General features: G+C 59.7%; 54 protein-coding genes (2 of these 54 cut by a window edge). 33 read left to right on the top strand and 21 right to left on the bottom strand.

From position 1 onward, the window contains the following. From hutU to D3Z90_RS03245, 5 genes are all read left to right on the top strand, one after another. A protein-coding gene (hutU, locus tag D3Z90_RS03265; RefSeq protein ID WP_136474390.1) for a urocanate hydratase crosses the window boundary here: on the top strand, positions 1 to 610 show its 3' end. 1,067 nt of this gene lie to the left of the window's left edge; 610 of the gene's 1,677 nt are visible here — the last part of the coding sequence; the start codon falls outside the window, past its left edge; its stop codon occupies positions 608 to 610. Positions 611 to 634: 24 nt separating this feature from the next. Next, positions 635 to 1,801, top strand: coding sequence for a CaiB/BaiF CoA-transferase family protein (locus D3Z90_RS03260; protein ID WP_136474389.1), 1,167 nt, complete (start codon positions 635 to 637; stop codon positions 1,799 to 1,801). Continuing rightward, positions 1,791 to 2,933: an acyl-CoA dehydrogenase family protein gene (locus D3Z90_RS03255; protein WP_136474388.1), complete on the top strand. Its 1,143-nt coding sequence runs from the start codon at positions 1,791 to 1,793 to the stop codon at positions 2,931 to 2,933. The genes D3Z90_RS03260 and D3Z90_RS03255 overlap by 11 nt, the downstream gene beginning before the upstream one ends. A gap of 95 nt (positions 2,934 to 3,028) precedes the next feature. Further along, positions 3,029 to 4,456, top strand: coding sequence for a cytosine permease (locus D3Z90_RS03250; RefSeq protein WP_136474387.1), 1,428 nt, complete (start codon positions 3,029 to 3,031; stop codon positions 4,454 to 4,456). A 73-nt stretch (positions 4,457 to 4,529) separates the two neighbouring features. After that, positions 4,530 to 5,144, top strand: coding sequence for a TetR/AcrR family transcriptional regulator (locus tag D3Z90_RS03245; RefSeq protein WP_136474386.1), 615 nt, complete (start codon positions 4,530 to 4,532; stop codon positions 5,142 to 5,144). A 4-nt stretch (positions 5,145 to 5,148) separates the two neighbouring features. Here D3Z90_RS03245 and D3Z90_RS03240 read toward each other — a convergent pair whose 3' ends face one another. Together D3Z90_RS03240 and D3Z90_RS03235 are read right to left on the bottom strand one after the other, a co-directional pair. Next, positions 5,149 to 6,402: an amino acid permease gene (locus D3Z90_RS03240; protein WP_136474385.1), complete on the bottom strand. Its 1,254-nt coding sequence runs from the start codon at positions 6,400 to 6,402 to the stop codon at positions 5,149 to 5,151. A 273-nt stretch (positions 6,403 to 6,675) separates the two neighbouring features. Beyond that, positions 6,676 to 7,686 carry an NAD(P)-dependent alcohol dehydrogenase gene (locus tag D3Z90_RS03235; protein ID WP_136474384.1) on the bottom strand — a complete coding sequence of 337 codons (1,011 nt, stop codon included), beginning with the start codon at positions 7,684 to 7,686 and terminating at the stop codon, positions 6,676 to 6,678. Positions 7,687 to 7,827: 141 nt separating this feature from the next. Between D3Z90_RS03235 and D3Z90_RS03230 the strand changes: the two genes are divergently transcribed. The 3 genes from D3Z90_RS03230 to D3Z90_RS03220 all read left to right on the top strand — a co-directional run bounded on the left by D3Z90_RS03230 (position 7,828) and on the right by D3Z90_RS03220 (position 11,849). After that, positions 7,828 to 8,328: a sigma-70 family RNA polymerase sigma factor gene (locus D3Z90_RS03230; RefSeq protein WP_136474383.1), complete on the top strand. Its 501-nt coding sequence runs from the start codon at positions 7,828 to 7,830 to the stop codon at positions 8,326 to 8,328. Continuing rightward, a complete protein-coding gene (locus D3Z90_RS03225; protein ID WP_136474382.1) occupies positions 8,329 to 9,276 on the top strand; it encodes a FecR domain-containing protein in 948 nt (315 codons plus the stop codon). A 104-nt stretch (positions 9,277 to 9,380) separates the two neighbouring features. Then, positions 9,381 to 11,849 carry a TonB-dependent receptor gene (locus D3Z90_RS03220; RefSeq protein ID WP_136474381.1) on the top strand — a complete coding sequence of 823 codons (2,469 nt, stop codon included), beginning with the start codon at positions 9,381 to 9,383 and terminating at the stop codon, positions 11,847 to 11,849. A 23-nt stretch (positions 11,850 to 11,872) separates the two neighbouring features. Here the strand turns inward: D3Z90_RS03220 and D3Z90_RS03215 are convergent, their stop codons facing one another. The 4 genes from D3Z90_RS03215 to D3Z90_RS03200 form a co-directional block, all read right to left on the bottom strand. Beyond that, positions 11,873 to 12,469 (bottom strand): HAD family hydrolase, encoded by a 597-nt coding sequence (locus D3Z90_RS03215; protein ID WP_136474380.1) that lies wholly within the window; start codon positions 12,467 to 12,469, stop codon positions 11,873 to 11,875. Further along, positions 12,466 to 13,335, bottom strand: a complete 870-nt coding sequence (gene tesB, locus D3Z90_RS03210) for an acyl-CoA thioesterase II (protein WP_136474379.1) — start codon at positions 13,333 to 13,335, stop codon at positions 12,466 to 12,468. The genes D3Z90_RS03215 and tesB overlap by 4 nt, the downstream gene beginning before the upstream one ends. 77 nt (positions 13,336 to 13,412) lie before the next feature. Next, a complete protein-coding gene (locus tag D3Z90_RS03205) occupies positions 13,413 to 13,982 on the bottom strand; it encodes a GNAT family N-acetyltransferase (RefSeq protein ID WP_136474378.1) in 570 nt (189 codons plus the stop codon). A gap of 139 nt (positions 13,983 to 14,121) precedes the next feature. After that, on the bottom strand, positions 14,122 to 16,299 hold the full coding sequence (locus D3Z90_RS03200) for a TonB-dependent siderophore receptor (protein ID WP_136474377.1): 2,178 nt from the start codon (positions 16,297 to 16,299) through the stop codon (positions 14,122 to 14,124). Positions 16,300 to 16,631: 332 nt separating this feature from the next. Between D3Z90_RS03200 and D3Z90_RS03195 the strand changes: the two genes are divergently transcribed. Then, the gene (locus D3Z90_RS03195; RefSeq protein WP_136474376.1) at positions 16,632 to 17,306 is read left to right on the top strand and encodes a histidine phosphatase family protein; all 675 of its coding nucleotides are present in this window, start codon (positions 16,632 to 16,634) and stop codon (positions 17,304 to 17,306) included. A gap of 2 nt (positions 17,307 to 17,308) precedes the next feature. Further along, positions 17,309 to 18,157 (top strand): phosphatase PAP2 family protein, encoded by an 849-nt coding sequence (locus D3Z90_RS03190; RefSeq protein ID WP_136474375.1) that lies wholly within the window; start codon positions 17,309 to 17,311, stop codon positions 18,155 to 18,157. Here D3Z90_RS03190 and D3Z90_RS03185 read toward each other — a convergent pair. Beyond that, positions 18,123 to 18,548 (bottom strand): EamA family transporter, encoded by a 426-nt coding sequence (locus D3Z90_RS03185; RefSeq protein ID WP_136474374.1) that lies wholly within the window; start codon positions 18,546 to 18,548, stop codon positions 18,123 to 18,125. The genes D3Z90_RS03190 and D3Z90_RS03185 overlap by 35 nt on opposite strands. Positions 18,549 to 18,644: 96 nt before the next feature. On the opposite strand from D3Z90_RS03185, the gene D3Z90_RS03180 reads away from it, so the two are divergent. Next, positions 18,645 to 19,559, top strand: a complete 915-nt coding sequence (locus D3Z90_RS03180) for a histone deacetylase (RefSeq protein ID WP_136474373.1) — start codon at positions 18,645 to 18,647, stop codon at positions 19,557 to 19,559. 149 nt (positions 19,560 to 19,708) lie between these two features. Next, positions 19,709 to 20,962 carry a TIGR03862 family flavoprotein gene (locus D3Z90_RS03175; protein WP_178084169.1) on the top strand — a complete coding sequence of 418 codons (1,254 nt, stop codon included), beginning with the start codon at positions 19,709 to 19,711 and terminating at the stop codon, positions 20,960 to 20,962. 32 nt (positions 20,963 to 20,994) lie between these two features. Here the strand turns inward: D3Z90_RS03175 and D3Z90_RS03170 are convergent, their stop codons facing one another. Beyond that, positions 20,995 to 22,326: a DEAD/DEAH box helicase gene (locus tag D3Z90_RS03170; protein ID WP_136474371.1), complete on the bottom strand. Its 1,332-nt coding sequence runs from the start codon at positions 22,324 to 22,326 to the stop codon at positions 20,995 to 20,997. 75 nt (positions 22,327 to 22,401) lie between these two features. Next, positions 22,402 to 23,334 (bottom strand): drug/metabolite exporter YedA, encoded by a 933-nt coding sequence (yedA, locus tag D3Z90_RS03165; RefSeq protein ID WP_136474370.1) that lies wholly within the window; start codon positions 23,332 to 23,334, stop codon positions 22,402 to 22,404. A gap of 152 nt (positions 23,335 to 23,486) precedes the next feature. Here yedA and D3Z90_RS03160 point away from each other — a divergent pair, with 152 nt between their 5' ends. Next, complete coding sequence (locus tag D3Z90_RS03160) at positions 23,487 to 23,945, top strand: Lrp/AsnC family transcriptional regulator (protein WP_136474369.1); 459 nt, start codon at positions 23,487 to 23,489, stop codon at positions 23,943 to 23,945. Here the strand turns inward: D3Z90_RS03160 and D3Z90_RS03155 are convergent. From D3Z90_RS03155 to D3Z90_RS03145, 3 genes are all read right to left on the bottom strand, one after another. Next, on the bottom strand, positions 23,942 to 24,544 hold the full coding sequence (locus D3Z90_RS03155) for a PolC-type DNA polymerase III (RefSeq protein WP_136474368.1): 603 nt from the start codon (positions 24,542 to 24,544) through the stop codon (positions 23,942 to 23,944). The genes D3Z90_RS03160 and D3Z90_RS03155 overlap by 4 nt on opposite strands. A gap of 19 nt (positions 24,545 to 24,563) precedes the next feature. Further along, positions 24,564 to 25,043: an NYN domain-containing protein gene (locus D3Z90_RS03150; protein ID WP_136474367.1), complete on the bottom strand. Its 480-nt coding sequence runs from the start codon at positions 25,041 to 25,043 to the stop codon at positions 24,564 to 24,566. Positions 25,044 to 25,144: 101 nt separating this feature from the next. After that, positions 25,145 to 25,885 (bottom strand): DUF2076 domain-containing protein, encoded by a 741-nt coding sequence (locus tag D3Z90_RS03145; protein ID WP_136474366.1) that lies wholly within the window; start codon positions 25,883 to 25,885, stop codon positions 25,145 to 25,147. Positions 25,886 to 26,041: 156 nt separating this feature from the next. On the opposite strand from D3Z90_RS03145, the gene D3Z90_RS03140 reads away from it, so the two are divergent. Both D3Z90_RS03140 and D3Z90_RS03135 read left to right on the top strand, forming a co-directional pair. Then, positions 26,042 to 26,710 (top strand): hypothetical protein, encoded by a 669-nt coding sequence (locus D3Z90_RS03140; RefSeq protein ID WP_136474365.1) that lies wholly within the window; start codon positions 26,042 to 26,044, stop codon positions 26,708 to 26,710. Between the two features lie 116 nt (positions 26,711 to 26,826). Beyond that, positions 26,827 to 27,330 carry a hypothetical protein gene (locus tag D3Z90_RS03135; RefSeq protein ID WP_136474364.1) on the top strand — a complete coding sequence of 168 codons (504 nt, stop codon included), beginning with the start codon at positions 26,827 to 26,829 and terminating at the stop codon, positions 27,328 to 27,330. 5 nt (positions 27,331 to 27,335) lie between these two features. Here the strand turns inward: D3Z90_RS03135 and hrpB are convergent, their stop codons facing one another. Further along, positions 27,336 to 29,861, bottom strand: coding sequence for an ATP-dependent helicase HrpB (gene hrpB / locus D3Z90_RS03130; protein ID WP_136474363.1), 2,526 nt, complete (start codon positions 29,859 to 29,861; stop codon positions 27,336 to 27,338). Positions 29,862 to 29,978: 117 nt separating this feature from the next. Here hrpB and D3Z90_RS03125 point away from each other — a divergent pair, with 117 nt between their 5' ends. Together D3Z90_RS03125 and D3Z90_RS03120 are read left to right on the top strand one after the other, a co-directional pair. Further along, entirely contained in the window at positions 29,979 to 30,398 is a 420-nt protein-coding gene (locus D3Z90_RS03125; RefSeq protein WP_136474362.1) for a polyribonucleotide nucleotidyltransferase, read from the top strand. A gap of 25 nt (positions 30,399 to 30,423) precedes the next feature. Continuing rightward, the gene (locus tag D3Z90_RS03120) at positions 30,424 to 31,296 is read left to right on the top strand and encodes a cation diffusion facilitator family transporter (RefSeq protein ID WP_136474361.1); all 873 of its coding nucleotides are present in this window, start codon (positions 30,424 to 30,426) and stop codon (positions 31,294 to 31,296) included. Between the two features lie 30 nt (positions 31,297 to 31,326). On the opposite strand, the gene D3Z90_RS03115 is transcribed toward D3Z90_RS03120, so the two are convergent. After that, positions 31,327 to 32,091, bottom strand: a complete 765-nt coding sequence (locus D3Z90_RS03115) for a DUF6515 family protein (RefSeq protein ID WP_136474360.1) — start codon at positions 32,089 to 32,091, stop codon at positions 31,327 to 31,329. Between the two features lie 1,527 nt (positions 32,092 to 33,618). On the opposite strand from D3Z90_RS03115, the gene D3Z90_RS03110 reads away from it, so the two are divergent. Together D3Z90_RS03110 and D3Z90_RS03105 are read left to right on the top strand one after the other, a co-directional pair. Then, positions 33,619 to 34,095, top strand: a complete 477-nt coding sequence (locus tag D3Z90_RS03110) for an Lrp/AsnC family transcriptional regulator (protein WP_136474359.1) — start codon at positions 33,619 to 33,621, stop codon at positions 34,093 to 34,095. A 55-nt stretch (positions 34,096 to 34,150) separates the two neighbouring features. Further along, a complete protein-coding gene (locus D3Z90_RS03105; RefSeq protein WP_045182665.1) occupies positions 34,151 to 34,354 on the top strand; it encodes a DUF2788 domain-containing protein in 204 nt (67 codons plus the stop codon). Here D3Z90_RS03105 and D3Z90_RS03100 read toward each other — a convergent pair. From D3Z90_RS03100 to D3Z90_RS03085, 4 genes are all read right to left on the bottom strand, one after another. Further along, positions 34,351 to 34,980: a pseudouridine synthase gene (locus D3Z90_RS03100; RefSeq protein WP_136474358.1), complete on the bottom strand. Its 630-nt coding sequence runs from the start codon at positions 34,978 to 34,980 to the stop codon at positions 34,351 to 34,353. The genes D3Z90_RS03105 and D3Z90_RS03100 overlap by 4 nt on opposite strands. Positions 34,981 to 34,986: 6 nt before the next feature. Next, a complete protein-coding gene (gene amn, locus D3Z90_RS03095) occupies positions 34,987 to 36,492 on the bottom strand; it encodes an AMP nucleosidase (protein ID WP_371922240.1) in 1,506 nt (501 codons plus the stop codon). A 32-nt stretch (positions 36,493 to 36,524) separates the two neighbouring features. Beyond that, positions 36,525 to 38,177 carry an acyl-CoA dehydrogenase family protein gene (locus D3Z90_RS03090; protein WP_136474356.1) on the bottom strand — a complete coding sequence of 551 codons (1,653 nt, stop codon included), beginning with the start codon at positions 38,175 to 38,177 and terminating at the stop codon, positions 36,525 to 36,527. Between the two features lie 82 nt (positions 38,178 to 38,259). Beyond that, a complete protein-coding gene (locus D3Z90_RS03085; RefSeq protein WP_136474355.1) occupies positions 38,260 to 40,242 on the bottom strand; it encodes a sensor histidine kinase in 1,983 nt (660 codons plus the stop codon). Between the two features lie 263 nt (positions 40,243 to 40,505). On the opposite strand from D3Z90_RS03085, the gene D3Z90_RS03080 reads away from it, so the two are divergent. The 4 genes from D3Z90_RS03080 to D3Z90_RS03065 all read left to right on the top strand — a co-directional run bounded on the left by D3Z90_RS03080 (position 40,506) and on the right by D3Z90_RS03065 (position 43,985). After that, positions 40,506 to 41,306 (top strand): hydroxymethylpyrimidine/phosphomethylpyrimidine kinase, encoded by an 801-nt coding sequence (locus D3Z90_RS03080; RefSeq protein ID WP_136474354.1) that lies wholly within the window; start codon positions 40,506 to 40,508, stop codon positions 41,304 to 41,306. Between the two features lie 15 nt (positions 41,307 to 41,321). Further along, complete coding sequence (thiE, locus tag D3Z90_RS03075) at positions 41,322 to 41,948, top strand: thiamine phosphate synthase (protein WP_136474353.1); 627 nt, start codon at positions 41,322 to 41,324, stop codon at positions 41,946 to 41,948. Between the two features lie 15 nt (positions 41,949 to 41,963). Next, the gene (hemL, locus tag D3Z90_RS03070) at positions 41,964 to 43,250 is read left to right on the top strand and encodes a glutamate-1-semialdehyde 2,1-aminomutase (RefSeq protein WP_136474352.1); all 1,287 of its coding nucleotides are present in this window, start codon (positions 41,964 to 41,966) and stop codon (positions 43,248 to 43,250) included. A 186-nt stretch (positions 43,251 to 43,436) separates the two neighbouring features. Beyond that, a complete protein-coding gene (locus D3Z90_RS03065; RefSeq protein WP_136474351.1) occupies positions 43,437 to 43,985 on the top strand; it encodes a tetratricopeptide repeat protein in 549 nt (182 codons plus the stop codon). A 9-nt stretch (positions 43,986 to 43,994) separates the two neighbouring features. On the opposite strand, the gene D3Z90_RS03060 is transcribed toward D3Z90_RS03065, so the two are convergent. Further along, positions 43,995 to 44,321 carry a DUF1820 family protein gene (locus D3Z90_RS03060; protein ID WP_038606593.1) on the bottom strand — a complete coding sequence of 109 codons (327 nt, stop codon included), beginning with the start codon at positions 44,319 to 44,321 and terminating at the stop codon, positions 43,995 to 43,997. A gap of 129 nt (positions 44,322 to 44,450) precedes the next feature. Between D3Z90_RS03060 and miaB the strand changes: the two genes are divergently transcribed. The 5 genes from miaB to lnt all read left to right on the top strand — a co-directional run bounded on the left by miaB (position 44,451) and on the right by lnt (position 49,763). Beyond that, the gene (gene miaB / locus D3Z90_RS03055; protein ID WP_136474350.1) at positions 44,451 to 45,779 is read left to right on the top strand and encodes a tRNA (N6-isopentenyl adenosine(37)-C2)-methylthiotransferase MiaB; all 1,329 of its coding nucleotides are present in this window, start codon (positions 44,451 to 44,453) and stop codon (positions 45,777 to 45,779) included. A gap of 124 nt (positions 45,780 to 45,903) precedes the next feature. Then, positions 45,904 to 46,905 carry a PhoH family protein gene (locus tag D3Z90_RS03050; protein ID WP_136474349.1) on the top strand — a complete coding sequence of 334 codons (1,002 nt, stop codon included), beginning with the start codon at positions 45,904 to 45,906 and terminating at the stop codon, positions 46,903 to 46,905. After that, entirely contained in the window at positions 46,898 to 47,392 is a 495-nt protein-coding gene (gene ybeY, locus D3Z90_RS03045; RefSeq protein ID WP_136474348.1) for an rRNA maturation RNase YbeY, read from the top strand. Before D3Z90_RS03050 ends, ybeY begins: the two co-directional genes overlap by 8 nt. 5 nt (positions 47,393 to 47,397) lie before the next feature. Then, positions 47,398 to 48,237, top strand: coding sequence for an HlyC/CorC family transporter (locus tag D3Z90_RS03040; protein ID WP_136474347.1), 840 nt, complete (start codon positions 47,398 to 47,400; stop codon positions 48,235 to 48,237). Between the two features lie 8 nt (positions 48,238 to 48,245). Beyond that, positions 48,246 to 49,763 (top strand): apolipoprotein N-acyltransferase, encoded by a 1,518-nt coding sequence (lnt, locus tag D3Z90_RS03035; protein ID WP_136474346.1) that lies wholly within the window; start codon positions 48,246 to 48,248, stop codon positions 49,761 to 49,763. Here the strand turns inward: lnt and D3Z90_RS03030 are convergent. Both D3Z90_RS03030 and D3Z90_RS03025 read right to left on the bottom strand, forming a co-directional pair. Beyond that, the gene (locus D3Z90_RS03030) at positions 49,760 to 50,518 is read right to left on the bottom strand and encodes a YdcF family protein (RefSeq protein ID WP_136474345.1); all 759 of its coding nucleotides are present in this window, start codon (positions 50,516 to 50,518) and stop codon (positions 49,760 to 49,762) included. The two genes, lnt and D3Z90_RS03030, sit on opposite strands and share 4 nt — an antisense overlap. A 121-nt stretch (positions 50,519 to 50,639) precedes the next feature. Further along, complete coding sequence (locus tag D3Z90_RS03025) at positions 50,640 to 50,957, bottom strand: hypothetical protein (RefSeq protein ID WP_136474344.1); 318 nt, start codon at positions 50,955 to 50,957, stop codon at positions 50,640 to 50,642. A 238-nt stretch (positions 50,958 to 51,195) separates the two neighbouring features. Between D3Z90_RS03025 and leuS the strand changes: the two genes are divergently transcribed. The 5 genes from leuS to D3Z90_RS03000 form a co-directional block, all read left to right on the top strand. After that, a complete protein-coding gene (gene leuS, locus D3Z90_RS03020; protein ID WP_136474343.1) occupies positions 51,196 to 53,802 on the top strand; it encodes a leucine--tRNA ligase in 2,607 nt (868 codons plus the stop codon). Between the two features lie 65 nt (positions 53,803 to 53,867). Next, a complete protein-coding gene (lptE, locus tag D3Z90_RS03015) occupies positions 53,868 to 54,473 on the top strand; it encodes an LPS assembly lipoprotein LptE (RefSeq protein WP_136474342.1) in 606 nt (201 codons plus the stop codon). Between the two features lie 36 nt (positions 54,474 to 54,509). Further along, entirely contained in the window at positions 54,510 to 55,547 is a 1,038-nt protein-coding gene (holA, locus tag D3Z90_RS03010) for a DNA polymerase III subunit delta (RefSeq protein WP_136474341.1), read from the top strand. Between the two features lie 90 nt (positions 55,548 to 55,637). Continuing rightward, positions 55,638 to 55,793, top strand: coding sequence for an alternative ribosome rescue factor ArfA (gene arfA, locus D3Z90_RS03005; protein ID WP_136474340.1), 156 nt, complete (start codon positions 55,638 to 55,640; stop codon positions 55,791 to 55,793). A 61-nt stretch (positions 55,794 to 55,854) separates the two neighbouring features. Further along, on the top strand, positions 55,855 to 56,052 hold the start of the coding sequence (locus tag D3Z90_RS03000) for a lytic murein transglycosylase (RefSeq protein WP_136474339.1). Its footprint extends 1,119 nt past the window's final position; the window shows 198 of its 1,317 coding nt (coding positions 1-198); the start codon lies at positions 55,855 to 55,857; its stop codon lies beyond the right edge, outside the window.

Here is a 56,052-nt window from a genome sequence, read left to right as displayed (position 1 = left end):
GGGTATCGGTCCGTTCCGCTGGGCCGCGCTGTCGGGCAATGCCGAAGACATCTACAAGACCGACGCCAAGGTCAAGGAACTGATCCCCGACGATGCCCACCTGCACAACTGGCTGGACATGGCCCGCGAGCGCATCAGCTTCCAGGGTCTGCCAGCGCGTATCTGCTGGGTAGGCCTGGGCCTGCGCGCCAAGCTTGGCCTGGCGTTCAACGAAATGGTGCGCAGCGGCGAGCTGTCGGCGCCGATCGTCATCGGTCGCGACCACCTCGATTCGGGTTCGGTGGCCAGCCCTAACCGCGAAACCGAAGCCATGCAGGACGGCTCCGATGCGGTCTCCGACTGGCCGCTGCTCAACGCCCTGCTCAACACCGCCAGTGGCGCGACCTGGGTTTCGCTGCACCACGGTGGTGGCGTGGGCATGGGCTTCTCCCAGCACTCGGGCATGGTCATCGTCTGCGACGGTACCGACGAAGCGGCCGAGCGTATCGCCCGCGTCCTGCACAACGACCCGGCCACCGGTGTCATGCGTCACGCCGATGCCGGTTACCAGATCGCCATCGACTGCGCCAAGGAACAAGGCTTGAACCTACCGATGATCAGCAAGGCCTGACCCCACTTTCGAGGAGCTTGGACCATGACCAGCAGCCCATTCACCCAACAGCTCCACGGCGTGCGCGTGCTCGACCTGAGTCGCGTTCTGGCCGGCCCGCATTGCACCGCAATGCTTGCGGACCTTGGCGCCGAGGTGATCAAGTTCGAAGTGCCCGGGCACGGTGATGACAGCCGTCATCTGGGCCCGTTCAAAGACGGAGAGAGTGTCTACTTCGGCCTGATCAACCGAGGCAAACGCAGTGTCGAGATCGACTTCAAGGACAGTGCCGAGCGTGCCCGCCTGTATGAGCTGGTGCGTGACGCCGACGTCGTCGTCGAGAACTTCCGCCCCGGCGTAACCCAACGCCTGGGCATCGATTTCGACACCCTCAAGCAATACAACCCGAAGCTGATTTACGCGAGCATCTCCGGCTTCGGTCAGCACGGCCCGCTGTCGAGCAACCCGGCCTACGACATTGTCGCCCAGGCAATGTCCGGACTGATGAGCGTCACCGGTTTTGCCGCAACAGGCCCGACCCGCAGCGGCGAGTCCATCGGTGACTTGTGCGCCGGCGTGTATGCCGCCTGGGCAATCAGCTCCGCGCTTTTTGCTCGTGAGCGTCATGCACCTGGGGCCCAATACATCGACGTCGCCATGTTCGACGTGCTGTTCAGCCTGCAGATGACCGGCCTGTCCGGGTTGTTCGCCAACGGCGTAACACCAGGACTGGTGGGTAACCGCCATCCGGTCTCGACACCCTTTGATACCTACCGCGCTGCCGACGGCCTGGTAGTGATCGCGGTCGCAAGCAACAAGCTGTTCCAGCGCCTCTGCCAGTGCATGAACACCCCTGAACTCGCCAGCGATGAGCGCTTCGCCACAGACCCACAACGCACCTTGAACGAGCCAGCGCTGCGCCGTGCAATCGAAGCCTGGACCCGCCAACTGAGCGTCGAGCAGGTTTGCGACATTCTCCTCGATGCCGGTGTGCCGTCGTCTCCGGTGTGGACCCTGGCTCAAGCTGCCGAAAGCGAGCAGGCGCAGGTTCGCCAACTGCTGATTCGGCCCGAAGGTTCAGCACTGCCGCTGGTACCACAACCGGTTTTCTTCAACGGCCACAAACCTCACGCCACCACCCTCGCCCCGCGCCTGGGTGCCGACAACCTGGCGTTCGGACTACAGAAACAGGAGCTCTCCCATGAACTTTGAACTGGACCAGGTCGAACAGGCGGTGGTCGAATCGGCTGAGAAGCTGGCGCGCGAAGTTATTCAACCACGCGCCCAACACTACGACGAAACCGAAACCTTCTGCGCCGAAAGCCTGCAGGCACTGGGCGAACTCGGCGGCATGGGCATCAATTTGCCCGAGCAATATGGCGGCCTGGGAATTGGTAGCCTGGCCATGAGCCGTGTGGTCGAAGCGGTGGCCGGCGCTTGCGCCTCGACTGCATCAGCCTTGACCGCGCACTTTCTGGCCACCGACTCGATCCTGATCGGCGCCAGCGAGGCGCAGAAGCAGGAGTGGCTGCCACGCGCCGCCAGCGGCGAATTGCTCGGCGCATTTGCACTGACCGAGCCGGCTGCCGGTTCCAACCCCGCCGACATGCGTTGCCGTGCGCAACGCGAAGACGGCGGCTGGCGCATACGCGGCAGCAAGCACTACATCACCAACGCCCGTGAAGCTGGCTTCATCGTGCTGTACGCCAAAACCGATGCAGACGCCGGACACAAGGGCATCAGCGCCTTCATGATTCCCCAAGGTACCGCAGGTATCAGCTTTTCCAGCCCGGAAAAGACCATGGGCCTGCGCGGCAGCACGATCTACGAACTGGCACTGGATTGCTGGCTGCCCGAGTCGGCCTTGCTGGGTGAGGAAGGCGCTGGTTTCAGCACCGCGATGGCCGTGCTCGACCGCGGTCGAGTGGAAGTCGCAGCCATGTCGCTGGGCATCGCCAACGCGGCCCTGCAGGCGAGCTTGAACTGGGTGCGCGAACGGCAGATCGGGCCAAAACCACTGGCTGCCTACCAAGGCACCCAATGGCGTCTGGCGGATATGTACGCACAGCTGGAAGGCGCACGCATGCTCACCTGGAAAGCCGCTGCCCGCCGCGACAGCGGCGAGCGTTTCAGCCTGGATTCGGCGACCGCCAAACTGGTTGCCGCCGAATGTGCAGGCTTCGTCACCGACGCTGCGCTGCAGCTACACGGCGGCTACGGCTACATCCGTGACTTGCCGCTTGAGCGCTATGTCCGCGACGCCCGAATCCTGCGGATTTTCGAAGGGACCTCGGAAGTGCAGAAAATCATCATTTCACGCAGTTTGCTCGACGCCCACCGCTAACCAAGCGAATAACCGGGGCCTGTCCCATAGGCCCCTTCCTTAATGTTGAAACTCCAGAAGGTTGTCGTATCGAACGACACCTGAGAGGAATCGCCATGTCCGCCTCCAAAGAAAGTGCGCAGCGCAAGACGTATATAGAACGGCGTTCCATCGATTACATCCCCGACGCCGAGCGCCATGGTCGGCTGCTCAGCCAGTTCACCCTCTGGTTCGGGGCTAACCTGCAAGTCACCGCTATCGTCACCGGAGCCCTCGCCGTGGTGCTCGGTGGCGACGTGTTCTGGTCATTGATCGGCCTGCTCATCGGGCAATTGCTCGGTGGCGCGATCATGGCGCTGCATGCGGCTCAAGGCCCGCAGTTGGGACTGCCGCAAATGATCTCCAGCCGCGTCCAGTTCGGAGTCTATGGGGCTGTGATACCGATAGTGCTGGTGTGCATGATGTACGTTGGCTTCTCCGCCAGTGGCTCGGTGCTGGCAGGTCAGGCCATCGGCCAACTGGTCAATGTCAGTGACGCAACGGGCATTCTGATTTTTGCCGCACTGATCGTGGTACTGACGGTGCTGGGGTATCGCACCATCCACTGGATCGGGCGGCTGTCGAGCGTGATCGGGGTGGTAGCGTTTTTCTACCTCTTTTACCGCCTGTTGTCTGTCCATGACATCGGCGAACTGCTCGCCAACCGGCGCTTCTCCCTGAGCAGCTTTCTCTTGGCGATTTCGTTGTCTGCATCCTGGCAGATCGCTTTCGGTCCTTACGTGGCTGACTATTCCCGCTACTTGCCGAGAAACACCTCGACCTTGAAGACGTTTCTCGCCGTAGGCCTGGGCTCGGTGATCGGTACACAGATCTCAATGGTCTTCGGTGTGTTCGTCGCAGCGCTTGCCGGTGATCAGTTTGCCGGCCATGAAGTCGCCTACATCGTCGGCATGGGCGCCAGCGGCGTGGTGGCTTCGCTGCTGTTCTTCAGCATCGTATTCGGCAAGGTGACCATCACCACGCTCAATGCCTATGGCAGCTTCATGTCATTGGCCACCATCGTCAGTGGTTTTCGCGGCAACCAGGAAATATCCCGCGGCCTGCGCACCGTCTACATCCTGTTCATGGTGGGACTGGCAACTGCCCTGGCGCTGCTGGGACGGCATTCGTTCCTGCACGACTTCTCTGCGTTCATCCTGTTTTTGCTGGCCTTCTTCACACCGTGGAGTGCGATCAACCTGGTCGACTTCTACCTGGTGACCAAAGAGCGTTACGACATTCCGGCGCTTTCTGATCCAGATGGACGATACGGACGGTGGAACATCGCAGGTATCGTGATCTATGCCTTGGGTGTGTTGATTCAGCTGCCATTCATCGCTACCAGCTTCTACACCGGCCCATTGGTCGAGGTATTGGGGGGTACGGATATTTCGTGGCTGATCGGTCTCACAGTGCCTGCCCTGGTGTACTACCTGGTGGCGCGAAGTGCCGTGCAGCGCATTCCCGAGCGACTGATTCTGCCGCAGGAACACAGTCCGGGCTGAATCAGGAAGACGCAAGGGTGGCCGGCAACAGCCACCCTTGCATTGAACGTTGTTGTTTACCGAGGGGTTCAACATGCTCGCAGCCGCCGTGTCAGCCAGTACGCCATTCAGCGCCCGAGACCGTTTGCTGGATGCGTCCATCGAGCTGTTCGCAACCCGTGGTTTTCAAGCAATTGGCCTGCGCGACCTGGCCAGCTATGTCGGCCTGCATGCAGGCTCGCTGTACCATCACATCGAAAACAAGCAGAGCCTGCTCTATGAGTTGATTGAAACAGCCCTGGCGGACTTGCTGGCCGATACCAAGCGGCGCATGAAAGGTGCGAGCACCACGTACGAGCGGGTACGACGCTTTGTTCAAGCGTTCGTCACCTTCAACTTGAATGAGCAGTACAGGTTGATATTGGTGACGCGAGAGTTCGTGAACCTCAGCGAAGACCACAAGCAACAGGCCAACAGACTGCGCAGTGAGTATTACGCCCTGCTAAGCGCAACGATCGCCACGGAGTACCAACAGCGCGGCAAGCCCGACGGCGATATCAGCCTCATCACCAATGCGGTCATTGGCATGCTCTACGGCCAATCGCAGTGGAACGATACTCAGGTTGGCGAACAGCAGCTGACAGAGGTGCTCACCCGTTGTGCGATGAGCATCATTGCGAGCAGCAGCAATACCACTGCTCGCACATAAAGTCTTACCAGCCGCCCGGCAACCAGCCCAATGCGCTGGCAATCGCATAGGCCATGCTGCACAGGTACAGGAAAACTACCATCACCTGAATCACAGGGTGAGCGATCCAGCCACACTGCCAGGCCGGAACGATGTCACCGTTCTTGCGCGCCGAGCGCAGCATCAGGATTGGCATGATCGACAAGATCACGCCGCTGAACACACCGGCGAAGTACAACGCGTTCACAAAGCCGACCATGCCGCTGTAGGCCAGAATAAACGGCGGCACGCAAACAATGGCAAGTACCAACAAGCGGTTCTTGGGATTGCTTTCCGAACCCAGGCTTTTGAACTTGTCGAAGATGTTGGTCAGGAAGCTGCCGCCAAGGCCCCAATAGGAGGTCATCATGGCGCACAACGCAAAGGTGTTGGCAGTGTAGAACGCCCATTGTCCCAGCGCTTGGCCCCAGGCCAGGGTGGCCACTTCGGTCTGGTTTTCCAGGCCATTGAGGGCAATCACCGACATCGGAACGATAGCCAGCAGAACAAAAGTGATCACCATTCCGGTAATCACCGCAACCGGCAGGCGCTTGGGTGCGTGGCTGAAGCCGCGGGCCATTTCCGGTACCACGTACTGCGCCGAAAAGCAGAACACGGCAATGTTGAACACCGGGATCATGTAGATCCAGCTGCCTTCGAACAGGTTGGCGAAATCGGTTTTTTCATTGATCAGTGTGGCAATCACCAGCACCAGGGTCATCGACACCATACCGATACTGATGAACTTTTCACCCTTGCCGATTGCCTTCAGGCCCAGGTACAGCACGAACGCTGCAGGAAGGAAGAACAGCAGGCTACCCAGCGCCGGACTGATGCCAAAGAACTCGCTGAGGATCCTGCCGCTACCGCTCATATAAGCAGTCAGCGCACCAATACTGTTGACCGCCACCGACAGAAAAATTGCCCAGGCGCCGAAAGAGCCCACGTAGCGTTGCGCCAGGCCACTCAACTGGTGATGGCTGCGGGTACGCAGGGTGGTTTCGGAAACGTAAAGCATGGAAATAGTGGTGAAGACACCGGCAACGGCCAGCCACAGCAACAGTGGCAAGTAACCTGCCAGGCGACTGGCGTAGGCCATTGAAAGCACGCCAGCACCGATGTTGGTGCCCACAATCATGGCGACGGCCTCTACGAAGGTCAGACGCTTGACCTCCAGGCCCGATGATTCGGCCACGGACGGGGCAGCACCGCCGAAGGCGGTGTTGGGTTTTGCACTCATGATCACACTCACTGCGTATTTATATTTATTACCGGATGCACCTGAAGCGATGCGTCACAGGCTCAGCGATTAACACTGAGCACTGCGCCATGGAATTCTCGAGCGGCGGGCAAAATATCACACAAGGTGTTCGAAATAACATTCACCCTATGCGAAAGAGTGTGATACGAAGTTTCGTAAAAAGGCTTGGAAAGCAGATAGTTAGCGGTTACGAACGGTACCGTGCGGAGGTCAAGCCCGACCAAGGTCGGGCCGCCTCGCTGCAAATAGCGATCAGAATTCCAGACAAATCTTGCCGAAATGCTGGTTACTTTCCTGGTAACGGAACGCATCGACGATCTGCTCCAAAGCAAACGTCTTGTCGATGATGGGACGCAAGCCATTGGCATCGATTGCGCGCACCATCGCCTGTTGCTGCGCCCGGCTGCCAACCAATACCCCTTGCAGTCGAATCTGGCGCACCAGTGCCTGAACCAACGGCAACTGCCCGGCGACGCCTGTGAGAATACCGATCAACGAAATATGCCCGCCGATACGCGCAGCGATCATCGACTGCTCGAGCGTGGCCGGACCGCCCACTTCTATTACGTGATCAACCCCCCGATTGCCCGTGAGCTGGCGCACTGTTTCACCCCAGGCAGGCGTCTTGCGGTAGTTGATCAGGTGGTCGGCGCCCATCGCCTTGAGGCGTTCGAGCTTCTCGTCGCTGGACGAGGTGGCAATTACAGTGGCTCCAGCCAGTTTGGCAAATTGCAGCGCGAAAATTGAAACACCACCGGTGCCCTGCACCAACACGGTGTCGCCCGGCTTGAGCGAATCATCGGCCATCAGCGCCCGCCAGGCAGTCAGCCCTGCAGTGGTCAGGGTCGCCGCCTCGGCATGGCTGTAACCCTTGGGGGCATGGGTAAACGAAGTTGCGCGCGCGGTAACCTGTTCGCGGGCATAACCGTCGATGCCATCACCCGGCACCGTGGCGAAACCTTCTACCAGGGGCTGACCGTCCAGCCAATCTGGAAAGAAGGTACTGACCACGCTGTCGCCCACGGCAAATTCACTGACCCCAGCGCCGACTGCAGTCACCACACCGGCACCATCGGCCATTGGAATGCGCGATTCGCTCGGACCCCACATGCCACTGACAACGGCAAAGTCGTGATAGTTGAGCGAGTTGGCGTGCAGCCGCACGGTAATCTCGCCAGCCGCGGGCGCTGCTGCCTCGCAGGTGCCGACCTGAACCTTGTCGTAACCGCCGCCCGCCTGCACATAAATGGCCTTGCTGGTCATGCGAACCTCCTGATAGAACCGGGTAAGTAGCTGACCAGTCTTGGCCTGGACTGCAAACCGGTCAAGCATCAGCTCTTGCGAAATATTCAGACAAACTACAATAATGCGAGTAATTATCAGTTACTACGTTAGTTGCCGTTTATGTCCGCTCCCGATCATAGTGCTTTGCATACGCTCTATAGCGAACACCATGGCTGGCTGAAAAGCTGGTTATGCTCACGCCTGGGCAACGCCAGCGATGCCGCTGACCTCGCCCAGGACACGTTCATCCGGGTGCTGACCGCGCGTAATGCTCAGACCATCCGCGAGCCGCGAAGCTATTTGGGCGCCATTGCCCATGCCCTCATGATCGATAAGTTCCGGCGCAAAGCCTTGGAGCAGGCCTATCTTGCCGAGCTGGCCAACCGCCCGGAGCGCCTGGCCGACTCACCGGAAACCCGCCTGCTGATCCTCGAGACCCTGGTCGCTGTGGACACACTGCTCGATGGCATGGGCGAGCGCACTCGACGTATTTTCCTCGCGGTGCAACTCGAGGGCCTGAACTATGTAGCCACCGCCGAGCGTGTAGGCGTTTCGGTCACTACCGTCAAAAAGCACCTGATCCGCGCCATGACCCATTGCCTGCTGCTGACGGACGACTGAATGGCTCACTCCCTGGATTACCGCACCCTGGAAGCCGCGGCCACCTGGTACGTGCAACTCAACGCCGGGCAGCCCAATGACGCCCAGCTGCAGGCCTGGCAAGAATGGCTGGGTAAAAGCCAGGCCCATGCTCAGGCCTGGGCGCGGGTAGAAAAACTGCAGCGCCAGTTCGGCAGCCTTCCCGCCGATATCGCCATGCCGACACTGAACGGTGTACGCGCACGTCGCCGCGCAGTCATTAAAACCCTGGCCATGCTCATGGCCGTTGGCGCTACCGGTTGGGCCGTGCACGAAAGCACGCCTGGCCAGGCGCTGATGGCCGAACTGCGAACCGGAAAAGGACAACGGCGCCAGGTCAGGCTCAGTGATGGCAGCCAGTTGCATCTCAACAGCGACAGCGCGGTGGATATCCTCTACGACGGCCAACAGCGTTTGTTGCGTCTGCACCAAGGCGAAATCATGGTGCAAACAGCGAGCGATCCGGGTGCCCGCCCCTTCGCGGTACAAACCGCCGAAGGTCGCGTGCGCGCGCTGGGCACACGGTTCAGCGTGCGCAGCGACAATGGCAAAAGTGAAGTGAGCGTCTTCGAGCATGCAGTGGAAATCCGGCCAATGGATAACCCCTTGCTCATGTTGCGTCTTGAAGCCGGGCAGGCAGCAAGCTTCGACCGGCACAACCTCAGCGCAGCCCACCTGGCAGCCCCAGGCACTGGCGCCTGGACCCAGGGAATGCTGACGGTGATCGAGTGGCGGCTGGCCGACTTTGTCAGCGAGCTGCGGCGCTACCGACCGGGCGTGCTGCGCTGCGCCGACAGCATTGCCAACCTGCGTTTGTCCGGGGCCTTTCGCATCGACGACAGCGACACCATCCTGGAAAACCTCAGTGCCTCCCTGCCTGTTCAGGTGCGCTACTTGACGCGCTATTGGGTCAGCATCGAACCGGCCTGAAAAAAAATCTTTATCGGGGTTTCCGATTTTCATTCTCATTCGGCTACGCAGTTAAAGCAGCAAATTCAGCTGCCACTCTGCCCCGCCAATCGAAGGAAACCTGCATGTCCCGTACTTGCCCCCGGGCGCCCCGCCCTCTGGTTCGCGCCGTACACCTGGCGTTGTTTGGCCTGACCCTGGCGCCACTGCCAATGTTGGCGCTGATACCTACCCAAGCCATGGCACAGAGCACCAGCAAGAACTTTCAGATTGCGCCGGGGGCGCTGGGCACAAACCTGAGTTTGTTCGCCACCTTCACCAACATCACCCTGTCGTTCGATGCGCGCCAGACACAGGGCAAGCAATCGGCCGGTCTGCAAGGCAACTACTCGGTGGAAGAAGGCCTGGCGCGCCTGCTACAGGGCAGCGGCCTGCAAGCTCAACGTCAAAGCAACGGCGGTTATGTATTGGTGCCGGTCAGCAATGGCAAGGCACTGGAACTGGGGGCGACCAGTATCAACGGCCAACTGTTGGGTGAAACCACGGAAAACACCGGCTCCTACACCACTGCCGCCTCCCGTACCGCCACCAAGCTGCCGCTGTCGATTCGCGAAACGCCGCAGACAATCACCGTCGTCACCCGGCAAATGATGGATGACCAAGGTGCCCAGAGCATCGCCGACGTCCTCAACAATACCCCCGGCGTCTCCGCCCAGACCTACGACAGCGACCGGGTCGAGTTCACCAGCCGCGGCCTGGTGATCACCAACTATCAGTACGACGGCGTCAACACCATTTACGACGGCGTGTATGGCGAGGGCACGGCGCATGTCGACATGGCTATCTACGACCGGGTCGAGGTGCTCAAGGGTGCCACCGGCCTGATGACGGGCTCCGGCGATCCCTCTGCTACGGTCAACCTGATTCGCAAAAAACCCACCGCAGAGTTTCAGGCCTCGCTCACCGGCAGTGCTGGCAGTTGGGACAACTACCGCGGCGAAGGCGATGTTTCCGGCCCGCTGAACAGCACTGGCACCCTGCGTGGCCGCTTCGTCGGTGCAAAGCAGGACAAGAACGGCTACCAGGATCACTACCAGCAAAAGAAAGAGGTGTACTACGGCATTCTTGAAGCCGACATTACGCCCGACACACTGCTGACCGTTGGCATCGACCAGCAAACCACCACCCCGCGTGGTACATCATGGACCGGCAACCCGGTGTACTACACCGATGGCGGTCGGACTGATTTTCCGCGTTCGTTGAACACCGGTGCCGATTGGAGCCGTCGGGACTTCGACAATCGCACCTACTTCGCCTCGCTGGAACAGGCACTGGCCAACGACTGGTCGCTCAAGTTCAGTGTCAACCAACTGCAGAGCGACCACGACACGCGCCTGGCATCCGCCTTCGGCTCTCCAGATCGCGCCGGCAACGGCATGGGTATCATCTGGGGGCGCTGGGAAGGCCACCGGGTGCAGAACAGCGCTGACGTGAACGTTTCCGGCCCCTTCTCACTGTTCGAGCGTCAACACGACCTGGTGGTCGGCTTCAGCACCTCCAACTCGCGCCAGACCGGCGCTACGTGGGATACCAGCGGCGGCGGTCTTGTACCGGGCAGTATCTTTGAATGGAACGGCGACCTCGCCGTGCCTGACTTCCCCAAGAACGGTAAGTACGAGCAGAAAAAGAGCCAGAACGGTGCTTACATCGCTACCCGCCTGCGCCCGACAGATGACCTTTCGGTAATCCTCGGCACCCGGGTCAGTACGTTCAAGTACAGCGACAACTATGACTACGATGGCTTGAATCCGATTTTCGCGGACAGTTCGACCAGCTACAAGCAACACGGCGTGGTCACACCCTACGCGGGCGTTGTGTATGACCTGGACGACACCTACTCGGTATACACCAGCTACACCTCGATCTATCAGCCGCAAAGCAACAAGGACAGCAACGGCGCAACTCTCGATCCGGTCGAAGGCGATAGTTATGAAGCGGGCCTGAAGGCGGCCTATTTCGACGGCAGGCTCAACGCCAGCCTGGCAGTGTTCCGTATTGAACAGGACAACATCGCCGAGTCCATCGGCACCAACCCACAAACCGGCGAAGGTATCTACAAGTCCACCAGCGGTGTTACTACCAAAGGTGTGGAACTGGAGCTGGCGGGCGAACTGATGGAGGGCTGGAACCTCTCGGCCGGCTACACCTATGCCCGCTCCCGGGACGCGGACGAGCAACACGTCTACGGCTTCCCGATGAGCACCAGCAAGCCTGAACACCTGGTGCGCGTGTTCAGCACCTACCGCCTGCCAGGCGTATTGGACAAAGTCACCGTGGGTGGCGGGGTGAACTGGCAAAGCGCGTTCTACGGCAAGATCTATAGCTATGCGGCCCAGGACTACACCTATATCAAACAAGGTGGCTACACCCTTGTCGACCTGATGACCCGCTACCAGTACGACGAACACCTGAGCTTCACCGTCAATGCCAACAACGTCTTTGACAAACGCTACCTGAGTGGGCTGGGCAACTTTGACACGACCTACTATGGCGAGCCGCGCAATGTAATGCTGACGACGCGCTGGGACTTCTAAAGCCCCAGCAACCGTGCCGAGCCTCAGCCCTGACGCAACAACGCCTGCAGCGCCCGGCAGTCAGCCGCATGCCAGTCGGTCAACTCCGGCCAGGGGTTGTCCGGCAGGTTGACCAGGATGGTTCGCGAACCCGCAGCCCGACCGCAATCGAGATCGAAACGGTAGTCGCCCACCATGACCATCTCGCTTGGCGCCACATTCCAGGCCTCGGCCAGCTTCAGCAGGCCACCTGGGTGTGGCTTGGGCGGCGCCTCGTCACGCCCAAGCACATACTGCTCGGCAAAGCAGTCAGCCAGGCCAATGGCTTGCAGCGTTACATGGGCCAGTTCACGCGCATTGCGGGTAAGGATACCCAACTGGAAGCCGCGCCCGGCAAGCTCGCGCACCAGCTCCACGGCACCCACTGCCGCCTGCGAACCGATGGCCAGGTCACGCTCGTGCTCGAGCAACCAAGCGTGTTTGGCTGCGGCCTCGGCGGCAGGCAGCGCCGCCAGGTGAGTGAGAATGTCGTCGCTCGGCGGAATCTCCAGGGCTTCGCGAATCGCGGCGAAGTCATGCACGGCAACGGTCAAGGTGCCGTCCATGTCGAAGACCCAATGGCGGATAGCTGTCAGGCTCATGCCCAGTCCTTGCGATGGCGAATCAAACCTTCCTGGCAGGACGAGGCAACCAATTGCCCAGCCTGATTGAAGATGCTGCCCCGGGAAAAGCCACGCGCATTGCCCGCCCAGGGACTGTCCATGGCATACAGCAGCCACTCGTCAGCCCTGAGATTGCCGTGAAACCACAACGAATGATCGAGGCTGGCGATCTGCATATCTTTCTGCCACACCGATTTGCCATGAGGCAGCAACGACGTCGTCAACAGACCGAAGTCCGAGGCATAGGCGAGCATGTATTTGTGTAACGCCGGTACATCCGGCAGGGTGCCGTCGGCACGGAACCAGATGTACTTGACCGGATCACCCGGCTTGGGATCGAACGGATCTTCTTCAGTAACCGGACGCATCTCGATGGGTTTGGCGCAGAGCATCTTGTCGCGAATCGACTCAGGCAGGCGATCGGCCATGCGCTTGAACAACTCCACCTCCGAGGGCAGATTCTCCGGGCCAACCACGGTCGGCATCGGTGTCTGATGCTCAAAGCCTTCTTCGTCATACTGGAAGGAAGCGCTGCAGGTGAAAATCGGCTGACCTTTCTGAATAGCCGTCACCCGCCGAGTACTGAAGCTGCCGCCATCACGCACGCGATCTACCGAGTAGACCACCGGCATCGCCGCATCTCCAGGACGCAGGAAATAGCCGTGCAACGAGTGCACATGGCGTGCTTCTTCGACCGTCTGACTGGCCGCCGACAACGACTGACCCAGTACCTGGCCACCGTACAACTGACGAAAGCCCAAGTCCTGGCTCCGTCCGCGGAACAGGTTTTCCTCGATAGCTTCCAGACTCAACAGGTCGACCAGATCGTCCAACACGTGGCTCATTCAAGATTCTCCAAAGCGATGCGCAACTGCGACAAATGATACAGGGTTTGTCATAGCCGCCCCGTATGTTGTGCAATTCAGCCGCGCAGGGTCTGTTGCCACTGGGCACGACTGATGCGGTACAGCACATGGGGGCGCAGTGGATGAAACTCGGGAAGCTTGGGGTGAAGGAAATGGCCATCAATGTCGTGTTGCATGCCGATCGCCTGCATGACCTTCTGTGACGGCAAATTGCTTTCGGTGGTGAACGACACCACTTGCTGCAAATCCAACTGGGCAAATGCACAGCGCAAGCTGGTCCAGGCTGCCTCACTGGCAAATCCCAACCCCCAATGGCGCCGGGCCAGACGCCAGCCGATTTCCACCGCTGGGGTGAAGTGAGCATCGAAACTGACATTGAGCAGGCCGGTCATGCCGATGAAGGCCCCCGAGTCCTTGCGCTCCAACGCCCACAAGCCGAAGCCGTACTCATTGAAATGCCCACGAATACGCCCAATCAGCGCCGCGCTTTCCACGCGCGTCAGCGGGGCAGGAAAATAGCGCATCACCTGAGGGTCGGCACACATGGCGGCGAACTCGGCGAGGTCATCGTCCTGCCATTGGCGCAGCACGAGTCGCGCGCTTTCCAGTTCGAGAATGGGGGTCATTGCCAGCTCCTGAATACGTCACCTGCAGTTTACAGAGTAGGCAGATTCAAAAAAGCAGGGCGATCATGCAGAAAAAAATTCGCAGTCTCGACAGCCATGGCCTGAACCATCACTGTCGAGTCATTCAGGGCGGGAGTAATTAGAACTTGAAGTTTGCAGTCATCTCCGCTGACCGACCGGGTGCCACAGTGGCAAATAGTCCGACATGGGACGCGTCGTAGATGGTTTCGTCGGTCAGGTTAAGGACGTTGAGCTGCAGGTCGAGGTTTTTGTTCACTTTGTAGCCAACCATAGCATCGTAGCGCCAGTAGTCATCGATGGTGACCGTGTTGGCATCGTTCATGTAGCGCTCATCCATGTAGTTGGCTCCGGCCCCGACGGTCCACCGGTCAGTGATGTCGTAGGAGCTCCACACGCTAAAGCTGTTGGGTGCGATGAACTTGGACTGGTTGCCATCATTGCTACCGTCACCGCCCGACTTCACCACTTCGGCATCCAGGTAGGTATACCCGGCCCAGACAGCCCAGGCATCGGTAATTCGCCCAGTTGCACCAAGCTCGATACCCGTTACCTTCTGGTCGCCATCAAGCGTCACGAAGCCAGTGATTGGGTCCGTGATGCGAGCGTTGGTTTTTTCGGTGCGGAACACTGCTGCGGTCAAGGACAGCTGTTCGTTGAACACATCCCACTTGGTACCCAGTTCTACACTGCGAGCTTTTTCCGGGTCCAGATTGGCCTTGTTACCGTTCAGGTTACCGGCACCCGCGCCATCAGCACCGCCAGACTGGGTGTTTTCACCCGATGGATTGGACGACGTGCCGTAAGACAGGTAGATGCTGCCGTTAGGCAGCGGCTTGAACACCACGCCAACTTGATAGTTCCAAAGCTCACTGGACGACTCGGCACCACCAGCAACCCGATTTTTTACTTCATAGTCGTCATAGCGCAGGCCCAGGTTCAGGTCCCACTGCTCGTGCAGCCCCAAGGTGTCGAAGACATACAGCGACTTCACCTCAGTCTGGTTCTTGCTGGTGACCTCGCCGGTGCCTGGCAACAGTGTCCAGCCGCCATCATGGGGGTTGGGGTTTTCCAGATCCGCGGGAATGCCGTTATTTCCCTTGTGTTTGTCTTTGTCAGTGATGGTTTCGCGACTGAGTTCCAAGCCCGTGGCATAGGTGTGCTTGATATCGCCCGTTTGGAAAGTGCCAAACAGATCCGTCTGGTTGATCAGTGACGTATTGACCACGTTTCGCGGGCGGAAGCCACGCCCCACCAGTCCGCTTTCTTCTTGCCCGACGTTGGCAAAAACCGGACGGCTCATCACATAGTTCTGCATGCTACGACCACCCCGCAAGGTGTTTCGTACCGTCAGTTGCTCACTAACGTCGTGCTCGACAATTAACGTCGCCAAATCAGCAGACGTTTTTCGGAAATCACGATCGACCAAACCGTAGAAGTTGTCGCGATCAACCTTAACCGGTTTGTTAGTGATCAACGAAATAGGATGGCCCTGATCGGGAATGTCATCGGTTTCAAGATGATAGTAACTGGCAGTGACGCGAGTAGGACCTTGCAAACCCCAAGTGATGGTTGGAGCGATGCCCCAGCGCTTTACTTCAACGTCATCACGACCCGGTGTATCGGCTTCGTGCTTCATTGCATTAAGACGCAGAGCCAGGTCCTGCTCAGGCAGGTACTGGTTGATATCAACCGTGTTGCGCCACAGTTGGTCGGTACCCATAGTAATGCTGCCGGCGACAAAATCTTCAGCCTTGGCCGTCTTGCTTACCAGGTTGATCGAGCCACCGGTTGAGCCCCGACCGCTATAGGCTGAGCCTGGCCCTTTGACGATTTCTACAGAATCGACGTTAAACGCTTCATGGGACATTCGCCCCAGGTCGCGCACGCCATCAATCTGAATATCGGTACTGGCTTCAAAACCACGGATAAACGGGCGATCCCCAAGTGGCGTACCGCCTTCACCCGCACCCAAGGTGATGCCGGGCGTAGTGCGCAATACATCTGTCAGCGACGTTGCAGCACGCTCTTTGATCAAGGCCTCATTAATAATGGTGATTGACTTGGGTGTTTCTCGAAGTGGCGCGGTGAACTTCGGCGATGACATTTCATCGACTTTAAAAGTTTCATGATGCGTACTGGTGATATCAGTGGCTTCCAACTCCACCGCTGCAGAGTTGCTCGCGTTGTTAGAAGTTTCAGCCAAGCTGACAGAAGACCAGGAAGCCACTGCCAAACCTAGTGCAGTGTAAAGATGACCTGTATCAGAACGACGTGTTGTTTCCGCTTTATGTGCCATTAGGATTGCCAGCATCAGAAAATGATGCGCAATGCTATTTACGAGCAATTATCAAATGAAGCAAATTTACGTTATTTACTCCGAGTAACAGGATATTTCTAATTACCGCCAAGTTACATATATCTAGTTACATATATTCAGTTACAAGCCGGCAACTTGCCCCCCCTTTGGGCACTTCGACAAACCCCTTGATAACGTTCATCACTTCAAGATTTTTTTCACATCCACTTCACCTGCTCACCACGGGCTGCCGCCTACAGTGCGGCCCTATCAGTGGTGCATACCCTACCCCGGCTATCACCCCATTCAGTTCCGCATTACGGAGTAGCCGCATGCTGTCAGACACCGCGCAGAAATCATTCAAGCGACGACGTTTACTCACTGTCAAAACGATGTTCATCGGCCTGAGCATCATGCTCGCGCTGGCCACCCTCACCACATGGGCATCAACGAGAACGCTTATTGTGGACTTAGGCAGTGACAATCAAATGCGCAGCAGCGGTGTTTACCGTGAATGGTCCAAGGGTGCGGTGATCGTGCTGATTCGACACGCCGAGCGCTGTGACCGCTCAAGCGATGCCTGCCTTGGTGATCCGAGCGGCATTACCGTGGCCGGCAGCAAGGCAGCCAGTGATGTTGGCGCGGGTCTAAAGCAACTCGGGCTTGCCGACGCCGAGGTACTCAGTAGCCCAGAGATCAGAACGCAACAGACCGCACACTTTATCTTCGGCAAGGCAATTGGCAGTGAAGACTGGGTTAAAGCGTGCGATCAGGACTTCGCCGACTCAGCGTTGGCACACAAGTCGCCAAATCACAATCTGGTGCTGGTGACCCATAGCGGTTGCATCGACCACGTGCAACGCCAACTGAAGGTTCCTGGCGGCCTGCGCTCCAGCGAATACGCCAGTGCACTGTTCGTCTCGGTCAGCGCGAACGGCAAACCGAAAATCCTCGGCCAGATGAATGCCAGTGAATGGAAAAAACTCCTGAACAGCACACGGACGTAACCATGCACGCCCCCTCGCGAAAAGCCTTCTACCTGACAAACCTGGGCGTTCCGTTGTTACTCGCCGGGATGGTTTTTGTTCTGTTTGACCTGACCCAGCTGGATCGCCTGATCAGTAACCTGTTGCTGGACCCGACAACGGGTCAGTTCCCGCTCCTGCATAATCAGTGGTTTGAAAAAGTTACTCACAAGTGGCCGCGGATTCTGCCGAACTGGAGCGGGGAAGCAGCCATTATCGGTGCGCTGTTGTCATTTATCTGGCCACTGCTGGCCAAATATCCTCGAGCAGCCAACAGCCGCGCGCTGCAAAGCTTGCGCATCACCCCTGTGCTGCGCTTGAGCGCCAAGCATCGGCGGGACTTTCTTTATGTGGTGGTGGCCTTTGCGCTGAGCACCACAGTGATCCATTACCTCAAAAGCCATACCAGCGTGTACTGTCCGGTAGAAACCACGTTGTATGGCGGTTCGCAGTTGCGTACCGAGTGGTATGAAAACTTCACCTGGTTCAGCAAGGCCGGTGAGGGACGATGCTGGCCGGGCGGACATGCTTCCAGCGGCTTTACCTTGCTGGCGCTGTACTTTGTCGCCCTGCGTTACCGCTGGCAGCAGGCTCGTAAACTTCTGGTGGCGATTCTGCTGGTGGGTTTCGTCTACGGCACCACCCGCGTATTGCAAGGCTGGCACTACATGTCGCACACCTTCTGGGCAGGCATTTTCGTTTGGCTCAGCTCATGGCTGACGGCCCTGTTTTTCTACGGCAGGCTCGCGCTTCAAGCGCCCGCTTTGCGCCCGCCGAAAATACTGCCGACCCTCAGCGTCAGCGCCATGCCAGCATCACTACGCCCAGAGTAATCAAGCTGATACCCGCCCATTGACGCAGGTCGAGCCTCTCACCGAGCAAGGTTACGCCCAGCACGGCGACCAGCACTACGCTGAGTTTATCCACAGGGGCAACATGCGAGGCCTGCCCCAACTGCAAGGCTCGGAAATAACAAATCCACGAGGCGCCTGTCGCTAACCCCGACAACACCAGAAACGCGTAGCTGCGTGGGGAAATCGATCCCAGCGACTGGTACTGGCCCGTGGCGTAGAGAATCAATGCCAGGCTGATCAACACCACCACGGTGCGCAGCAGGGTGGCGAAATCGGAATTGATGCCGCTGATGCCGACCTTGGCAAAAATAGCCGTCAACGCCGCAAAAACAGCGGAGAGAATCGCCCAGAATGTCCAGGAAGCCAGCATGCAAGCGCCCTTTGTTGAAAGTTGTGCTTTCTACAAAGTAGCGCAAGGGCAACCGCAACTGGCAAGATCGGTCTCTACTCTGCTCAAGAATTTGTCATGCCGCTGCCGCTGATCTACCACGACGACTACAGTCCGGCATTTCCTGCCGAGCATCGCTTTCCGATGGACAAGTTCCGCCTGCTGCGCGATCACCTGATCGAAAGCGGCCTGACTACCGACCAGGCGCTGCTGCGCCCGCAGATCTGCCCCAACGATATTCTCGCCCTGGCCCACGACCGTGGTTACATCGAGCGCTACATGAATGGCGAGTTATCCCGCGAGGACCAGCGCCGCCTTGGCCTGCCCTGGAGCGAAGCTTTGGCGCAACGTACCGTACGGGCAGTCGGTGGTTCGTTGCTGGCTGCCGAGCAAGCGCTGGAGCATGGCATCGCCTGTCATCTGGCCGGAGGTACCCATCATGCCCATTACGACCACCCTGCCGGCTTTTGCATCTTCAACGACCTGGCGGTAATCAGCCGTTACCTGCTGGAAGCCGGTCGCGTACACAAAGTGCTGATCTTCGATTGTGATGTGCACCAGGGCGACGGCACTGCTCGCATTCTTCACGATACCCCCGACGCAATTACCGTGTCTCTGCACTGCGAACAGAATTTCCCGGCCCGCAAGGCGCAGAGTGACTGGGACATTCCGCTACCGCGAGGCATGGGCGACCAGGCCTACCTGAAGGTCGTTGAAGACGCACTCAACTACCTCCTGCCGCTGTACCGCCCGGACCTGGTGTTGTATGACGCCGGGGTCGATGTGCACAAGGACGATGCCCTCGGCTACCTGCAACTGACGGATGAGGGTGTCGCCGCCCGTGATGAACAGGTCCTGCGCCAGTGTCTGGGCCGCGATATTCCGGTCGTCGGGGTCATCGGTGGTGGCTACAGCAAGGACCGTCACGCCTTGGCCCGCCGCCACGGCATCCTTCACCACAGCGCAAGTCGGGTGCTGGGTTACTCACAATGACTGTGGAACCGCCTGTGGATAACCTGAGTGAAAGCCACTGGAGCCCTTTGCCTGCTTGACCTTGAAGCCACTGTACATTTTTTGAACAGTACTTCCCTCGACCGCGCTGAGGTAGAATGCCGGCACTTTTTCCCAGCTTGCAGCCCACCATGACCGACACTTCCTGCGCCAATCGCCCACACGTTGCCATTATCGGAGGCGGGCCCGCCGGGTTGATGGCCGCCGAGGTACTCGCTCAGGCTGGCGTTGCGGTGGATGTCTACGACGCCATGCCATCGGTAGGAAGAAAGTTTCTCCTGGCCGGAGTGGGCGGCATGAACATCACTCACTCCGAGCCCTACCCGGCCTTTGTATCCCGTTACGCCGAACGCTCCAGTGAAATCGCCACGCTGCTCGACGGTTTCAACGCCGATGGCCTGCGCCAGTGGATTCACGACCTGGGTATCGAAACCTTTGTGGGCAGCTCTGGCCGGGTCTTTCCCCTTGAGATGAAAGCCGCGCCGCTGCTGCGTGCCTGGCTTAAGCGTCTGCGTGACGGTGGGGTAGTTATCCACACCCGCCATCGTTGGCTTGGCTGGAATGACGACGGCAGCCTGCGGGTTGCTTATCCACAGGGTGAACTGGCACTCAACCCCACCGCCACGGTCCTGGCCCTGGGTGGCGGCAGTTGGGCACGCCTGGGCTCCGACGCCGCCTGGCTGCCGTGGCTTGTGGATAAAGGGGTGCAGGTTGCGCCCTTGCAGGCGGCCAACAGTGGGTTCGAGGTGCATGCCTGGAGTGACCTGCTCAAAAGCAAGTTTGCGGGTGCCCCGCTGAAAAACATCGCCCTCAGCCTCGCCGGCCATACTCCGCGCCTGGGCGAGTGCATTGTCACCAGCCAAGGTGTGGAAGGTAGCCTGGTGTACGCGTGGTCAGCGCAAATACGCGAAACCATCAATCGTACGGGAAGCGCTACCGTGCTCCTTGACCTACTTCCCAATCGCACTGTGGATAACATTCACAAGGCCCTGAGCAAACCCCGTGGCTCGCGCTCGATGGCCAAGCATCTGCACAGCCAGTTGGGCCTGGATGGGGTCAAGGCAGCGTTGTTGCGTGAATTGACCAATGCGCCGACGTTTGCCGATCCGATACTGCTGGCCCAGGCGATCAAGGCGCTGCCTATCGTGCTGGTACGCCCTCGCCCTCTTGACGAAGCCATCAGCACGGCTGGCGGCGTTGTCTTTGAAGCGATGGATGAGCAACTGATGCTCAAGGCGATGCCGGGGGTGTTCTGCGCCGGTGAGATGCTTGATTGGGAGGCGCCCACTGGCGGCTATCTGCTGACTGCGTGCTTTGCCAGTGGACGCAAGGCCGGCCTAGGCGTGCTGGATTGGCTCAACACTGCCCGCCCCCACAGCGGATAACTGCAGAAGCGGGCTTGCCCCGCGAAACGATCTCAAGGCTTACGCTTACGCGGCCCGGTATTGAAAGTCGGAACTTTGCGCACAGGCTTGGCTGCTGGTGCCGCTGCAGGCGTATCGCCGCTGTCCGTCCAGCGCCCGAGGCTGCGCTTGCTGCTGTTTTCCTTGGGTTTCTTCGGCTTCTTGGGCTTCTTCAATACTTGTCCACTGGCGTCAGTCATCGGCACCTTGTGATCAGGAATGAAGTCGGGCTCTTCGTGGCGCGGCAAGGTTTTACGCGTGAGCATCTCGATAGCCGAAAGCATTTGCACTTCATCGGCACATACCAACGAGATCGCCTCACCGGTATTGCCCGCCCGCCCCGTACGACCGATACGGTGGATGTAGTCTTCAGCCACGATCGGCAGATCGAAGTTGACCACCAGCGGCAGGTCTTCGATGTCCAGCCCCCGCGCCGCTACGTCGGTCGCTACTAGAATCTGGATTTCGCGCGCTTTGAAGCTGTCGAGGGCACGCTGGCGAGTCGCTTGAGGTTTATCGCCATGGATACCGTCAGCGTTCACACCCTGGCCCCGCAGGCGCTCAACCAGTTGATCGACGCCATTACGGGTCTTGGCGAAAACCAGCACCTGCTTCCAGCGCTGCTTGCGCAGCAAATGGCTGAACAGCTCCGGCTTGCGCTTTTTATCCACAGGGACGATCCACTGTTTCACAGAACTTGCAGCAACGTTGCGCGGGCTGACTTCGATGCTCAGCGGATCATTCAGGGTTTGCTCCGCCAGCAAGCGGATCTCATCAGAAAACGTGGCCGAAAACAGCAAGGTCTGACGGCGAGCCGGCAATGCGGCGTACACCGCGCGCAGCTCCTCGGCGAACCCCAGGTCGAGCATACGATCCGCTTCGTCCAGGACCAACGCCTGCAGCTGGTTGAACTTCACCGCATTCTGACGGAACAGATCGAGCAAACGTCCCGGCGTTGCCACCAACAGATCGATGCCTTTACGCAGCTTCATCATTTGCGGGTTGATGCTGACCCCGCCGTACACCGCATAAGTGGTCAACGGCAGATGCTCGGCATAGTCGCGGATGTTGCTGTGTACCTGCTCGGCCAGTTCGCGAGTGGGTACCAGCACCAGGGCGCGAACCGAATTGCTGCTGACCTTGGCACCTTCAAGGGTCAGGCGCTGCAACAGCGGCAGGGCGAAGCCTGCAGTCTTGCCAGTACCAGTCTGGGCCGCAGCCATCAGGTCACGGCCGGCCAAAACGGCGGGAATGGCCTGGGCCTGGACGGGCGTAGGAGTGTTGTAGTCCAGGCGCTCAAGCGCGCGCAACAAGGGTTCAATCAGGCCAAGTTTGGCGAATGTCATGGCAATACCGTCAGGGAAATTCAGCAATGGCGCAAGTTTACCTTGTTCCGCCGACGCCTTCCTGACAAACCTCGGTTACTTGCACAGCTCGCCGTCCACCTGCTCAGGTGCCTTGCTGACCGTGATTTTCGGCTTGCGCCACTGCGGCAGACCGATCAGCACGACCGCACTGATGATGACCGCCATGGCCACGCACTCCTCAAAGCCGATCTGCTCGCCGGCAAACACAATTCCCAGCAACACCGCCACGGCCGGGTTGACGTAGGCGTAGCTGGTAGCGGCCGCCGGACGTACATGCTTGAGCAGATACATATAGGCACTGAAAGCCAGGATCGAACCGAAGAACACCAGATACGCCAACGCCCCCCAACCCGCAGCCGTCGGCATTTGGGTCATGCGCTCACCGCTCAGGGCGCTGCCCAGAAGCAAGGCAACACCACCCACGAGCATTTCGGCAGCACTGGCCATGGGCCCTTGCGGCAGCGGCAAGCTTTTGCTCCAGACCGAGCCGAACGCCCAGGAAGCGGCAGCGAACAGAATCAACGCCGCGCCCATAGGGCTGGCCTGCAGGTTCGAACCCAGGTTGAGCATGGCAATACCTGCCAGCCCAAGGAATATTCCCGCCCATTCCAAACGCGTGTTGCGTTGGCCCCAGAACAGGCCGAACAACAAGGTGAACAGTGGCACGGTAGCCACCGCCAGTGCGGCAACGCCGGATGCAACCCCGGCATGTTCAGCCAAGGTCACGCCGCCATTGCCGCAACTGAGCAAGAGAAAGCCGATCACCCCTGCTGCGCGCCATTGCGGCCAGGTCGGCGCTGGCACACCGCGCCAGCGCAGAAAGCCGTACAGCAGGGTACCGGCAATGACAAAGCGCACACCCGCCATCAATAGCGGTGGCCAGGACTCCACACCAATTCGGATAACCAGATAGGTCGAGCCCCACACCAGGTACAGCGCCAGGAAGGCGCCTATTAAGACCAAGGGAAAGCGACGAGAGGCAGTCATGGGGGGCTCGAAATCTGGTAGATGGGGGATTAGTTTAGAAAGGCACGTGAATAAACTTAAGTTACAAAAGCTGTTTAAATGGGCCGTACACTTTTGAAAAAACGGTTCTTGCAGCCGCCTACCTTTGATTCGCTATTCGTTTCAGGAAACCCATGGACAAGTACGATCGAATGCTCCTTAGCGCCTTGCTGGAAAATGGCCGCGCCTCCTTTGCAGAGCTCGCACGCAAGGTCAATCTGTCGGCCCCGGCGGTTGCCGAACGGGTCGCCAAACTGGAGAGCAGTGGCGTGATCACGGGTTATCAGGCCAAGGTGGATTTAGAGAAGATTGGCCTGCCGATCCGTTGCGTGATCGAGCTGCGTCTGGCCAGTCACGGCAATCAGAAGACATATGAGGAACTTACCCAGATTCCGCAACTGACCGAATGCCACCGGGTAACCGGCGACCCTTGCGTGATCATGCAGGCGGCCGTGGGCTCGATGCCGGAGCTTGAAGCATTGATCGACCGCATCGCGCAGTTCGGCTTCAGCAAGACCTCGATCATTCTTTCCAGTGCGGCAGATCGGCGTTTGCCGCTGGGCCATCTCGAGCACAACGGCAAAAAAATCTAACGGTAGGTTTTCAGCGCCTCAGCGATCTTCGCCGCCGGAATCTTCTGCAAGCTGCAGAACAATTGGTGGGAGACGGCATTCACCCCTTGTTCACGCAACTGCCCGGCCAAATGCTGAGCCAGGTTGGCAGCCATTTCCGCATCCGCCATGGCCCGGTGCGCCGTGCCGGTATCCGGCAACCCGGCCCAGCGGGTCAAGGTGCCAAGCTTGTGGTTAGGCGCTGCGGGCATCAAACGGCGCGCCAGGAGCATGGAACAGGCAAAGCGCTGGCTGCTGGGACGACCCACTTGCGCCAGTTCGTACGCCCAGAACTTCTGGTCGAACGAGGCGTTGTGGGCAAGCATTGGGGTGTCACCGACAAACTCGGCCACTTCGTTCATCACCCGCGCAATGGGTGGCGCGGTGCGCAGCATGGCAGTGGTGATGCCTGTCAGCGCGGCAACAAAGCTCGGAACCGGGAGTCCTGCATTCATCAAGCTCTGGTAGCGCTCGACAATACGCCCGCGCTCGAGCATGACCACTGCCACCTCCGTAGCGCGGCAATTGGCACCGGGTGAAATCCCGGTGGTTTCAAAGTCGATGACAGCAATACGTTCCAAAACAAAACCTCTGTAAAACCTAGTGCCGAAGCAGCAGACCGCCCTCGATGGGCACATAGCGGGTGGCAGCGCGGATCAATGAGTTGGCGGTAAGGCCAGGAACGCCGTAGGCAATAGCTTCGATACCGTGGCGGCTGATGACCCGCTCGAGCAGCAGGTCGAAGTCCCCGTCGCCAGACGCCAGCACGACTTCGTCGACCCGTGCCGCAGCGTCGATCACATCCAGGGTGATGCCAACGTCCCAATCGCCCTTTGCCGAGCCATCGCTACGTTGAATATAGGGTTTGAGTTTTACCGTAAAACCGAGGTTGCGCAGGATCTGCTGAAACTGCTGCTGCTTGCTGTCACCGCGATCGATGGCATAGGCAACCGCCTCGACAATCTGCCCACGTTGGCTGATATCCGCCCACAGCGCCGCGTAATTGAAATGACAGCCATAAGCCTGACGCACGGTGTAGTAGAGGTTCTGCACGTCGGCGAACACCGCGATCTTCTTCACCGTTCTTCCTCATGGCGCCGTGGCGCTATCGCCGACCTCCGCACACCGGGGCCGTTTCGGCGCCCAGTATGCCAGCCTGGAAGCGGTGCGGGTATGCAGACTCAGACGAAGCTGTCATCACCGTCGAAGAATCCACCCTCGTCGCTGCCATAATCAGTGTCCATGAAGCCACCCTGATCGTTGCCATAGTTGCCGTTGTCAGCCGTCAAGTGCTGATCGTCATTGCTCCCCCAGCCACCGCTATCGCTGGCAGGCTGCGGCTCGTCCTTGGTCACCTCGACCACCTCTTCAGGCTGCGAGTGACTGTTGAACAGGCTGCTGATTCCCTGCGCCAGCATCACTCCCCCGGCGACACCGGCAGCCGTTTGCAACGCTCCGCCGAGAAAGCTGCTGGCCCCGCCACGAGCCGGCGCCTGGGCGGGTGCGGCATTGGAACGTTGCTGTGGAGCAAAGCCTGGTTGGTTGAACGAGCGCGACGGCTCACGCCAGCCACCGCCCGTCGAGCTACCGGCCTGGGCTTGAGACTGCTGAGGCTGAGGGTCGCGTGTGCCACTGCCGAAGATATTCGACAGAAATCCACTGTTGTTGCTTGGCGCGGCGGCCACCTGCGCCTTGGCCTGCTTCAGTTCGGCCTGCAATTGCTTGTTCTGCTCATCCAGGCGCTTGAGCGCAGCCTCCTGAACCAGAATCGCCTGGGCCATGTAGTAGGGTGCCGCCGGTTGCTGCTGCAGATGTTCAGCAATACGCGCCTGGGCCTGGCTATCACGTGGGACGGCCGGGTCTTCGGCTTGCCTGAGTCGGCCAAACAAGCCGTCGATCAGGGTTTGTTCTTCACTGTTCATGGGCAACCTCACACAAGAGCCGGGGAATTCAAGTTCAGAGAAAATGGGGTGCCAAGGCCGTGGAATCAACACAAGGCGCAATTAAACTTTTTTCAGGTTGGGTGCCGAGTGGGCTAAAGTTACGCCCTGCATTTTTTCCAACACGATTATCGACCGATGAATCCGCTAAGCGTTCTGCGTGACTCCCTGTATTTCTTCCGCCGCCACCTGCTGAGCATCGCCCAGCTTTGCTTGCCTCTGGTGGTGCTCGAAGCACTCTTCACCCAGCTGCTCTACCAGCAACTGGGTAAAGATGCATCACAGGCCTACGGCATGCTCGCCAGCCTGTTGTTCTATCCACTGTACAGCGCTGCGCTGATTCTTTACCTCGACACGCGCAGTAACGGTTACACCCCGCTCAAGCGCAACCTGCTGGCAATGGCCCTGCGCTTGTGGCCGTCGTTCGCATTGATGGTAATGCTCAGCTCACTGTTGATCATGGCCGGCGCGGCGCTGTTCATCATTCCGGGCATCTGGGTGATGATCAATCTGGTGTTCGCCGAATACCTGCTGGTATTGCGCGGCCTGCCGCCGATTGCCGCGATGCGCGAAAGCTTTCAGATGGCCAACGGCAATTTCTGGCGCATCTTCACCTGCATTCTCGGTGTTCTCGCCCCATTGTGGTTGATCGACGGCTTGAGCCAGATGCTGGTTCCGGAACCTGCGCCCGTGCTCGAACTGGTGCTTGATAGCGCCAACAGTTTCCTGCAGCTGTTCAGCACCGTGGTGATGTTCCGCCTGTTCATGCTGGTTAGCGAACCTGAGGGCAAGCCCCCTACGCCCTGAACAGTCAAGGAAGTATTTCGGACTCCAATCTCCGTTTACCGAGTTCCACAATGCGTGCGAGCAGCGAATTGCTGCCGCCGCTAAAACTCGTGAAATGAGTAGAGAAGGAAATCCTCATGACTGATGCTCCGAATGAAACGCTGTATGCCGAAGAAATCTCGTCGTTTCGAGGCATGATCTACATGCTCAAGAATGGCCGCGAGATTCCACTGCGCCTCAGTCGCGCCCAAGACAAATTTACCTGGGGCGTTACCCCCGAAGACGGTTGGCTCCAAGCAGGCGGCAATCAAGAGCCGCCATTGCTTACCTTCAATTTTCATTCGCAGACTGAAGATCGCCTGCACTTCAACATTTCCAGACCCGGGCAAACCGGCCCACAGTATCTAGGCATCAGTCGTAACGGCTACCTGGGCCTTTACGAACACGCTGAAGTCACAGACTACTGGAAGCTCGAACCGCTGGAGTGGACTGAAAAGGGACTGATTTGCCGCTGGCGCGACCACCAGGGGCATCAGGTCAAAGCCATTGCAGACACCCCCCATCTCGACCGTGGCCAATACTTCCTTCTGAACGTCACCGAAGGTGAAACCCACCGGTTCCTGATCAGGCGAATCGACTGATCAGACTACTTGCGCGGCTTGGCTCGCGCCGTAGCCTCTGCCACCAGAGGATCGTCCGGCCAGTAGTGCTTGGGATAGCGTCCTTTCAAATCCTTCTTCACTTCGGCATAGGTAGTGCGCCAGAAATTGGCGAGGTCCTGAGTCACCTGAACCGGGCGCCGCGCAGGTGACAACAGGTGCAACAACACCTGCTGTCGACCCTGGGCGATGCGCGGGGTGTCAGCCAAGCCGAACAGCTCCTGCAGGCGCACGGCAAGAATCGGCGGGTGTGCGCTGTAATCCAGGCGGATATTTGAGCCAGATGGCACACTCAAGTGGACCGGCGCCCACTCATCCAGGCGCTGGGGCAACGGCCATGGCAGCAGGTTGCGCAGTATTGACGGCAGGTCGAGCTGGGCAAAATGGCTCAGGCGTGTAACGTTGCCCAAGTACGGTTGCAACCAGTCCTGCAACGTCGCCAGCAAAGTAGCGTCGCTCAAGTCCGGCCACTCGCTGTCATTGCCTGCCTGCAAGTCAAGCTGGCGCAACAGGGCAATGCGCGCCTGCCACTGGCGCAGTTCCGGGGTCCAGGACAACAGCGCCAGGCCCTTGCGGCGAACCAGGTCGAGCAACGCCCGAGCGCGAGCATCTTCAGCCAGTCCCGTCAGCGCTTCGCGACTGAGCACCAACTCACCCACCTTGCGCTGACGCTCGGCGCGCAGCGCATTTTCGCGCTCATCCCAATCGAGAATATCCAGGCTACGGACTTGCTCGGTCAGAACCCCGTCGAACAATGCCGGGTCAAACTCGGCAGCCAGGTAGATCCGCTCTTCACGCTGTCCCTGACGACTGCCCAGATCCGCGACCACCAACCACGCACACTTCATCAACGCGTCAGGCTCGGCAAACAGTGCCGCACGGCCGTTGGCCAGACGATACTCCCCGCCTCCGGCACGTCGCTGCTGGGCAACCCGGTCCGGGTAAGCCAGCGCCAACAAGGCGCCAAGCCAGCGTGAATGCTCGGGGTCGGCAACGGCTGAACCGGGTTTGCCGCGCAGGTAGCCGCGGTATTGACGCGCCAGCTGCCGGGCGCGCTGGACTGCACCCTGCCCACCCTTTGCTGCGCGCGTTTCACCGCTGAGCAACGCCAGGCGACTGTGCAGGTCAGCGCCGCCGCCGCGCACGATATCGCGCTCGCCAAGCAAGGCGGCAACGTCGCACGCCATGTCCGCCAAGCCCATATCCTGGCCACGCAGTAGCAGATGAGCGATGCGCGGATGCGCGGGTAGTTCGGCCATGGCCTGACCATGAGTACTTAGACTGTCCGGGCTGTCGGCCTTGAATGCGCCCAGACGCTGCAACAAGTCCAACGCCTGGGCGTACGCGGCCGGCGGCGGCTGATCAAGCCAACTCAACTGCTCCGGGGTAACACCCCAACGGGCCAGTTGCAGGGCGAGCCCTGCAAGGTCGGCCTGCAGGATTTCGGCGCTGCCGTAGGCGGCCAGTTGATCGTGCTGGGCTTCGGACCACAGTCGGTAGCACACCCCCGGTTCAAGCCGCCCGGCACGACCGGCGCGCTGGATGGCACTGGCTCGGGAAATACGTTGGGTATTCAGACGAGTCATACCGCTGCCAGGATCGAAACGCGGCACCCGTGTCAGCCCGGCGTCGACCACCACTCGCACCCCATCGATAGTCAGGCTGGTTTCGGCAATATTCGTCGCCAGAACGACCTTGCGCTTGCCCGCGGGTGCGGCGTCAATGGCGGCACGCTGTGCATCGAGGTCCAGCTCGCCATACAAAGGGCACAAGAGGATGTTTTCACGCGTACCCAAAGCATCTTGCAGTGACTGATGCACCCGACGAATTTCCGCCTGACCGGGCAGAAACACCAAGACGCTGCCACTTTCGTCAGCAAGGGCCTGCAACACGGCATCAACAACACGCGGTTCAATGTACTCACCCGGCTGAAATGGCCGCCCCCAGCGTACATCCACGGGATACATGCGCCCCTCGCTGCTGATCACTGGCGCGTCATCGAGCAGGCGGGACAAGCGCTCCCCTTCCAGCGTCGCCGACATCAACAGGATTTTCAGCGGTGGCTCGTCGCGCAACAGCTCTCGGCCATTGAGGCTCAGAGCAAGGGCCAGATCAGCATCCAGGCTGCGCTCGTGAAACTCGTCGAAAATCAGCAAACCGACACCTTCAAGTGCCGGATCCGCCTGCAAGCGGCGGGTGAGGATACCCTCGGTAACCACTTCGATACGGGTGTTGGGCCCCACCTTGCTGTCCAGACGAATCCGATAGCCCACGGTCTGCCCGACCTGCTCACCCAACTCACTGGCAAGTCGCTCGGCCGCTGCCCGCGCCGCCAGGCGGCGAGGTTCGAGCATGAGAATGGTCTGGCCGCTCAGCCACGCTTCATCAAGCAGCGCCAGCGGCACACGCGTGGTCTTGCCGGCACCAGGCGGCGCTTCGAGTACGGCCTCATGGCGCAGGCTCAAGGCCTGGCGCAAAGCGGGGAGTACGGCATCGATCGGTAACGAAATCATGGTGGCCCTCAAACAATGCGCCGAGTATAACGGCGAACCGAGCCTGGCTTATCATGGTCTTAGCTGTAGATGCCGGCTGTTTGCCTGTATCGTTGTGGCCCTCATTCGGAGATTTCCATGCGTATTCCTTCTCGTGTCATTGGCGGCGTTCTGGTCGCCACCCTGCTGACTCAACTGACAGCCTGCGGCACGCTCTTCTACCCTGACCGTCGCGGCCAGATCGAAGGCAAGATCGACCCGGTAATCGCCGCCATGGACGCCATCGGTATTCTCTTTTACGTACTGCCTGGGCTGATCGCCTTTGGTGTCGACTTCGCCACCGGCGCCATTTACCTGCCACACGGACGTACCGCACAGGTTGCCCCGGAAAAGCTCCACGAGGCGGTCACAGCCGACGGCAAGGTCGACAACAGCAAGCTGCAGGCTATCCTCGAGAGCGAACTGGGCCAGCGCCTGCCGCTGAACGATCCGCGCCTGATCATGCACAAAGGCAGCGTTGAACAACTGGCGATGTACGGCCTCAAGCCCGCCGCCTGAATACTCAAAGGATGCCCACGGCAGCATGATTCCTTCGGCTGAACACCAACGCCTGCTACGTCTGGCCACCCGTGCATCACTGGCGGTGGCCAGTATTTTGATCCTGACCAAGGCCGTGGCCTGGTGGTTGAGCGGTTCGGTGAGCATGCTCGCCGGCTTGACCGATTCGGCGCTGGACGGCGTCGCCTCCTTCCTCAACCTGCTGGCGGTGCACTATGCCTTGCGCCCGGCCGATGACGACCACCGTTACGGACATGGCAAGGCCGAAGCGATGGCAGGAATGGCCCAGGCGCTTTTTATCGGCGTCAGTGCCGTGCTCATTGGTGTACAGGCGGTCGAGCGCCTGCAAAATCCGCAACCGCTGGGCGACACGACCATCAGCATTGCGGTGATGGTGCTGTCGCTGGGCCTGACCATGGCGTTGTTGATGCTTCAGGCAAAGGTGATTCGCGCAACCGGCTCAACCGCGGTTCGCGCCGACTCGCTGCACTACCGCTCCGACTTGCTGCTCAACGGCAGCATCCTCATCGCCCTGGTGCTGGCACGTTTTGGCTGGCCACAACTGGATGCCTTTTTCGGACTCGGCATCGCCCTGTACATTCTCTGGAGCGCGTTGCAGATCGCTCGGGAAAGTTCGGCAATCCTCATGGACCAAGAGCTGCCCGGCGACATCAGTGAGCAAATGCTGGCGTTGGCCTGCGAGGTCCCCGGCGTACGTGGAGCCCACGACCTGCGCACGCGGGTCTCAGGCAATCATTGGTTCGTGCAGGTGCACCTGGAGCTGCCAGGCGACTTACCCCTGACTGAAGCGCATGCATTGTGTGTCCAGGCCTCGGCCGCTATTCGAGGCAAGTACCCGAAGGCAGAAGTGTTGGTGCATGCCGATCCGGTGATGTGAGCGCCCACGGAATGCGCCTATCTGCGTCGCTCAGTTGACGCTATACCCACGCCCGCTCAAGCAAGCGCCCAACGCTCGTCGATACCCGTCCGCAACCTGGGCCGCGGGTGCATAGCTGGCCGTTGCCGGGTCAAAACCCGTCTGCTGCACTGCCCAGCGATGACACTCATAGCGGTCACGGTCGAGCTGCTCCGGACTCTGGCCGGCAGCCGGATAAGCGACAACATCGTAGCCATTACCGTTACCCGACGTCGGCGGATTGACCACCACATATTCGTTGCTGTCCTGCACATACTGGTAGTAGGTACCCGCCGCCAGAAAAAACTGCGCGTCGCCTACCCATACTTGACGGGCATAGTCCGGCAAGTAGTTGACCCGCGCCCCATACGGCGGTGTAACCACTACATAACGCGGCCCTTGGGGGCGATACCAATAGCCCCCGGAATAGAAATAGTCGTGGCCGCGATAAGGCACCTGCCAGTACTGCTCGGGAAACCGATCAATCACATGCCCCGGCCGATACTGCGGCCCTGGGCCCCAACCGTTACCCTGCCCATCCGGTCGCCCTGGCCAGCTTTGATCATGGGGACGCTGCCCGGGGCCGCCCGCCTGGTAGTAACGATTGCTATCGTTGCGTCGAGGAATGTCCTGGTAGTACCCGGTACGCGGTTCCTGGGTTTGCCGCACCTCGTCCGGGCGCGATTGCAGCGGCGATCCGCCTTGCCCTTCAGCCAACACAGACAGGCTCGTGCCAAGCAAACCAATACCGGCCAGATGCCAGATGTACGACTTCATACAGTTCCTCGCGGGGCCTTGAAAATGGACCTGAACACATCTTTCAGTCCCTCTGGCATGAGATATCGGCTGGAAGATGAAAAATTGCAGGCAATAAAAAAGGTTGTTCATGGAATTCCGGGAACTACGCACCGGGGCCTGCTAGCGAGTGAGCACCGGAATGTGGCTCGAATGGCGATGGACATATCCGTTTGTTGGGGTGGCACTACTGGCCGGCTTCGCTTTTACGGCGACCCACTTTCGTCGGGGTGTATGGACCGGACACATGGTGGACACGTGTACGGAGACATGGTTGACACATTATCGCCTGCCATCCGGGTTGTCCCTTCGGTAGGTTGAGTGTAGGTATTGCGTAGTCGGGTGCAGCCTAGACAAAAGGGATGCGCCGTAAGAGCGCAAAGGTGATCCGAAACCGCCTAAGCCAATGGATCAGCACTGGCTGAATGGGGCACCACCTACGCACCGGAATGTGGCTCAGGTGTCGATGGGCATATCCGTTTGATGTGGTGGCACCACTGGCTGGTTTCGCCTTTACGGCGACCCGCTTTTGTCGGGGCAAAAGTGGGCAAAACCCCTTGTCCCTGCATTCGGCCCTGCGCTGCGCTCCGGGTTCCCTCATTCCACCCTTGCTCCCGTGGGGACCGCGCCGAAGGGCCGTCCTGGCCCTGCGGCGCTCGCCGGCCATCCATGGCCGTCGCCCCACTGCGCAAGGGTTCCATTCGGCCTACTGAAGGGACGATTTGTGGCGTCTGCACGATTTGTGTAGGGAGAAGCACAGCAGCGGCAACGGCAACGGCAACAGCGAGGTGCTGGTGTGCAGCTTTTGCTTTTGATCTGGCTCTTCGTACATCGCCAGCCCAGACACCCTGGATCGTCCCTTCAGTAGGCTGAGTGTAGGTATTGCGTAGTCGGGTGCAGGCCATGGATGGCCTGCGAGCACCGTAGGGCCAGGACGGCCCTTCGGTGCGGTCCCGACGGGAGCAATGCCGGAGCGTAGGGACCCGGAGCGCAGCGTAGGGCCGAATGCAGGGACACACGGTTTTGGTTCCTTTTGCCAAGACAAAAGGGACCCGCCGTAAGGGCGGAAGGGGCCAACAGCGGCGCCGCATTGAATGGATAAGCTCACAGCCTCAAATCCCAGCCCAGCCCAGCCCAGCCCAGCCCAGCCCAGCCCAGCCCAAAGATCATGCCCCCGGGATTTCGTGAAGAACCATAAAAAAGGGAGACCTGAGGCCTCCCTTTGAGAATTTTGTCCGTGCTCGACGCTTGTGACGTCGGCTCACCTCACGCTGTCTTGTGAACAGTGTGTAGCCCGGGGGCCGAGCACAACCCTGTTGGGTTGCTGGCCGCAGCTGCCCCGATAAGGCCAGCTGCACTGGACTGATGTCCGGGCAGTGATTCTGGGTGTAATCATAGGGTTAGCGCGGCGGCAGAGGATTGCGAAGATTGCTCATTCAAATAGCACTTGCGCAATTTTTACCTAAGGATTGATAATTCAACGCAATCGAAACAGAAAAGGCATGATCCATGAGCAAACTGGACCGCTACGACCTGAGTATTCTTGCCGAATTGCAGCGCGACGCACGCATCTCCAACCAGGAACTGGCCGAACGTATCGGCCTGTCACCCTCGCCTTGCTCGCGACGGGTCAAGCAATTGGAAGACGACGGCTACATCTCCCGCCAAGTAGCCCTGCTCGATCGAAAGAAACTGGGCTTGAGCCTCACGGCTTATGTGCTGATCGGTATGGACCGCCACACGCCAGAACGTTTCGAAGCCTTCGAAACAGCGATTCGCAGCCTGCCGCAGGTGCTGGAGTGCAGCCTGGTGACCGGGATGGACGCCGACTACCAGCTCAAAGTAGTGGTCCCCGACATGGACCACTATCAAAAGCTGCTTCTGGGGCACCTGACCCGAATTGAAGGCGTGACCAGCGTGCGCTCCAGTTTCGTGCTCAACCAGGTTCTGGCCAGCACCGAGCTACCGTTAACGCACCTGCGTTAGTCAGACTGGCGAGCGAGGCGTATAATTGCGCGCCTCAACTTGCCGGAGAGTACCGATGGATCCTGCGTTGTTCGAAGAGTGGATGATGACCATCCTGGTCACCATCCTGATTGGTTTCATGGGTTTTATCGTCTGGGACCTGGCGAAAAAATCCAAAGCCGGCAAGTTCGGCACGTTCATTCTGTTTTTCGTGCTTGGCCTGGGTATCCTCGCCTTCATCATCAAAAGCGTAGTGATCGGCTATATCGAAGGCGTCTAGCGCCTGGCAGGCACTTCCCGCCATTGCCCCTGATCCAGACCGTCCAGCGTCCAGTCGCCGATCCGCACGCGCACCAAGCGCAGGGTCGGCAGCCCGACGGCAGCGGTCATGCGCCGCACCTGGCGGTTGCGTCCTTCCTTGATCACCAACTCCAGCCAACTGGTCGGCACGCTTTTGCGAAAGCGAACCGGCGGGTTGCGCGGCCACAGCTGCGGCTCTTCGAGCTGACGGGCCTCGGCAGGCAAGGTGGGGCCATCGTTAAGCTCGACACCCTCACGCAAACGCTGCAGCTGTTCTGCGCTTGGTTCACCCTCGACTTGCACCCAATAGGTTTTCGCCAACTTGTGCTTCGGGTCGGCTATGCGCGCCTGTAGCTGGCCGTCATTGGTCAGCAACAGCAAACCTTCACTGTCGCGGTCCAGACGCCCAGCCGGGTAGACACCCGGAATTTCGATGAAGTCCTTGAGGGTTGCGCGCCCCTCGCCGTCACTGAACTGGGTCAGCACATCGAAGGGCTTGTTGAACAGAATCAACCGCGGCTCGGCCGGCGGCGCCTTGGACTGGCGACGCGGGCCGGAGGGTTTGGCCGCGGTTTTACGCGGCTTGGAACGTGGGGGTAACGGCATGGGGCCTCAGCGGAACGGCGGCTCGTCGAAACTGCGCAGTTTACGCGAGTGCAGCGAATGCAGCTCGGTACGCAGCAGGTCCAGTGCGGCGATACCGATCTTCAAGTGCTGGCTGACAGCACGATTGTAGAAGGCGTTGGCCGAACCTGGCAGCTTGATCTCGCTGTGCAAAGGCTTGTCCGAAACACACAGCAAAGTGCCGTACGGCACCCGCAAGCGATAGCCCTGGGCGGCGATGGTGCCACTTTCCATGTCCACTGCCACCGCCCGCGACAGGTTGATCAACGGTCGCTCCTGAGCCCAGCGCAACTCCCAGTTACGATCGTCATAGGTCAACACGGTGCCGGTTCGCAGGCGCTTTTTCAGCTCCTCGCCACGCTCGCCAGTGACTTGTGCTGCGGCTTCCTGCAACGCCAGTTGCACTTCGGCCAGTGCCGGAATAGGTATGTGTGGCGGCACGACACGATCAAGAATGCCATCACGGCGCATGTAAGCGTGAGCCAACACGTAATCGCCAATGGTCTGTGACTGACGCAGGCCTCCACAATGGCCAATCATCAACCAGCAATGTGGACGCAACACGGCCAGGTGATCGGTAATGTTTTTGGCGTTGGAAGGGCCGACGCCAATATTGACCAGGGTGATGCCATCGCCATCAGCGGCAATCAAGTGATAAGCCGGCATCTGGTAGCGGTGCCACACCACGCCTGCGACCAGCGCCTGGGCCTCACCGTTGTCCATGCTCTTTTCAATGATCACGTTGCCCGGAAGAACCATGCGTACAAAACGCGGGTCTTCGCGCAGACGCTCCAGGCCATGGGTAACGAACTGGTCAACATAGCGGTGATAGTTGGTCAGCAAAATCCACGGCTGCACATGGCGCCAGTCGCTGCCGGTGTAATGCACCAGGCGGCGCAAGGAGAAATCCACCCGCGCCGCATCGAATAGCGCCAGCGGCAACGGATCGACATTGGCCCAGTCATAGAGACCATCGGCGATGCCATCGGTCGCCGCCGACAGATCGGTACTCGGGAAAACCCGCGCCAGCGCAGCCGCGGTGATCCCGCTACCCGCCAATTCATCGCCCTGCTCGACCACATAGGGGTAAGGAATATTCTGTTGGCTGACGCCCACTTCGACGGTGACAGTGAAATCACGCATCAGCGGCTTCAGTTGCTCCAGCAAGTAGCTGCGAAAAGCCGCAGGCTGAGTCACGGTCACGCTATAAGTGCCAGGCAACTGGACCTTGGCGTAGGCGCGGGTTATCGCCGGGACCTCACCGTGGTACTCATAAGTCAGACGCAATTCCGGGTAGCGGAACAATGCGCGTTCCTGGGCGGTTGGCTCGGTGCGATCCTTGAGGTAGCGCTTGAGCGCCTGGCTCAGGGCCCCTGTGGACTCTTCGTGCAGGGCCGCCAAACGATCGACGGCCTGCTCGGCGGTTTCTACGACAACGAAGGCTTCATCAGTACGGCTCACAATGTACTTCCTGTCTGACATGCATGTGACCATCTTGCCTTTATATTCTTACAAAGGCACGCATGTTAGAGCGGCCAATTCGGGGTCGAGCGCGCCACTATTTCGCCAACATCCACACCTCGGGGCAGCCCCCCGTAGACCCGGCCACTGCCGCCCAGACGGCTGCCTATAAATGCATCGCTGACGGTAGCATTGCCGGCTTCGAGCAACAGCTTGGCCTGCAGGCCCAGGGCAATATCTTCGGTGAGCTGGCGAGCGCGGTATTGAACATCGCCAGTATCGGCGAATGCAGCCTTGAGGTTGCCAATGTGCACGGCCAGCCGCGGATCACCATGACCATCGCCTAACTCATCGAACAGGGCATCCAGCACACCGGGTTCTTTGGACAACGCGCGCAACACATCCAGGCACTGGACGTTACCTGAGCCTTCCCAGGTGGAATTCACCGGGGCCTCTCGGTACAAGCGTGGCAGGATGCTGTCCTCTACATAACCAGCGCCGCCCATGCATTCGGCCGCTTCGTTGATCATTGCCGGCGCACGCTTACATATCCAATATTTGCCCACTGCCGTAACCAGGCGCGAGAAACGTGCTTGTTGCGGGTCATCCGGCTGATCAAGAGCGCGCCCCATGCGCAGGCTCAAGGCCAATGCCGCCTCACTTTCCAGGGCCAGGTCCGCGAGGACGTTTTGCATCAATGGCTGTTGCGCCAGCAAACGCCCGCCTACCTGGCGATGAGCACAGTGATGGGCTGCCTGAGTCAGGGCCTGACGCATCAAAGCGCTGGAGCCAACCATGCAATCGAAACGGGTCATGGCGACCATTTCGATAATGGTTGGCACCCCGCGCCCTTCCTCACCAATCATCCACGCCAGGGCGCCGCGAAACTCAACCTCACTGGAGGCGTTGGAGCAGTTGCCGAGCTTGTTTTTCAAGCGCTGGATATAGAACTGGTTGCGGTTGTCATCCGGGCGATGACGCGGTAGCAGAAAACAACTCAAACCTTTGTCGGTCTGGGCCAGGGTCAAAAACGCGTCACACATCGGCGCCGAACAGAACCACTTGTGACCGACCAATTCGTAGGCCTGCCCCGGTCCTGGAGCGCCCACGGGGTAGGCGCGCGTAGTGTTGGCACGGACATCGGTCCCCCCCTGCTTTTCGGTCATGGCCATGCCCAGCGTTACCCCGACCTTGTGCCGGTCGCCGATGTTGCGCGGGTCGTATTCAGTGGCCAGCACCTTGGGTAGCCAATACTGCGCCAGCTCCGGCTGAAGCTTGAGCGCGGGTACGGCGGCGAACGTCATGGTAAGCGGACATCCACTGCCCGCTTCGGCCTGACTGTGCAAATAGGTCATCGCGGCGCGGGCGACGTGAGCGCCCTCGCGTGGCGCTGTCCAGGGCAGCGAAGGCAAGCCGTGTTCGATGGCCGTGCGCATCAGGTCATGGTACGCCGGGTGAAACTCCACCAGATCGATACGATGACCATAGCGGTCGTGACTATGAAACTGCGGCTTGTTCTGATTAGCCAGGAAGCCTGCAGCCATTAATGGCCCACCGGCGAGTGCCCCGTAGGCATCAATTCGGTCCTGCGCCCAGCCTGCTCCGAAGTGCCGCGACCATTGCTGCAAAGGCAGGTCGATCCGATACAGATTGGCGCCATCCAGCGATGGCGGCTGATTGGTGACTTCGTGGGTTTCAGCGTACTGGTGCAGGTTCATCAGGGGGCTCCTGGATCTGGAGATGACTGAAATTTCAGTGAATCACGCCCTCCCCTGCGGTCAAAGTGACAAATACGCCTAACTAGCCGCGATTTACCCCCATTCCGGCCAGTGCCTGCGGTTGGCTCAAGGCAAGGCTCAACCCCAACTCGAAGCGGCTTCCCACGCCTGGGCTCGACTCATGCTGCAGGCGCGCGTTGATCAATTCGGCCAGTTGCCGGCAGATCGCCAGACCGATACCGAGACCGCCGTACTGGCGGCTCATCGAGCCATCGACCTGGAAGAATCGCTGATAGATGCCTGGCTCGGCCAAACGGTCAAAGCCGATACCAGTGTCACTGACACTGATGGCCAGGCCCAACAGTTCGGGGCCCTGCAAGCATCCGCGCACCTGCAACATGACACCGCCCTGGTGGCTGAACTTGATCCCGTTATCCAATAGATAGCTGATGCACAGGGCCAGTTTGTGGCGGTCGCCGACCAGCATTTCGGGCAGATCTGCCGGCACATCCAGATTCAGGTACAAACCCTTGCTCAACGCCACGGCGGCATATTTGGCACGCAGTTCCTGCAACAGATTGCGCAGGCCGAACGGCGCATTCTGCGCACTCAAGCGACCGGCCTGCAGTTCGGTAAGGATCAAGATGTCATCAACCATGCTCATCATGTCCTGGGCAGCGGAGCTGGCGGTGTGCTGGTACTGGGCCAACGCATGCCCCATGGGCTCTGTCTGCATTAACTCAAGCGACCCGATCACACCATTCATCGGCGTGCGCAGTTCATGGGTTACCGTCGCGAGGAACTCATCCTTCAAGCGGTTGCTGTCGGACAACTGCCGATTCAATACTTCCAGTGCCCGGCCTGTATCACGCAGCGCCTGGGCCTGCTGGTTACGCATACTGTTGATACGGTCGGCCAACGCCAGCGACAACAGACATACCTCAAGGGCTGAACCGATCTGGCTGGCATACATGGTCAGGAAAACATTGGGCAGGTAGCCAAGCACCATCAGGGTGTTGACCAGGCCACCGAGCAGGAACGCCGTCCAGGCAATAATGAAGTAGCGCGCCACGCGCAAGCCCCGCCACCAGGCATACAGCCCGGCGGCAAAGATACTCACAGTGAACAGCAGCGCCAGGACAGTGGCCAGGCGCAGGGCAATGCCGTAGCTGCTGACCAGCGACAACAGCATCACCAGCGCACCACCGCCCATCAACACCTTGAGCAGGCCATCGAAGGCCTTGCTGTGTTGGGCCATTTGCAGAAAGGTGCGGGCAAACTGGCATCCAAATAAGCCGGCAGCTCCGATGAACAATGGTGTAGCAGCGTTCGCCCACCAGGGATTGTCTGGCCAGAAGTAGGCGACGCCAGCACCGTTGACCGATACCTGGTAGAGACCAAACGAAGCGATATAAAGGATGTAATAGAGGTAACTGGTATCGCGGACACTGAGGTAGATGAACAGGTTGTAGACCAACATCCCCAGCAGCACGCCGTAGATCAGGCCGAGTACATAAAGCCGCGTGGGTTGTGCTTCCAGATAAGCCTCGGTGGACCACAGTGTCAGCGGTGCCTGGACCGAACCCTGGCTATGCAGGCGCAGGTAGACGGTAGTGGCCTGCCCCGGCGTGAAGGGCATTTCGAACAGATAGTCGTTCTGCTTGATCTGCCGGCTGTCATACGGCAGCGCATCACCCGTGCGCTGGGCCAGGCGAAAAGCGCCGGCACTATCGGCCAGGTACAATTCCAGATGGTCCAGCGGCGGGTAGGCAAGCTCCAGCAACCAGTTGCGCGGCGCGGTAGCGGGCGGGGCGCTGTAACGCAGATCGAGTTTGATCCAGAACACCGACTTGGAGTAACCGGCATTCAATACGTCAGCGTGATGTGTACGAAAGTGCTCAATGAACGCCGGAGCGCTCACCTGCGCGATGCTGGCATTACCCTCGCGGTCCTCGAAGACCTGCATCACTCGCCCCAAGGGCAGGCTGCGGGTTGAGTCATCAAAATCGATCGCTGTGGCCAACATTGGCAACCAGCCCAGCACAACAATCAGCAAATAGCGCATACAGCCCCAGCATGGTCTGTCCGGTCATGTCGCAGCAGCCTCCTGTCCGTTTGAGGCGACGCGATCCGGCAGTAACCGTTATCGGTATGTTCGAGCACTCTAGCATAGCTTTTCCAAGCTGCCAGGGGCCACTTAAAAATCCTCAAGAAAGGCTCTAGCACGGCACTTTCAGAGCATTAAAGCTCAACACGCGAGCGCTCTATCAAAAAACCCGGGCGCGGGGGCAGACCCGACAAAAGCGATTGATGGTAAGCTCGCGCACCATGAATACTACCTACAGCTCCCGCCCCGTTGTCCTCTGTCTCTCCGGCCACGACCCCAGTGGCGGCGCCGGCTTGCAGGCAGATATCGAAGCCCTGATCGCCCAAGGGTGTCACGCCGCTCCCGCCGTGACCGCCTTGACCGTGCAGGATACCGTCAATGTCACAGACTTTCGTGTCCTCGACCGCGAGTGGGTACTGGCCCAGGCCAATGCCGTGCTTGCCGACTCAACGGTAGCCGCGGTGAAGCTGGGTATGCTCGGCTCACTGGCGATGGTCGACACTGTTGTCGAGCTTCTCAGTGCCCACCCGCATCTACCGCTGGTCTGCGACCCGGTACTGCGTGCTGGCGGTGGTGGCCGCCTGGGCAAGGATGAGGTCGGCTACGCCATGCGCGAACGACTGTTGCCGCTGGCTACCATTGCTACACCAAACCTTCCCGAAGCGCGCATCCTTGCCGAACTGCCTGAGGGCACGGCGGATGAATGCGCGGAAAAACTGTTGCCCTACGTCAGACACCTGCTGATCACTGGCGGTCACGGTGACGAGCACGAAATCCATAACCGCCTGTACAGCCGCGACGGTCAGCAACACACCTGGACCTGCCAGCGCCTGCCGGGCAGCTACCATGGCTCGGGTTGCACCCTGGCCAGCGCTCTGGCCGGCCGCCTGGCCCTGGGCGAACAATTGCAAAGTGCCGTACGCTCGGCCCTCGACTACACCTGGCGAACCCTGCGTGACGCCGAACAACTGGGCAAGGGCCAATATGTGCCGCGCCGCTTACCCCTGGATTTCTGTTCCTGAGCTCGAGGCATCGACATGAAGCTACGCGGTCTGTACGCAATCACTGATAGTCAGCTGTTGGCCGGAAAGTTTCTGCCCTATGTCGAAGCAGCTCTTGAAGGCGGCGTGACCTTGCTGCAGTACCGCGACAAAAGCCAGGATGAAGCCCGCCGCCTGCGCGAAGCTGAGGCCTTGGCTGAACTCTGCGCCCGTTACAAAACCCACCTGATCATCAATGACGATGCTGAACTCGCAGCGCGCCTTGGGGTGGGTGTACACCTGGGCCAAACCGATGGCCCATTGACGCCGGCCCGGACCCTGCTCGGGCGCGAGGCGATCATCGGCTCTACCTGCCACGCCCAGCTGGACCTCGCTGAGCAAGCCGCGCGCGAGGGCGCCAGCTACGTCGCCTTCGGCCGCTTCTTCAATTCCGTGACCAAGCCGGGCGTTCCAGCCGCCGACAGCGCCCTGCTGGAACAAGCGCGCACCCGCCTCAAGCTGCCGATCTGTGCGATCGGCGGCATCAACCTGGACAACGCTGCCCCGTTGATCGCCCACGGCGTCGACCTGCTGGCAGTGATTCATGGCCTGTTCGGCGCTGACAGCACACAGGAAGTCACCCGCCGCGCACGCGCCTTCAACGCTTTGTTTGCATCTGCCTGATTGAGAGAGCCCATCATGTCTCGTTCCGAAACTCTATTTGCCAACGCTCAGAAACACATCCCCGGTGGCGTCAACTCACCGGTGCGGGCGTTCAAGAGCGTTGGCGGCACGCCACTGTTCTTCAAACATGCCGAAGGTGCCTACGTCACCGACGAAGACGACAAGCGCTATGTTGACTATGTCGGCTCCTGGGGCCCGATGATTCTCGGCCACAGCCACCCAGAAGTGCTCGACTCCGTGCGCAAGCAGTTGGAACACGGCTTGTCCTATGGCGCCCCGACCGCCATGGAAACCGAGATGGCCGATCTGGTCTGCTCGATCGTGCCGTCGATGGAAATGGTGCGCATGGTCAGCTCCGGCACCGAAGCGACCATGAGCGCCATTCGTCTGGCCCGTGGTTTCACCGGCCGCGACAGCATCATCAAGTTCGAAGGCTGCTACCACGGCCACTCCGACAGCTTGCTGGTAAAAGCGGGCTCCGGCCTGCTGACCCAAGGTGTACCAAGCTCCGCTGGCGTACCTGCAGCCTTCGCCAAGCACACCCTGACCCTGCCGTTCAACGATATCGACGCGGTCGAAACCATGCTCGCCGACGTCGGTGACGAAGTTGCGTGCATCATCGTTGAGCCCGTTGCCGGCAACATGAACTGCGTCCCACCGGCGCCAGGTTTCCTCGAAGGCCTGCGTTCGCTGTGCGACAAGCACGGCGTGGTGCTGATTTTCGACGAAGTGATGACGGGTTTCCGAGTTGCCTTGGGCGGCGCCCAAGCGCATTACGGCGTCACTCCCGACCTGTCGACCTTCGGCAAGATCGTTGGCGGCGGCATGCCAGTGGGCTGCTTCGGCGGCAAGCGCAAGATCATGGAGCAGATTGCACCGTTGGGGCCGGTCTACCAGGCCGGCACCCTGTCGGGCAACCCGTTGGCCATGGCCGCTGGCCTGACCACCCTGAGACTGATCAGCCGCCCTGGCTTTCACGCCGAACTGAGCGACTACACCAGTCGCCTGCTTGACGGTCTTCAACAACGTGCCGATGCCGCAGGCATTCCGTTCGTCACCACCCAGGCCGGCGGCATGTTCGGCCTGTACTTCAGTGGTGCTGACGACATCGTCACCTTCGATGATGTAATGGCCAGCGATGCCGAGCGCTTCAAGCGCTTCTTCCACCTGATGCTCGAAGGCGGCGTGTACCTGGCGCCAAGCGCCTTTGAGGCCGGTTTTACCTCGATCGCCCATGGCGAAGCCGAGCTGAAAATCACCTTGGATGCTGCTGAGCGCGCGTTCGCCAAGCTCAAAGACTAAACGGTAGGACTGGGCTGGCTCCGCGAACTGATGTGGCTGACATAGCACAATCGCAGGGCCGGCCCGCCGCTACCGAGGGTTGCTCAGCAGAAAATCGAGTAAAGACTTTGTAAGGTAGGCGTTGCTTATCCCATAATGTGCCACCAGACACTTTGGCCGCAGCTTTGCAGAGGTAAGTCGATCCCCATGAACCGCACCGGCCGCGCCCTTGCCCTGGGCTGCCTGTTGCTTCTTCAGCCCCTGCTGGTCTACGCAGGCGGTAACTCGTTGCTGATTCCGGCTGCGGGCCGCTGCACCCTCAATTCCCAGCCTGAAGATCTGCCTCAAGCCCTGGCCACCTGTCAGCAGGCTGCGCACGACGGTGATGCTCAAGCTCAATATGAACTGGGCGAGTTCTATTACGAAGGCACCAACACACCGCGCGACCTCAAACAAGCCCTGAGCTACTTCGAGCAAGCCTCATTGCAAGGTCACGCCCAAGCCCAGTACCGCTTGGGCTCCATGTTTTTCAAAGGGGAAGGCGTTGCGGCCAACAACGTACAGGCGTACATCGTGCTGAAGATGGCGGCTGTCAACGGCGCGGAAGATGCGCTGGACCTGGCCGACGAAGTCTCGGAGCAAATGCCCCGCGAAGATCTGGAAGTGGCAACCCAGGTGCTGGGACAGATTTTCCGCAAGTACCTGCTGGAATTGCAAACTGCCGAAGGACGCACGCCCTTCTCGCCACTTCCCTGAAACCTGGCTTTACTTTTCCGGCATCGGCATCGGAAACGGCATCACATTGCTGACGCCTCGCGCTTCGCTGATCTTCGGCGTACCCAGGCGCTCGACTTCATCAATACGCACGATCGAGTGCATCGGCACAAAGCTGCGAACCACGCCTTCAAATTGAGCCTTGAGCTTTTCTTCGCTCGGATCGACCACGACCTGAGTACGTTCGCCGAAAACAAATTCCTCTATTTCCAGGAAACCCCACAGATCGCTCTGGTAGATCTGCTTGGCATACATCTCGAATACCTGGCCCTGGTTGAGAAAGATCACTTTGTAGATAGGAGCTTCGCGCTTGGTCATTTAGGCGGGGACAGTCATAGGTTGTAAAGAATGGGCAAACTATAACATAGCGCCCAGACCGACAACGCTAGGAACCACAACCCTACCCCCTTATAATGTGCGGTTCTTCGAATTACCTGATGATCTCCCATGGCCAAGAAGCTTTATATCGAAACCCACGGTTGCCAAATGAACGAGTACGACAGCTCGCGCATGATCGACCTGCTGGGTGAACATCAAGCCCTGGAGGTCACTGCACGCGCCGAAGATGCCGACGTGATCCTGCTCAATACCTGCTCGATTCGCGAGCGCGCCCAGGACCGGGTCTACTCCCAGTTGGGCCGCTGGCGCGAACTGAAGGAAGAAAACCCGGACATGGTCATCGCCGTTGGCGGCTGCGTCGCCAGCCAGGAAGGCGAATCGATCCGCAAGCGTGCGCCGTATGTCGACGTGGTATTCGGTCCGCAAACCCTGCATCGCCTGCCGGAAATGATCGATGCCGCTCGCACCACACGCCTACCTCAGGTTGACGTGTCGTTCCCGGAAATCGAAAAGTTCGACCATTTGCCCGAACCCCGCATCGACGGCCCCACCGCCTATGTCTCGGTGATGGAAGGCTGCAGCAAGTACTGCACTTTCTGCGTCGTGCCCTACACACGCGGCGAAGAAGTCAGCCGCCCCTTCGACGATGTACTGTCCGAAGTAATTCACCTGGCCGAGAACGGCGTTCGCGAAGTCACGCTGCTGGGGCAAAACGTCAACGGCTACCGCGGCCAGACTCACGACGGTCGCCTGGCAGACCTGGCTGAGCTGATCAGGGTGGTGGCCGCGGTCGATGGCATCGACCGCATCCGCTACACCACCTCGCATCCGTTGGAGTTTTCCGACAGCCTGATCCAGGCCCACGCCGAAGTACCCGAGCTGGTCAAGCACCTGCACCTGCCCGTGCAATCGGGTGCCGACCGCGTATTGGCGGCAATGAAGCGCAACCACACGGTGCTTGAGTACAAGTCCAAGCTGCGTAAGCTCAAGGCGGCCGTACCCGGTATCTGCATCAGCTCCGACTTCATCGTCGGCTTCCCAGGCGAAACCGAGAAAGAGTTCGAGCAGACCATGAAACTGGTCGCCGATGTCGGCTTCGATTTCTCCTACTCCTTTGTCTATAGCCCGCGCCCTGGCACCCCTGCATCCGACTTGCCCGACGAGACCCCAGAAGAGGTGAAAAAGGAGCGACTCAAAGCCTTGCAACATCGCCTCGACACACAAGGCTTCGAAATCAGCCGACAAATGGTCGGTACCGTGCAGCGCATCCTGGTTACCGACTACTCCCGTCGCGACCCAGGCCAACTGCAAGGGCGCACCGAGAATAACCGTATCGTCAACTTCCGCTGCGACAATCCCAAGCTGATCGGCCAGTTCGTCGACATTCGCATCGACGACGCTCGCCCACATTCGCTGTTCGGCTCGCTGGCGCAGTAAGCTGTCCTGCCGGGCCTGAATACAGGCCCGGCGACCCTTGATCGTTTCAGCGCTTTCGCCCTGCAGCGGCTAAGGTTATCCTTGAGTTCATCTCCATTGCCGTTGGGCGGCTAAAAAAACGACCTTGAACGCACCCATAGAACCTCATCGTTTCATCCTCGAACCTTTCGAGGCCCATCGCTTCGCCAATTTGTGCGGGCAGTTCGACGAGCATTTGCGCTTGATTGAACAGCGCCTGGCCATCGAGATCCGCAACCGCGGCAATCAATTTGAATTGATCGGCGAGCCTAAACACACCTCCTCGGCTGAACAGCTGCTGCGCCGTCTCTATCGCGAGACCAAGGCCACTGAGCTGTCTCCGGAAATGGTTCACCTGTTCCTGCAGGAATCTGCGGTGCAGGAACTGGAAAACCCGGCAATCAACGAAGTCAGTGTTTCCCTGCGCACGCGCAAGGGCATGATTCGTCCACGCGGGCTCAACCAGCAGCTTTATGTGAAGGAAATCCTCGGCAACGACATCAACTTCGGCATTGGCCCTGCAGGTACCGGCAAGACCTACCTGGCAGTAGCCTGCGCAGTCGATGCACTGGAGCGTGAGCAAGTACGTCGCATCCTGCTGGTACGCCCAGCGGTCGAGGCAGGCGAAAAACTCGGCTTCCTGCCTGGCGACCTGGCGCAGAAAATCGATCCATACCTGCGCCCGCTCTACGACGCTCTCTACGAAATGCTCGGTTTCGAGCATGTCGCCAAGTTGATCGAGCGCCAGGTCATCGAGATTGCCCCGCTGGCCTACATGCGCGGCCGCACCCTGAACAACAGCTTCATCATTCTCGATGAGAGTCAGAACACCACCGTCGAGCAGATGAAGATGTTCCTCACCCGTATCGGCTTCGGCTCCACGGCGGTAATCACCGGCGACATCACCCAAGTCGACCTGCCCCGTGGCACCAAGTCGGGCCTGTCGCATGTAATCGACGTGCTCAAGGGTGTGCCGGGCATCAGTTTCACCCACTTCCAGCCCAAAGATGTGGTTCGCCACCCATTGGTGCAGCGTATCGTTGAAGCCTACGAGCGCTTCGACAGCCGTCAACAGGACATCAGCGAAGGCACCAAACGCGATGCTTGAGCTCGATCTTCAGCTGGCAAGCGATGCACCACACCCGAGCGAAGACCAGTTCCGACGTTGGTGCGAACTGGCCCTGCGCCAGCGCACTGCTGATTCGGAAATGACCATTCGCCTGGTGGACGAAACCGAAGCGCGTGAGCTCAATCACACCTATCGGCACAAGGACTACGCCACTAACGTACTGTCCTTCCCCGCCGATGTACCGGATGACATGCTCGACATTCCCCTGCTGGGCGACCTGGTGATCTGCATCGCCGTGGTCGAACGCGAGGCCATCGAGCAAGGCAAATCCCTCGAGGCCCATTGGGCGCACCTGGTTATCCATGGTTGCCTGCACCTGCTGGGCTACGACCACATCGATGACGATGAGGCCGAGGAAATGGAAGCACTGGAACGAGAGTTGCTTGCGCAATTGGGTCATCCGGACCCGTACGCCGACGACGAACACGACGCACCCCACACTGATATCTGCAAGGATCACGAGTAACCGCCATGAGCGAAGATCGATCGAGCAACGGGCAAAAGTCCTGGCTGGGCAAATTGACCCAGGCTTTTGCCCATGAGCCGAAAAACCGCCAGGAGCTGCTTGAGCTGCTGCGCGAAGCCCACCAGAACAAACTGCTCGACAGCGAGGCGCTGACCATCGTCGAAGGCGCCATTCAGGTGGCCGACCTGCAAGTGCGCGACATTATGGTCCCGCGCTCGCAGATGATCAGCATCAAGGCCACGCAGTCGCCACGCGAGTTTCTCCCGGCGATAATCGATGCTGCGCACTCGCGCTACCCGGTTGTGGGTGAGAGCCATGATGATGTTCTTGGCGTACTGCTGGCCAAAGACTTGCTGCCGTTGATCCTCAAGGAAAACGGCGACAGCTTCAACATCAAGGATCTTCTGCGCCCGGCCACCTTCGTGCCCGAGTCCAAGCGCCTTAATGTGCTGCTGCGCGAATTCCGCGCCAACCACAACCACATGGCCATTGTTATCGATGAGTACGGTGGCGTGGCAGGCCTGGTCACCATCGAAGACGTGCTTGAGCAGATCGTCGGCGACATCGAAGACGAGCACGATGTCGAGGAAGACAGCTACATCAAGCCGCTGCCAAGTGGCGACTTCCTGATCAAGGCGCTGACCCCTATCGAAAACTTCAACGAGTTCTTCGACAGCCAGTTCTCCGACGACGAATTCGACACCGTGGGCGGTTTGGTGATGAGCGCTTTCGGCCATTTGCCCAAGCGTAACGAAACCACCGAAATCGGGCCGTACCGATTCCGCATCCTCAATGCCGATAGCCGCCGGATCCACCTGCTGCGACTGACACCTATCTCCCGTTAAGGACAACCATGCGCTGGATCACCCGCCCCGGCTGGCCCGGTAACCTGCTGGCCGTGGCGGCCGGTGCAATCACCACACTAGCCCTGGCGCCATTCGATATCTGGCCGCTGGCACTGCTGGCGGCCGGGCTCTTCTATCTCGGTTTGCGCGAACTGACGCCTCGTCAGGCCCTGGGCCGTGGCTGGTGCTTCGGCTTCGGCTTATACGCCGCAGGAACCAGCTGGATTTACGTCAGTATCAACACCTACGGTGGTGCGACGCCAATTCTGGCCATCGGCCTACTCGTGGCGTTCTTTGCTGCAATAGCCTGGTTTTTCGCCCTGCCAGCCTGGATATGGGCGCGCTGGCTGCGCCGCAATGAAGCCCCCCTGGCCGATGCCCTGTGCTTCGCCGCTCTGTGGGTGGGCCAAGAGGCGTTTCGCGGCTGGTTCCTGACCGGTTTCCCATGGCTCTATTCCGGTTACAGCCAACTCGACGGGCCGTTGTCTGGTCTGGCGCCAGTGGGTGGCATATGGCTGATTTCCTTCTGCCTGGCGCTGACCGCGGCACTGCTTTGCAACCTGTCGCGCTTGCGTGCACGTAAATCGTTCCTGGCCGCGGCCATCGTTCTGTTGCTGGCACCTTGGGGTGCGGGCCTGGCGCTCAAAGACCACGCCTGGACTCAGCCAGCTGGCAAGCCTCTGACCGTTGCGGCCCTGCAAGGTAATGTCGAGCAGGAATTGAAATGGAACCCCGAGCACGTCAACGCCCAATTGGCGCTGTACCGGGACATGAGCTTCAGCTCCAAGCCTGTCGATTTACTGGTCTGGCCAGAAACCGCCGTACCGATTCTGAAGGACCAGGCCCAGGGCTACCTGGACATGATGGGCAGCTTCGCCGCCGACCGTCATTCGGCGCTGATCACTGGCCTACCGATCAGGGAAGTAGTGCATCAACAGCGCCGCTACTACAACGGCGTCACCGTAACAGGTGAAGGCGACGGTACCTACCTCAAGCAGAAATTGGTGCCGTTCGGTGAGTACGTGCCGCTGCAGGACATGCTTCGCGGTGTGATCGCCTTCTTCGATCTGCCCATGTCGGACTTTGCCCGTGGTCCTGAAGACCAGCCACTGCTGCAGGCCAAGGGTTATCAGATCGCCCCGTACATTTGCTACGAAGTGGTCTACCCGGAGTTCGCCGCAAGCCTTGCCGCCCGTAGCGATATCCTCCTGACCATCAGCAATGACACCTGGTTCGGCACCTCGATTGGCCCGCTGCAGCATTTGCAGATGGCGCAGATGCGCGCACTAGAGGCAGGCCGCTGGATGATCCGTGCCACCAACAACGGCGTCACCGGCCTGATCGATCCATTCGGGCGCATCACCGCGCAGATTCCGCAGTTCGAGCGCGGCATTCTCTACGGTGAAGTGGTTCCGATGCAGCAGCTTACGCCGTATCTGCAGTGGCGCTCCTGGCCACTGGTGATTGTCAGCGTACTGCTGTTGGGCTGGGCCCTGCTGGCCAGCCGGATCGCCAAGACCGTCTAGTAGAACAGCCGATAACCGAGCAGGCCAACTGCTTCATTAAGCAGTTGGCCGTTCTGCCACATTGCCTTGCTTTCCGGCAGCCAACCGCCAAATGGTCGAGCATGATCACGACCCAGGAAGCCGACCGGCGCCGGCACCACCGCAAAACCCGCCTGCTCGAAACTCCAGCGCGAACGCTGCATGTGCCAGGCCTGGGTCACAACAACTACCCGCGTAATACCTTGGGGCAACAGAATTCCTGCGCTCATTTGCGCATTCTCCCACGTGGTACGGCTGCCCTCCTCCTTCCAGCGCACGCTGACACCCAGGTCGCGCTGCAGCGCCTCGGCCATCAATTGCGCCTCACTGGGCGGGGTGCCGTAGTGCAAACCACCACTGGTCAGCAATGGCAAACCCGACGCCTTGGCCAACTGCGCGGCATAGCGCATACGCTCCATGGCAACCCCTGTAGGCTGGTCACTGCCCCAGGCCGGATCCCCACGCTCTCGCCCCGCCCCCAGGATGACAATGGCATCGGCATGCTCAGCCAGGCTCGCCCACTGTTCATGGCTCAAGGCAGGTTCAGTTTCCAGCAGTCGCGCAGAACGCTCGACGACGATCGGCAGGCTCATCACCCACAAGCCACCCAACCCCAGAACAAAGCACAGCGCAGACAACCGCGGCCAGGAACGGCGCAGCCACCAGGCTGCGATCAGCAACAGGAACAGTACGCCGGGCGGCAGGATCAGTTGTTTGATCAAGTATCGAATAGGCACAGGTCACCTCCATGGAGGTGCGCAGCCTAAGAGGATCGGCACCTGGCAACAATAGTCAGGTGCCGATCATCCTGGTTTTTCGAAGGGGGCGCACTCCGCATTGCGCCTGGGACCCGAGCGGCTATTTGAACTGCGCCGCCCTGGATTTTGCCGTCGTGGTGGAGCGGGTCTTGTCCTTGAGCCAGACAACTCTGGCCGTAGACGGCGGCTCCGGTGGTAGCTGTGCGCCGGCGCATCCATGCCTAGCCCCTGGAAGGGAATCCAGATAGGCTTTGATTACATCGAATTCAGCGCGGCTAAGGCCACGCAATTCCAATTCAGCAGGCACTTCATCGCGTAGCCGAACGGAGGTTCTGGCGACATCCAGAGCAAGCCCTAAACGATCGATCAGCCGTTCGTAAAGCTCAGGTTTCGTTGCTTGTAACTGCGACTCTCCCATCCGTTCACCTCATTGAAGATAAAATATCTCCCCCCACAAGTGAGCTTAGCGTCACTCGCAAAAGCAGCCGATCGCTGCGACCAACGGCCCGCAGCGGCTCTGGCAGTGCAATCAGGGTTTCCCTCGGTGGACAGCGGTCATGTATGCTAGGTCGTTCACCCTTTTGACACCGGATTGCCGATGCAGCGGTTTTCCCGCTGCCTGGATAAGGTCTCCCATCTCTAAGCGCAAAGTAGCCATGCACGAACTCTATCAGCCCCGTGAAATCGAAGCCGCCGCCCAATCGTACTGGGACGAGCAAAAGTCTTTTGAAGTCAGTGAACAGCTAGGCAAGGAATCGTACTACTGCCTATCGATGTTCCCGTACCCGAGCGGCAAGCTACACATGGGCCACGTGCGCAACTACACCATTGGCGACGTCATTGCCCGTTACCAGCGCATGCTGGGCAAGAACGTCCTGCAACCAATGGGCTGGGACGCCTTCGGCATGCCGGCTGAAAACGCCGCGATGAAAAACAACGTCGCGCCGGCCAAGTGGACGTACGAAAACATCGACTACATGAAGACCCAGCTCAAGAGCCTGGGCCTGGCCTTCGACTGGTCGCGCGAAGTCACCACCTGCAAGCCTGATTACTACCGCTGGGAACAGTGGCTGTTCACCCGCCTGTTCGAAAAAGGCGTGATCTACCGTAAAAACGGTACCGTGAACTGGGACCCGGCCGACCAGACCGTGCTGGCCAACGAGCAGGTTATCGATGGCCGCGGCTGGCGTTCGGGCGCGCTGATCGAGAAGCGCGAAATCCCGATGTACTACTTCAAGATCACCGACTACGCCGACGAGCTGCTGGAAAGCCTCGACGAACTGCCGGGTTGGCCTGAACAGGTCAAGACCATGCAGCGTAACTGGATCGGCAAGTCCCGCGGCATGGAAGTACAGTTCCCGTACGATCAGGCCAGCATCGGCCACGCCGGGGCGCTGAAGGTTTTCACCACCCGTCCGGACACCCTGATGGGCGCCACCTACGTGGCCGTTGCAGCCGAGCACCCTCTGGCTACCCAGGCTGCTCAGGGCAACCCGCAGTTGCAAGCCTTCATCGATGAATGCAAAAGCGGCAGCGTTGCCGAAGCCGACGTCGCCACCCAAGAGAAGAAGGGCCTGGCCACTTCGCTGTTCGTCGAGCACCCTCTGACCGGTGAAAAACTGCCGGTATGGGTCGCCAACTACGTACTGATGCACTACGGCGACGGCGCAGTAATGGCTGTTCCCGCCCACGACGAGCGTGATTTCGAGTTCGCCAAAAAGTACAACCTGCCGCTCAAGGCCGTGGTTCGCACCAGCCTGGGCGATGAAGTGGCTACCGAGTGGGATGCCGCCTGTGGTGAACACGGCGTGCTGATCAATTCCGGCGAGTTTGACGGCCTGGACTTCCCGGGCGCGTTCGACGCCATCGAAGTCGCGCTGATCAAGAAAGAGCTGGGCAAGTCGCGCACCCAGTTCCGCCTGCGCGACTGGGGCATCAGCCGCCAGCGCTACTGGGGCTGCCCAATCCCGATTGTCCACTGCCCATCCTGCGGTGATGTACCGGTGCCTGAAGATCAGTTGCCGGTCATCCTCCCGGAAAACGTGGTACCGGACGGTGCAGGCTCGCCACTGGCACGCATGCCTGAGTTCTACGAGTGCAGCTGCCCGAAATGCGGCACGCCAGCCAAACGCGAAACCGACACCATGGACACCTTTGTCGAGTCGTCCTGGTACTTCGCTCGCTACGCCTCGCCAAACTACGAGGGCGGCCTGGTCGATCCAAAAGCAGCCAACCACTGGCTTCCGGTAGACCAGTACATCGGTGGTATCGAACACGCCATCCTGCACCTGCTCTATGCACGCTTCTTCCACAAGCTCATGCGTGATGAAGGCCTGGTGACTTCCAACGAGCCATTCAAGAACCTGCTGACCCAGGGCATGGTCGTCGCCGATACCTACTACCGCGTCGCCAGCAACGGCGGCAAGGACTGGTTCAACCCGGCTGACGTAGAAGTAGAACGTGACGCCAAGGCCAAGATCATCGGCGCCCGCCTGAAAACCGACGGCCTGCCTGTCGAGATCGGCGGCACCGAGAAGATGTCCAAGTCCAAGAACAACGGCGTTGACCCGCAGGCGATGATCGAAGCCTACGGTGCCGACACCTGCCGACTGTTCATGATGTTCGCGTCGCCACCCGACATGAGCCTGGAATGGTCCGACTCCGGCGTCGAAGGCTCCAACCGCTTCCTGCGCCGCGTCTGGCGCCTGGCTCAGGCCCATGTCACTCAAGGCCTGCCGGGCAAGCTGGATATCGCTGCGCTGGACGACGATCAAAAAGTGATTCGCCGCGCCATTCACGCAGCCATCAAACAGGCCAGCACCGATGTCGGCCAATTCCACAAGTTCAACACCGCCATCGCCCAGGTGATGACCCTGATGAACGTGCTGGAAAAAGCCCCGCGAGCCAGCGAACAGGACCGTGCCCTGGTACAGGAAGGCCTGGAAACCGTCGCCTTGCTGCTGGCACCGATCACCCCGCACATCAGCCATGAGCTGTGGCATCGCCTGGGTCACCAGGGCGCAGTCATTGACGCCGGCTGGCCGGCAGTAGATGAAAGCGCCCTGGTCCAGGACAGCATCGTGCTGGTCATCCAGGTCAACGGCAAATTGCGTGGTCAAATCGAAATGCCGGCTGCAGCAAGCCGCGAAGAAGTCGAAGCCGCTGCCCGCAGCAACGAAAACGTGCTGCGTTTCACCGAAGGCCTGAGCATCCGCAAGGTCATCGTGGTACCGGGCAAGCTGGTTAACATCGTCGCCAACTGACAGGAAAACCGGCCCGCCTGAACAGCGGGCCGGTACACAGAATCGGCCCACAAGGGAGCAACAAGATGATCAAACGCAATTTGCTGGTAATGGGCCTGGCGGTAATGCTCAGCGCCTGCGGTTTCCAGCTGCGTGGTACTGGCACCAGTGAACTGAGCATCAAGGAACTGGACGTAAGCGCACGCAACGCCTATGGCGAAACCGTGACCCAACTGCGTCAGGCCCTGAAAAACAGCGGCGTGAACGTCTACACTGGCGCACCGTACAAGCTGGTCTTGACCAACGAAGCCGAAACTCAGCGCGCAGCCACCTACACGGGCGGTTCGGGCAGTGCCGAGTATGAGCTGACAACAGTGCTCAGCTACAGCATCAATGGCCTCAATGACACCAACTTGCTCAGCGACAAGCTCGAAGTGCGCAAGATCTACGTGTATGACGGCAACAACATCACCGGTGGTGACCAGGAAGCTTCGCAAACCCGCGAAGAAATGCGCCGCGACCTGGTGCAGAACATGCTGGTACGCCTGCAACTGTTGACCCCAGCCCAGCTGGACCAACTGCAAGTGGAAGCCGACGCACGCGCCAAGGCTGAAGCCGATGCCCTGGAAGCGGCCCGCCGCGCCCAGGACGAAACGCCCCAGCAGTCGCCACTGCAACTGCCCGTCAACTGAGTCTGAACGGGGCACTTCGGTGCCCCGCCTGCCGCCATGAAACTCGCCCCCGCCCAGCTCAACAAACACCTGCAAGGAAACCTCGCACCGGTCTATGTGATCAGTGGCGATGATCCATTGCTGTGCCAGGAAGCCGCAGACGCCGTGCGTGCTGCTGCGCGCCAGCAAGGGTTCGATGAGCGCCAGGTGTTCAGTGCCGATGCCAACTTCGACTGGGGCACTCTGCTTCAGGCCGGCGCCAGCTTGTCGCTGTTCGCCCAGCGCCGCCTTTTGGAGCTGCGCCTGCCTTCGGGCAAGCCCGGTGACAAGGGCGCCGCAGCATTGATCGAGTATTGCTCACGCCCCGCTGAAGACACCTTGCTACTGATCAGCCTGCCCAAGCTTGATGGCAGCGCGCAGAAGACCAAGTGGGGCAAGGCGCTGGTCGAGGGCCAGCAGGTTCAGTTCATCCAGATCTGGCCTGTAGACACCCAGCAGTTACCTCAATGGATCAATCAGCGCCTGGCGCAGGCTGGACTGTCGGCCCAGCGTGATGCCGTGGACCTGATTGCGGCGCGGGTGGAAGGCAACCTGCTGGCAGCGGCGCAGGAAATCGAAAAGCTCAAGCTGCTGGCCGAAGGCAACCAGATCACTGTCGAGACCGTCCAAGCCGCGGTGGCCGACAGTGCTCGCTTTGACGTTTTCGGTCTTGTCGATGCCATCCTCAATGGCGAAGCTGCGCATGCCCTGCGCATGCTCGAAGGCCTGCGCGGCGAAGGTGTCGAACCACCCGTAATTCTCTGGGCCCTGGCCCGGGAACTGCGCTTACTGGCTGGCCTGTCCCAGCAATACAGCCAGGGCGTGCCGCTGGACAAAGCGTTCAGCCAGGCGCGACCGCCGGTCTGGGACAAGCGCAAGCCGCTCATGAGCAAAGCACTGCAACGCCACTCGGCGCAGCGCTGGAGCCAACTGCTGCAAGATGCCCAGCGCATTGATGCGCAGATCAAAGGCCAGGCCCAAGGCTCCCCTTGGACCAGCCTGAGTCGATTGTCGCTACTGATGGCCGGGCAGCGCTTGCCACTACCAGCAGAGTGACATCAATCCTGCCCTGCAGGAGCAGGCTTGCCCCGCAACACGTTCGCCCCTATATTGCCCCCCAAGCCCACCCCCCAAAGGATTTCTGCCATGAGCAAAAAGTCCCGGCCCAACAAGGCCAAATCAATCATCGCCCAGCCTCTGTTCCGCAGCCGCCAGGAACGACCAGGCAAAGGCAAAGGCAGCTACCGCCGCGAAGCCTTCCAATCGAGAGATTGGGAGGCTTCTTACTTTTTGGTTGCATAAAAGCAAGATTTCGACAGGCATGGTATGGTCGGCACCTGACCTGAAATACCTGGAACTGTGCATGCCCTTTTGTCTTTCCCGTCGCTGGCAGCCTCGCCAGCTGATTGCTGCCTCCAGCCTCATCCTGCTTGTCGCCTGCGCGGAAAAACCCACCGCCGCCGATGCGCTACCGCTGGCCCCTGCCCAGCCGGCACCGGTTGTAACCGTGCCGAATCCGGCCGTCGACACCAGCACCGAAATTCAACCGTTACAAACCTTT

Source organism: Pseudomonas sp. DG56-2 (genome assembly GCF_004803755.1).
In the GTDB taxonomy this organism is placed as follows: domain Bacteria; phylum Pseudomonadota; class Gammaproteobacteria; order Pseudomonadales; family Pseudomonadaceae; genus Aquipseudomonas; species Aquipseudomonas auratipiscis.
Note: the sequence above shows the minus strand (reverse complement) of the source record. Positions and strands in the feature narration are given on the sequence as shown.

What these genes read in the sequence shown, in the direction of transcription:
- D3Z90_RS03040 (WP_136474347.1), top strand. Translation starts at nt 47,398, where the DNA reads ATGAGCGAAGATCGATCGAGCAACGGGCAAAAGTCCTGGCTGGGCAAA.
- D3Z90_RS03245 (WP_136474386.1), top strand. Translation starts at nt 4,530, where the DNA reads ATGCTCGCAGCCGCCGTGTCAGCCAGTACGCCATTCAGCGCCCGAGAC.
- D3Z90_RS03230 (WP_136474383.1), top strand. Translation starts at nt 7,828, where the DNA reads ATGTCCGCTCCCGATCATAGTGCTTTGCATACGCTCTATAGCGAACAC.
- holA (WP_136474341.1), top strand. Translation starts at nt 54,510, where the DNA reads ATGAAACTCGCCCCCGCCCAGCTCAACAAACACCTGCAAGGAAACCTC.
- ybeY (WP_136474348.1), top strand. Translation starts at nt 46,898, where the DNA reads ATGCTTGAGCTCGATCTTCAGCTGGCAAGCGATGCACCACACCCGAGC.
- D3Z90_RS03080 (WP_136474354.1), top strand. Translation starts at nt 40,506, where the DNA reads ATGAATACTACCTACAGCTCCCGCCCCGTTGTCCTCTGTCTCTCCGGC.
- tesB (WP_136474379.1), bottom strand. Translation starts at nt 13,335, where the DNA reads ATGAGCCACGTGTTGGACGATCTGGTCGACCTGTTGAGTCTGGAAGCT.
- D3Z90_RS03120 (WP_136474361.1), top strand. Translation starts at nt 30,424, where the DNA reads ATGATTCCTTCGGCTGAACACCAACGCCTGCTACGTCTGGCCACCCGT.
- D3Z90_RS03195 (WP_136474376.1), top strand. Translation starts at nt 16,632, where the DNA reads ATGCTGTCAGACACCGCGCAGAAATCATTCAAGCGACGACGTTTACTC.
- D3Z90_RS03110 (WP_136474359.1), top strand. Translation starts at nt 33,619, where the DNA reads ATGAGCAAACTGGACCGCTACGACCTGAGTATTCTTGCCGAATTGCAG.
- leuS (WP_136474343.1), top strand. Translation starts at nt 51,196, where the DNA reads ATGCACGAACTCTATCAGCCCCGTGAAATCGAAGCCGCCGCCCAATCG.
- D3Z90_RS03065 (WP_136474351.1), top strand. Translation starts at nt 43,437, where the DNA reads ATGAACCGCACCGGCCGCGCCCTTGCCCTGGGCTGCCTGTTGCTTCTT.
- D3Z90_RS03085 (WP_136474355.1), bottom strand. Translation starts at nt 40,242, where the DNA reads ATGCGCTATTTGCTGATTGTTGTGCTGGGCTGGTTGCCAATGTTGGCC.
- D3Z90_RS03260 (WP_136474389.1), top strand. Translation starts at nt 635, where the DNA reads ATGACCAGCAGCCCATTCACCCAACAGCTCCACGGCGTGCGCGTGCTC.
- D3Z90_RS03205 (WP_136474378.1), bottom strand. Translation starts at nt 13,982, where the DNA reads ATGACCCCCATTCTCGAACTGGAAAGCGCGCGACTCGTGCTGCGCCAA.
- D3Z90_RS03115 (WP_136474360.1), bottom strand. Translation starts at nt 32,091, where the DNA reads ATGAAGTCGTACATCTGGCATCTGGCCGGTATTGGTTTGCTTGGCACG.
- D3Z90_RS03125 (WP_136474362.1), top strand. Translation starts at nt 29,979, where the DNA reads ATGCGTATTCCTTCTCGTGTCATTGGCGGCGTTCTGGTCGCCACCCTG.
- miaB (WP_136474350.1), top strand. Translation starts at nt 44,451, where the DNA reads ATGGCCAAGAAGCTTTATATCGAAACCCACGGTTGCCAAATGAACGAG.
- hemL (WP_136474352.1), top strand. Translation starts at nt 41,964, where the DNA reads ATGTCTCGTTCCGAAACTCTATTTGCCAACGCTCAGAAACACATCCCC.
- D3Z90_RS03185 (WP_136474374.1), bottom strand. Translation starts at nt 18,548, where the DNA reads ATGCTGGCTTCCTGGACATTCTGGGCGATTCTCTCCGCTGTTTTTGCG.
- D3Z90_RS03060 (WP_038606593.1), bottom strand. Translation starts at nt 44,321, where the DNA reads ATGACCAAGCGCGAAGCTCCTATCTACAAAGTGATCTTTCTCAACCAG.
- yedA (WP_136474370.1), bottom strand. Translation starts at nt 23,334, where the DNA reads ATGACTGCCTCTCGTCGCTTTCCCTTGGTCTTAATAGGCGCCTTCCTG.
- D3Z90_RS03200 (WP_136474377.1), bottom strand. Translation starts at nt 16,299, where the DNA reads ATGGCACATAAAGCGGAAACAACACGTCGTTCTGATACAGGTCATCTT.
- D3Z90_RS03175 (WP_178084169.1), top strand. Translation starts at nt 19,709, where the DNA reads ATGACCGACACTTCCTGCGCCAATCGCCCACACGTTGCCATTATCGGA.
- lnt (WP_136474346.1), top strand. Translation starts at nt 48,246, where the DNA reads ATGCGCTGGATCACCCGCCCCGGCTGGCCCGGTAACCTGCTGGCCGTG.
- amn (WP_371922240.1), bottom strand. Translation starts at nt 36,492, where the DNA reads ATGGTCACATGCATGTCAGACAGGAAGTACATTGTGAGCCGTACTGAT.
- D3Z90_RS03100 (WP_136474358.1), bottom strand. Translation starts at nt 34,980, where the DNA reads ATGCCGTTACCCCCACGTTCCAAGCCGCGTAAAACCGCGGCCAAACCC.
- D3Z90_RS03215 (WP_136474380.1), bottom strand. Translation starts at nt 12,469, where the DNA reads ATGAGCCTGACAGCTATCCGCCATTGGGTCTTCGACATGGACGGCACC.
- thiE (WP_136474353.1), top strand. Translation starts at nt 41,322, where the DNA reads ATGAAGCTACGCGGTCTGTACGCAATCACTGATAGTCAGCTGTTGGCC.
- D3Z90_RS03240 (WP_136474385.1), bottom strand. Translation starts at nt 6,402, where the DNA reads ATGAGTGCAAAACCCAACACCGCCTTCGGCGGTGCTGCCCCGTCCGTG.
- D3Z90_RS03235 (WP_136474384.1), bottom strand. Translation starts at nt 7,686, where the DNA reads ATGACCAGCAAGGCCATTTATGTGCAGGCGGGCGGCGGTTACGACAAG.
- D3Z90_RS03225 (WP_136474382.1), top strand. Translation starts at nt 8,329, where the DNA reads ATGGCTCACTCCCTGGATTACCGCACCCTGGAAGCCGCGGCCACCTGG.
- D3Z90_RS03160 (WP_136474369.1), top strand. Translation starts at nt 23,487, where the DNA reads ATGGACAAGTACGATCGAATGCTCCTTAGCGCCTTGCTGGAAAATGGC.
- hrpB (WP_136474363.1), bottom strand. Translation starts at nt 29,861, where the DNA reads ATGATTTCGTTACCGATCGATGCCGTACTCCCCGCTTTGCGCCAGGCC.
- D3Z90_RS03135 (WP_136474364.1), top strand. Translation starts at nt 26,827, where the DNA reads ATGACTGATGCTCCGAATGAAACGCTGTATGCCGAAGAAATCTCGTCG.
- D3Z90_RS03105 (WP_045182665.1), top strand. Translation starts at nt 34,151, where the DNA reads ATGGATCCTGCGTTGTTCGAAGAGTGGATGATGACCATCCTGGTCACC.
- D3Z90_RS03145 (WP_136474366.1), bottom strand. Translation starts at nt 25,885, where the DNA reads ATGAACAGTGAAGAACAAACCCTGATCGACGGCTTGTTTGGCCGACTC.
- arfA (WP_136474340.1), top strand. Translation starts at nt 55,638, where the DNA reads ATGAGCAAAAAGTCCCGGCCCAACAAGGCCAAATCAATCATCGCCCAG.
- D3Z90_RS03170 (WP_136474371.1), bottom strand. Translation starts at nt 22,326, where the DNA reads ATGACATTCGCCAAACTTGGCCTGATTGAACCCTTGTTGCGCGCGCTT.
- D3Z90_RS03180 (WP_136474373.1), top strand. Translation starts at nt 18,645, where the DNA reads ATGCCGCTGCCGCTGATCTACCACGACGACTACAGTCCGGCATTTCCT.
- lptE (WP_136474342.1), top strand. Translation starts at nt 53,868, where the DNA reads ATGATCAAACGCAATTTGCTGGTAATGGGCCTGGCGGTAATGCTCAGC.
- D3Z90_RS03250 (WP_136474387.1), top strand. Translation starts at nt 3,029, where the DNA reads ATGTCCGCCTCCAAAGAAAGTGCGCAGCGCAAGACGTATATAGAACGG.
- D3Z90_RS03090 (WP_136474356.1), bottom strand. Translation starts at nt 38,177, where the DNA reads ATGAACCTGCACCAGTACGCTGAAACCCACGAAGTCACCAATCAGCCG.
- D3Z90_RS03140 (WP_136474365.1), top strand. Translation starts at nt 26,042, where the DNA reads ATGAATCCGCTAAGCGTTCTGCGTGACTCCCTGTATTTCTTCCGCCGC.
- D3Z90_RS03025 (WP_136474344.1), bottom strand. Translation starts at nt 50,957, where the DNA reads ATGGGAGAGTCGCAGTTACAAGCAACGAAACCTGAGCTTTACGAACGG.
- D3Z90_RS03190 (WP_136474375.1), top strand. Translation starts at nt 17,309, where the DNA reads ATGCACGCCCCCTCGCGAAAAGCCTTCTACCTGACAAACCTGGGCGTT.
- D3Z90_RS03255 (WP_136474388.1), top strand. Translation starts at nt 1,791, where the DNA reads ATGAACTTTGAACTGGACCAGGTCGAACAGGCGGTGGTCGAATCGGCT.
- D3Z90_RS03220 (WP_136474381.1), top strand. Translation starts at nt 9,381, where the DNA reads ATGTCCCGTACTTGCCCCCGGGCGCCCCGCCCTCTGGTTCGCGCCGTA.